General features: G+C 71.7%; 48 protein-coding genes and 1 pseudogene. 27 read left to right on the forward strand and 22 right to left on the reverse strand.

Going from position 1 to position 48,553, the window contains the following annotated elements; genetic code table 11:
* Positions 1-124 precede the first annotated feature (124 nt).
* Positions 125-1,306, reverse strand: coding sequence for a DUF222 domain-containing protein (locus tag GEV10_12965; GenBank protein ID MQA79367.1), 1,182 nt, complete (start codon positions 1,304-1,306; stop codon positions 125-127).
* Between the two features lie 32 nt (positions 1,307-1,338).
* Here GEV10_12965 and GEV10_12970 point away from each other — a divergent pair, with 32 nt between their 5' ends.
* Positions 1,339-1,728 (forward strand): VOC family protein, encoded by a 390-nt coding sequence (locus GEV10_12970; protein ID MQA79368.1) that lies wholly within the window; start codon positions 1,339-1,341, stop codon positions 1,726-1,728.
* Between the two features lie 66 nt (positions 1,729-1,794).
* On the opposite strand, the gene GEV10_12975 is transcribed toward GEV10_12970, so the two are convergent.
* The 3 genes and pseudogenes from GEV10_12975 to GEV10_12985 form a co-directional block, all read right to left on the reverse strand.
* Positions 1,795-2,166, reverse strand: coding sequence for a MerR family DNA-binding protein (locus GEV10_12975; protein ID MQA79369.1), 372 nt, complete (start codon positions 2,164-2,166; stop codon positions 1,795-1,797).
* A gap of 61 nt (positions 2,167-2,227) precedes the next feature.
* A pseudogene (locus GEV10_12980) lies at positions 2,228-2,439 on the reverse strand (hypothetical protein).
* Positions 2,430-3,692 (reverse strand): hypothetical protein, encoded by a 1,263-nt coding sequence (locus GEV10_12985; protein MQA79370.1) that lies wholly within the window; start codon positions 3,690-3,692, stop codon positions 2,430-2,432. Before GEV10_12985 ends, GEV10_12980 begins: the two are co-directional and overlap by 10 nt.
* Before the next feature lie 199 nt (positions 3,693-3,891).
* Between GEV10_12985 and GEV10_12990 the strand changes: the two genes are divergently transcribed.
* Positions 3,892-4,866, forward strand: coding sequence for a GntR family transcriptional regulator (locus tag GEV10_12990; protein MQA79371.1), 975 nt, complete (start codon positions 3,892-3,894; stop codon positions 4,864-4,866).
* A 74-nt stretch (positions 4,867-4,940) separates the two neighbouring features.
* Positions 4,941-6,110, forward strand: a complete 1,170-nt coding sequence (locus GEV10_12995; GenBank protein MQA79372.1) for an esterase-like activity of phytase family protein — start codon at positions 4,941-4,943, stop codon at positions 6,108-6,110.
* A gap of 2 nt (positions 6,111-6,112) precedes the next feature.
* On the opposite strand, the gene GEV10_13000 is transcribed toward GEV10_12995, so the two are convergent.
* Both GEV10_13000 and GEV10_13005 read right to left on the reverse strand, forming a co-directional pair.
* On the reverse strand, positions 6,113-7,501 hold the full coding sequence (locus tag GEV10_13000) for a TldD/PmbA family protein (GenBank protein MQA79373.1): 1,389 nt from the start codon (positions 7,499-7,501) through the stop codon (positions 6,113-6,115).
* Positions 7,498-8,988 (reverse strand): TldD/PmbA family protein, encoded by a 1,491-nt coding sequence (locus GEV10_13005; GenBank protein ID MQA79374.1) that lies wholly within the window; start codon positions 8,986-8,988, stop codon positions 7,498-7,500. The genes GEV10_13000 and GEV10_13005 overlap by 4 nt, the downstream gene beginning before the upstream one ends.
* A gap of 98 nt (positions 8,989-9,086) precedes the next feature.
* On the opposite strand from GEV10_13005, the gene GEV10_13010 reads away from it, so the two are divergent.
* Together GEV10_13010 and fabI are read left to right on the forward strand one after the other, a co-directional pair.
* Positions 9,087-9,791, forward strand: a complete 705-nt coding sequence (locus GEV10_13010; protein ID MQA79375.1) for an SDR family oxidoreductase — start codon at positions 9,087-9,089, stop codon at positions 9,789-9,791.
* A 2-nt stretch (positions 9,792-9,793) separates the two neighbouring features.
* Positions 9,794-10,561, forward strand: coding sequence for an enoyl-ACP reductase FabI (gene fabI, locus GEV10_13015; GenBank protein ID MQA79376.1), 768 nt, complete (start codon positions 9,794-9,796; stop codon positions 10,559-10,561).
* A 435-nt stretch (positions 10,562-10,996) separates the two neighbouring features.
* Here the strand turns inward: fabI and GEV10_13020 are convergent, their stop codons facing one another.
* Positions 10,997-11,824: an FCD domain-containing protein gene (locus GEV10_13020; protein ID MQA79377.1), complete on the reverse strand. Its 828-nt coding sequence runs from the start codon at positions 11,822-11,824 to the stop codon at positions 10,997-10,999.
* Between GEV10_13020 and GEV10_13025 the strand changes: the two genes are divergently transcribed.
* Together GEV10_13025 and GEV10_13030 are read left to right on the forward strand one after the other, a co-directional pair.
* Positions 11,812-12,177 carry a hypothetical protein gene (locus tag GEV10_13025; protein MQA79378.1) on the forward strand — a complete coding sequence of 122 codons (366 nt, stop codon included), beginning with the start codon at positions 11,812-11,814 and terminating at the stop codon, positions 12,175-12,177. The two genes, GEV10_13020 and GEV10_13025, sit on opposite strands and share 13 nt — an antisense overlap.
* The gene (locus GEV10_13030) at positions 12,174-13,025 is read left to right on the forward strand and encodes a hypothetical protein (protein MQA79379.1); all 852 of its coding nucleotides are present in this window, start codon (positions 12,174-12,176) and stop codon (positions 13,023-13,025) included. Before GEV10_13025 ends, GEV10_13030 begins: the two co-directional genes overlap by 4 nt.
* 11 nt (positions 13,026-13,036) lie before the next feature.
* On the opposite strand, the gene serB is transcribed toward GEV10_13030, so the two are convergent.
* Together serB and GEV10_13040 are read right to left on the reverse strand one after the other, a co-directional pair.
* On the reverse strand, positions 13,037-14,254 hold the full coding sequence (gene serB / locus GEV10_13035; GenBank protein ID MQA79380.1) for a phosphoserine phosphatase SerB: 1,218 nt from the start codon (positions 14,252-14,254) through the stop codon (positions 13,037-13,039).
* 127 nt (positions 14,255-14,381) lie between these two features.
* Entirely contained in the window at positions 14,382-15,143 is a 762-nt protein-coding gene (locus tag GEV10_13040) for a hypothetical protein (GenBank protein ID MQA79381.1), read from the reverse strand.
* 129 nt (positions 15,144-15,272) lie between these two features.
* On the opposite strand from GEV10_13040, the gene GEV10_13045 reads away from it, so the two are divergent.
* From GEV10_13045 to GEV10_13060, 4 genes are read left to right on the forward strand one after another with little or no spacing between them, the layout of a single operon-like run.
* Complete coding sequence (locus GEV10_13045; protein ID MQA79382.1) at positions 15,273-16,058, forward strand: ATP-binding cassette domain-containing protein; 786 nt, start codon at positions 15,273-15,275, stop codon at positions 16,056-16,058.
* A 47-nt stretch (positions 16,059-16,105) separates the two neighbouring features.
* Entirely contained in the window at positions 16,106-16,558 is a 453-nt protein-coding gene (locus tag GEV10_13050; GenBank protein ID MQA79383.1) for an NfeD family protein, read from the forward strand.
* Positions 16,555-17,652, forward strand: a complete 1,098-nt coding sequence (locus GEV10_13055; GenBank protein ID MQA79384.1) for an SPFH/Band 7/PHB domain protein — start codon at positions 16,555-16,557, stop codon at positions 17,650-17,652. The genes GEV10_13050 and GEV10_13055 overlap by 4 nt, the downstream gene beginning before the upstream one ends.
* Entirely contained in the window at positions 17,649-18,401 is a 753-nt protein-coding gene (locus GEV10_13060) for a TSUP family transporter (protein MQA79385.1), read from the forward strand. The genes GEV10_13055 and GEV10_13060 overlap by 4 nt, the downstream gene beginning before the upstream one ends.
* A gap of 4 nt (positions 18,402-18,405) precedes the next feature.
* On the opposite strand, the gene glgC is transcribed toward GEV10_13060, so the two are convergent.
* Positions 18,406-19,641, reverse strand: coding sequence for a glucose-1-phosphate adenylyltransferase (gene glgC / locus GEV10_13065; GenBank protein ID MQA79386.1), 1,236 nt, complete (start codon positions 19,639-19,641; stop codon positions 18,406-18,408).
* A 56-nt stretch (positions 19,642-19,697) separates the two neighbouring features.
* Here glgC and glgA point away from each other — a divergent pair, with 56 nt between their 5' ends.
* The 4 genes from glgA (at position 19,698) to GEV10_13085 (ending at position 24,195) form a co-directional block, all read left to right on the forward strand.
* Positions 19,698-20,900, forward strand: a complete 1,203-nt coding sequence (gene glgA, locus GEV10_13070; protein ID MQA79387.1) for a glycogen synthase — start codon at positions 19,698-19,700, stop codon at positions 20,898-20,900.
* Between the two features lie 134 nt (positions 20,901-21,034).
* The gene (locus GEV10_13075) at positions 21,035-22,657 is read left to right on the forward strand and encodes an ATP-binding cassette domain-containing protein (GenBank protein ID MQA79388.1); all 1,623 of its coding nucleotides are present in this window, start codon (positions 21,035-21,037) and stop codon (positions 22,655-22,657) included.
* 27 nt (positions 22,658-22,684) lie between these two features.
* Positions 22,685-23,272: a TetR family transcriptional regulator gene (locus tag GEV10_13080; protein ID MQA79389.1), complete on the forward strand. Its 588-nt coding sequence runs from the start codon at positions 22,685-22,687 to the stop codon at positions 23,270-23,272.
* A 20-nt stretch (positions 23,273-23,292) separates the two neighbouring features.
* Entirely contained in the window at positions 23,293-24,195 is a 903-nt protein-coding gene (locus tag GEV10_13085) for an alpha/beta fold hydrolase (protein ID MQA79390.1), read from the forward strand.
* On the opposite strand, the gene GEV10_13090 is transcribed toward GEV10_13085, so the two are convergent.
* Positions 24,192-25,406, reverse strand: coding sequence for an MFS transporter (locus tag GEV10_13090; protein MQA79391.1), 1,215 nt, complete (start codon positions 25,404-25,406; stop codon positions 24,192-24,194). The genes GEV10_13085 and GEV10_13090 overlap by 4 nt on opposite strands.
* A 181-nt stretch (positions 25,407-25,587) precedes the next feature.
* On the opposite strand from GEV10_13090, the gene GEV10_13095 reads away from it, so the two are divergent.
* From GEV10_13095 to GEV10_13110, 4 genes are read left to right on the forward strand one after another with little or no spacing between them, the layout of a single operon-like run.
* Positions 25,588-25,950: a hypothetical protein gene (locus GEV10_13095; GenBank protein MQA79392.1), complete on the forward strand. Its 363-nt coding sequence runs from the start codon at positions 25,588-25,590 to the stop codon at positions 25,948-25,950.
* Positions 25,947-27,185, forward strand: coding sequence for a sigma-70 family RNA polymerase sigma factor (locus GEV10_13100; protein ID MQA79393.1), 1,239 nt, complete (start codon positions 25,947-25,949; stop codon positions 27,183-27,185). The genes GEV10_13095 and GEV10_13100 overlap by 4 nt, the downstream gene beginning before the upstream one ends.
* Entirely contained in the window at positions 27,175-27,501 is a 327-nt protein-coding gene (locus GEV10_13105; GenBank protein ID MQA79394.1) for a hypothetical protein, read from the forward strand. The genes GEV10_13100 and GEV10_13105 overlap by 11 nt, the downstream gene beginning before the upstream one ends.
* Complete coding sequence (locus GEV10_13110; protein ID MQA79395.1) at positions 27,501-28,082, forward strand: alkylhydroperoxidase AhpD family core domain-containing protein; 582 nt, start codon at positions 27,501-27,503, stop codon at positions 28,080-28,082. Before GEV10_13105 ends, GEV10_13110 begins: the two co-directional genes overlap by 1 nt.
* Here GEV10_13110 and GEV10_13115 read toward each other — a convergent pair.
* Together GEV10_13115 and GEV10_13120 are read right to left on the reverse strand one after the other, a co-directional pair.
* On the reverse strand, positions 28,063-29,040 hold the full coding sequence (locus tag GEV10_13115; GenBank protein ID MQA79396.1) for a hypothetical protein: 978 nt from the start codon (positions 29,038-29,040) through the stop codon (positions 28,063-28,065). The two genes, GEV10_13110 and GEV10_13115, sit on opposite strands and share 20 nt — an antisense overlap.
* Before the next feature lie 10 nt (positions 29,041-29,050).
* Positions 29,051-31,513, reverse strand: coding sequence for an AAA family ATPase (locus tag GEV10_13120; protein MQA79397.1), 2,463 nt, complete (start codon positions 31,511-31,513; stop codon positions 29,051-29,053).
* Between the two features lie 48 nt (positions 31,514-31,561).
* Here GEV10_13120 and GEV10_13125 point away from each other — a divergent pair, with 48 nt between their 5' ends.
* Positions 31,562-32,677: a GNAT family N-acetyltransferase gene (locus tag GEV10_13125; protein ID MQA79398.1), complete on the forward strand. Its 1,116-nt coding sequence runs from the start codon at positions 31,562-31,564 to the stop codon at positions 32,675-32,677.
* On the opposite strand, the gene sbcD is transcribed toward GEV10_13125, so the two are convergent.
* On the reverse strand, positions 32,659-33,810 hold the full coding sequence (gene sbcD / locus GEV10_13130; GenBank protein ID MQA79399.1) for an exonuclease subunit SbcD: 1,152 nt from the start codon (positions 33,808-33,810) through the stop codon (positions 32,659-32,661). The genes GEV10_13125 and sbcD overlap by 19 nt on opposite strands.
* Before the next feature lie 19 nt (positions 33,811-33,829).
* Positions 33,830-35,590: an ATP-binding protein gene (locus GEV10_13135; protein ID MQA79400.1), complete on the reverse strand. Its 1,761-nt coding sequence runs from the start codon at positions 35,588-35,590 to the stop codon at positions 33,830-33,832.
* 77 nt (positions 35,591-35,667) lie between these two features.
* Here GEV10_13135 and GEV10_13140 point away from each other — a divergent pair, with 77 nt between their 5' ends.
* Positions 35,668-36,453 carry an isocitrate lyase/phosphoenolpyruvate mutase family protein gene (locus GEV10_13140; GenBank protein MQA79401.1) on the forward strand — a complete coding sequence of 262 codons (786 nt, stop codon included), beginning with the start codon at positions 35,668-35,670 and terminating at the stop codon, positions 36,451-36,453.
* Between the two features lie 22 nt (positions 36,454-36,475).
* Here GEV10_13140 and GEV10_13145 read toward each other — a convergent pair whose 3' ends face one another.
* Genes GEV10_13145 through GEV10_13155 form a run of 3 tightly spaced genes read right to left on the reverse strand, consistent with a single transcriptional unit; the run spans position 36,476 to position 37,893 of the window.
* A complete protein-coding gene (locus GEV10_13145; GenBank protein MQA79402.1) occupies positions 36,476-36,736 on the reverse strand; it encodes a plasmid stabilization protein in 261 nt (86 codons plus the stop codon).
* Entirely contained in the window at positions 36,733-36,981 is a 249-nt protein-coding gene (locus tag GEV10_13150) for a prevent-host-death family protein (GenBank protein ID MQA79403.1), read from the reverse strand. Before GEV10_13150 ends, GEV10_13145 begins: the two co-directional genes overlap by 4 nt.
* A 45-nt stretch (positions 36,982-37,026) precedes the next feature.
* Complete coding sequence (locus GEV10_13155; protein MQA79404.1) at positions 37,027-37,893, reverse strand: hypothetical protein; 867 nt, start codon at positions 37,891-37,893, stop codon at positions 37,027-37,029.
* Positions 37,894-38,009: 116 nt separating this feature from the next.
* On the opposite strand from GEV10_13155, the gene GEV10_13160 reads away from it, so the two are divergent.
* Positions 38,010-38,822: an rRNA methyltransferase gene (locus GEV10_13160; GenBank protein MQA79405.1), complete on the forward strand. Its 813-nt coding sequence runs from the start codon at positions 38,010-38,012 to the stop codon at positions 38,820-38,822.
* 22 nt (positions 38,823-38,844) lie between these two features.
* A complete protein-coding gene (locus GEV10_13165) occupies positions 38,845-39,465 on the forward strand; it encodes a TetR family transcriptional regulator (protein ID MQA79406.1) in 621 nt (206 codons plus the stop codon).
* On the opposite strand, the gene GEV10_13170 is transcribed toward GEV10_13165, so the two are convergent.
* Entirely contained in the window at positions 39,350-40,858 is a 1,509-nt protein-coding gene (locus GEV10_13170) for an aminotransferase class V-fold PLP-dependent enzyme (protein ID MQA79407.1), read from the reverse strand. The two genes, GEV10_13165 and GEV10_13170, sit on opposite strands and share 116 nt — an antisense overlap.
* 151 nt (positions 40,859-41,009) lie before the next feature.
* Between GEV10_13170 and GEV10_13175 the strand changes: the two genes are divergently transcribed.
* On the forward strand, positions 41,010-42,641 hold the full coding sequence (locus GEV10_13175) for a protein kinase (protein ID MQA79408.1): 1,632 nt from the start codon (positions 41,010-41,012) through the stop codon (positions 42,639-42,641).
* Positions 42,642-42,649: 8 nt separating this feature from the next.
* Here the strand turns inward: GEV10_13175 and GEV10_13180 are convergent, their stop codons facing one another.
* On the reverse strand, positions 42,650-43,258 hold the full coding sequence (locus GEV10_13180) for a DoxX family membrane protein (protein ID MQA79409.1): 609 nt from the start codon (positions 43,256-43,258) through the stop codon (positions 42,650-42,652).
* On the opposite strand from GEV10_13180, the gene GEV10_13185 reads away from it, so the two are divergent.
* Together GEV10_13185 and GEV10_13190 are read left to right on the forward strand one after the other, a co-directional pair.
* Complete coding sequence (locus GEV10_13185) at positions 43,249-44,418, forward strand: hypothetical protein (GenBank protein ID MQA79410.1); 1,170 nt, start codon at positions 43,249-43,251, stop codon at positions 44,416-44,418. The two genes, GEV10_13180 and GEV10_13185, sit on opposite strands and share 10 nt — an antisense overlap.
* Positions 44,419-44,432: 14 nt before the next feature.
* On the forward strand, positions 44,433-45,590 hold the full coding sequence (locus GEV10_13190; protein ID MQA79411.1) for an FAD-dependent oxidoreductase: 1,158 nt from the start codon (positions 44,433-44,435) through the stop codon (positions 45,588-45,590).
* Between the two features lie 12 nt (positions 45,591-45,602).
* Here the strand turns inward: GEV10_13190 and GEV10_13195 are convergent, their stop codons facing one another.
* Both GEV10_13195 and GEV10_13200 read right to left on the reverse strand, forming a co-directional pair.
* A complete protein-coding gene (locus tag GEV10_13195; protein MQA79412.1) occupies positions 45,603-46,292 on the reverse strand; it encodes a DNA alkylation repair protein in 690 nt (229 codons plus the stop codon).
* 12 nt (positions 46,293-46,304) lie between these two features.
* Entirely contained in the window at positions 46,305-47,276 is a 972-nt protein-coding gene (locus GEV10_13200; protein MQA79413.1) for an SUMF1/EgtB/PvdO family nonheme iron enzyme, read from the reverse strand.
* Positions 47,277-47,448: 172 nt separating this feature from the next.
* Here GEV10_13200 and GEV10_13205 point away from each other — a divergent pair, with 172 nt between their 5' ends.
* The gene (locus tag GEV10_13205; GenBank protein ID MQA79414.1) at positions 47,449-48,342 is read left to right on the forward strand and encodes a CoA ester lyase; all 894 of its coding nucleotides are present in this window, start codon (positions 47,449-47,451) and stop codon (positions 48,340-48,342) included.
* The last annotated feature ends 211 nt before the right edge of the window (positions 48,343-48,553 follow it).

Below are 48,553 nucleotides of genomic sequence, written 5' to 3' on the forward strand. Positions count from 1 at the left end.
ACGCAGCATGCGGTGGTTTGAAACCATCACCTGTATGACGATCCCGAAGGGTCGACCTTCATCTCCAGCACAGCACGACAATCACGAGCATTCCAGCTTCTACATCAGAACCTCACAATCATCTTCAGGACACACGGTGCCGGCGGCACAGGGGGTGGAGGTTCTTGGTGTTGGTGGCGCCGCCGTGTTCCCAGCGGGTGGTGTGGTCGAGGTCGCAGGTCTTGGCGCGGCGGCGGCAGCCGGGGAACAGGCAGCGGGTGTCGCGGGCTTTGACGTAGCGGTCCAGTGCCGCGCTCGGCTTCCTGGTGGGGACCGCGGCCGGGACGGGTTCGATCGGGTCGGTCAGGAGCGGGGTCCAGTCGCCGGGGCGGTAGGTCTTCTCCCCGCGCGTCCGCAGCCACCCGGTGCTCGGGTCGAACACGAGCCTGCGCCAGGTCGACCCGGTGCGAGACGCGATGTCTCGGGCGAGTGGGGCGGGGATCGGGCCGTGCCCGTGCAGCTCGCCGGGCTCGGTGCCGCCGAGCAGGGTGTCCGCGGACACGGTGACCTCGACCCGCGCGGCGGGTGGTGCGTGGCCGGGGAGGGTGCCGAGGAGGAGGTCGGCGACGGTGTCGGCGCGCCGCTGGTCCAGCGTCCGCTCATCGCCTGTCGTGGCGGTGCGGGCGAGGTCGTCGACGCGGGTCCACGCGGCGGCGGCGGTGTCGCCGGCCATGATCGTGGTGAACGCCGACACCCCGTCGGGCAGTGGCTTCACCCACGCCGCCCGGTCCCTGACCCGCCACGCGGCCCGGTCCTGGGCGCCGGCGGGGTCGACCGCCATCACCGCGCGGCGCAGCGCGGCACGGAACTCGCTCAGCGACTGCTCCGGCGCCTTGGGCAGCACCCGCTCCTCCACCGCCACCGCCAGGCCCGGGGACAGGGCCTGGGTCTCGTCGGCCAGGGCCCGCAGGTGCCAGTACGTGACCTGGCCGCGCGCCAGCAGACCGAGGGTCGCGGTGAACACCGCGGTCGCGGACTCCGCGACCGCCAACCGGGAATGCACCGTGCCGTCCGACAGCCGCAGCAACGGCGCGAGCTCACCGCGGGTGTCGTGATCCCCACCGGGATCATCGCCATACTCGAACGCGCCCAGGAGGTGCTGCTGCCGCGCGGCGAGCGCGGCCTCGCACCGCTGGTACAGCCCCACCATCCGCAACCGCGAGTCATGCGTCACCGCGGCGACGTCGACCGCGTCCAGGACCCGCTGCATCTCCGCACCGGGCGCCAGGGCCCCAGCGGCGACCACGTGCAGGTCACCCACCGTCAACCAGACCCGCTACGTGACTGGGAGGTCCTGACATGACCAGTAAGTTCACCGAGCTTGCGATCGACTGTGCCGATCCCCACGGTCTCGCCCGGTTCTGGTGCTCGGTCCTTGGCTACGAGGTGCAAGACGAAGACGACGGAGTTGTCACCATTGGCTCGCCTCTGGTGCCTGACGGCAAGAACCGCCTTGGCCCGGTGCCACCGACGGTGACATTCGCGCACGTGCCCGAGGGCAAGACCGTCAAGAACAGGCTCCACCTCGACGTCAACCCAACCGACAGGGAGCAAGACGAAGAGGTCCGTCGCCTGCTCGACCTGGGTGCTCGACACGACGACGTCGGCCAAACCGGCGACGAGAGCTGGGTCTGTCTTGCCGACCCAGAAGGGAACGAGTTCTGCGTCCTTGCGGGCCGCCACCCCTGATCGGAGACCCGTGTCTGTAAGGGATCCCGCTACGGGCTGGTCGGCGCGGACGCGGTAGCGGGTCTGTCAGCGCCGCCGACGTGCGTGTTCGTGATGGATGTGCTGCAGGTGTAGCTGATGCTGGCGCCGGTGGGTGCCACCGGTGATGCTCGCCGCCCGTAGCTGGATGTGCTCCTGGTACTGCGGGCATTCGCCGAGCTCCTCGTGGACGCGGCCCAGCACGTGGTGCAGGAACGCCTTGACGTGGGTGGCGTCTTCGATGATTCGCTCCAGCTCGGCGATTCGCTCGGCTGCGACAGCCTTTGCGCTCCCGACGCTGGCGGACGGCTGCAGGGCGAGCTCGCTGATCTCCCGCAGGGTGAATCCGGCCTCCTGCCAGAAGTCGATGGCTGCCAGCTGGCGCACACCGTCGGCGATCGCCGCGGTCCTGCTGACCATCTTCGCCGGACTCGAGTTGCGAGTCCGGCACCCACTCCTGGACCTGCGGCTGTTCGGACTCCCCGGCCCGCGTGACTGCCTCTCGGACCACAAGAACTCCGGCCCCGTACATCACCATCAGCAGCGGGAGGAGCAGCCAGGTGAGCGGCACCGCGACCGCCGTGAACGTCAGCTCCGCGCACAACGTCGTCAGCAACACCAACGTCCACGCGCAGCACGCAACCGTCCCCGGTCCGGTGGAGTAGCGTTCTGAGCCCCGCTACCTACCTGCATGCTTGCTCTCCTCGGTGTCGGACTTCAGCGCGGGTCATGGCTGTGTAGTCCTTGAGCTCGACGACGTTGGCCACTCTGTCCATGCCTCGGCCGACCAGGCGTCTCGGCAGGTACGGCAGCATCCGGACGGACTGGTTGCGCAGCCAGAGCTTCGCTCGTGAGTCCGGCATCAGGCCGCCGTCACCGGCGCCGCGGGCGAACTCGTGGGCGTGGCTGACGAACTCGCGCATCTCCCGCTCATAGGTGGCATAGGCGAGGCGATGGTCACCATTTGCCGCAGCGAGTTCGCCGGCCAGTATGTACGCGCCGACAAGCGCCAGGCTGGTACCGATGCCGGACATCGGCGAGGCGCAGTAGCCGGCATCCCCGAGCAGCACTATCCGACCGCGTGACCAGGTATCCACCTGAACCTGGTTGACCCTGTCGAAGTAGAAATCAGGCGCGTCCCAGATCGTGGACAGCATCCGAGGGATCTCCCACGCCTCCTCCTCGAAGGCGCGGATCACCATCCGTTTCTGCTCATCGATGTCACGCCTGTCGTACTGCAGTGGCGCCGAGGGCAAGAAGAACCCGGCCAACGCCGCGCCGGGCTCGGGCTGTGGGTAGAGACCGGCTGTCCTTCCAGGCCGGCCGTTGCCGCCGGGCATGGTGTACATCAGCTGCCAACCGTCGAGGTCCAGTGCGGTCGTGGTGGTGAAGAGCGACACGTAGCAGCCGAGGTCGCGGATGTAGCGCTCCTCTGGGCCGAACACCAGGCGGCGGACGTTGGAGTGCACGCCGTCCGCACCGACCAACAGGTCGAACCGCCTGGACGCACCCGTCTCGAACTCGACGTGGACGCCGTCGTCGTCCAGCTCGGCCGCCGTGATCGAATCTCCGAAGACGTACTCGACGTCGTCACGGCTCGCGTCGTAGAGGATCCGAGCCAAGTCGGTGCGCAGAATCGCCATCTCGGCGATGGGGCCGCCCGAGTCTCCGAACACCTCGGTGCTTAGCGTCGCAACCCTCTTGCTCTTGTGATCGACGAACGCCATGCCGCGTGCTCCGGTGTGCGCCTTCCTGACCTGGGGAATGATGCCGGTCCGCTCAGCCACCTGTCTGGCCGTACCGCGGATGTCGACTGCGTGACCACCGCTACGAGGCGCGGGCGCACGTTCCACCACGGTCGCGTGGAACCCGAACCTGTGGAGCCAGTACGCCAGGGCGGGTCCTCCGATCCCGGCACCGGAAATGAGGATGCTGCGGTTCTTCATGGGTCTCCCTGCTGTGTCGTCGCAGCCGATGGCACGGTGTGCGTACGGCGTATCTGCGGTCTCCGTACACCGTCGACCGTAGCGACGGAGTGCTGCTCTCTGCTAGAGAAACACGGGATTGGTGTCCTAGGTCGATCAGGAATTGAACTAGTACACTTCTCGCAGGCAGTGACCTCATCGATGGAGAGGGAGGGCCCCGGTGTCGTCGTCGACGCAGCGACCGGATCCGCCATACCGGGCGATCGCCGCGGAGATCCGTGCTCGGATCATGACCGGCAAACTGCGACCCGGAGATCGGGTGCCCTCCGTCCGGCAGATCGCCCAGCGATGGGGCGTTGCTGTCGCGACCGCAACCAGGGTGACCGCGACCCTCCGCGACGAGGGGCTGGTCGAACCGCGGGTCGGGTCCGGCACGGTGGTCAGCGCACACAGCAGTCACAGGCAGCCGGCCAGCCCGACCGCGCCCAACCTGGCCACGTCACCGACGCCACGGCAGGCGGGTCTCTCCGATCAGGCGATGAACCGGAAACACCTGCTGCGCACCGCGATCACGATCGCCGACACCGAGGGACTCGACGCGGTGTCGATGCGACGACTCGCGGCCCACCTCGGCGTCGGTCCGATGTCGCTGTACCGACACGTGGCGAACAAGGACGACCTGCTGATCCAGATGGCCGACAGGGCGTTCGGCGAAATCGACCTACCCGAGCCGGGCCCGGAAGGGTGGCGCGCCAAACTCGAGCTGATCGCCCGCCAGCAGTGGCAGCTGTGCCGACGACATCTCTGGCTACCCAGGACCGTCTCGTTCACCCGACCCTTGCTCGTGCCCAGCATGATGGCGCACACCGAGTGGACGCTGCGCGCACTCGACGGGCTCGGGCTGCCCCTGACCACACGGATGCGCGAAGCACTCACTCTGCATGCACTGGTCCTCACCGTTGCTCTGTCCATGGCGGATGAAGCCGAAGCGGAGCAGAACACCGGCGTCACGCTCGACCGGTGGAGCGCGACACAACGAACACGAGCGCACGAACTGCTCAACAGCGGACGATTTCCACTGCTGGCAACAATTCCAGAAGGCACGGCACGGGACCTGGACCGATTGTTCGAATACAGCCTTGCCCGTCATCTCGACGGTTTCACCGCCCTGGTGAGACGTGACGATGCAAGGTGAAGAGAGGCCCAACCCGTGGCCAACACACGGACATCCGGTGGCGCGGGCGACGCAGGTCGGGTTCCATGGCACCCATGCCCCGGAGACTCACTCGGGCGGTCGTCGCCTTCACCGCGACCACCGCACTCCTGCTGACGGCAACCCCCAGCGGGGCCACGGCCGAGCCGCGCCACGTGAGTGGGTACGGGCCGTGGCACGCCAGGCTTCTCGGCGAGCACGTCGTCGGCAAGGACGTCGTGGTGGACGGGACGCGGGTGGGGGAGCTGTCGTCCATCGACTACGACCGGCGGACGGGGGCGTACTACCTGATCGCCGACGACACCGAGCTGGCGCCGGCGCACTTCTACACCGTCCGCATGCGGGTCTCGGGCAACGGTGTCAGCGGTGTCCGGTTCGCGCGGTCGACGTGGATCCTACGAACGGACGGCACGGTGTTTCCGGCGCTGTCCGGTGACGGCACCGAGCTCGCCGACCCGGAGTCGATGCGGGTCGATCCGCGGACCCGCACCCTGTACTGGGGGAGCGAGGGCAAGCGGGAGGTCGCGGCAGACGGCTCGGCGGAGCTGGTGGACCCGTGGGTGCGGCAGATGACGGTCGGAGGCAGAAACCTTCGACAGCTCGCGACGCCGGAGAACATGCGGATGACTGCGACCGAGGCCGGGCCGCGACGCAACCTGGTGTTCGAGGGGCTCACCCTGACGGCCGACGGTCGCCAGGTGGTCGCGTCGGCCGAGGGTGCGCGGTACGAGGACGGGCCGATCGCCATGACCGGGCACGGCGCGGTGAACCGCCTGACGTGGTGGGACAGGCGCAGCGGGCGTGCGGTGCGTCAGCTCGCGTATCCACTCGACGCGATACCCGTCGCGCCCGAGCCGCCGTCGGCGGCGGCCGACAACGGCATCAGCGAGATCCTCGCCGTCGACCGGTGGCGCTATCTCGTCGTGGAGCGCTCGTTCGCCAGCGGGGCCGGCAACAGCATTCGCGTCTACGAGGTCGACACCCGCGGCGCGACGAACGTGCTGCGCCGCACGTCGTTGTCGAGCGGCGACTATGCGCCGGTACGGAAGCGGCTCGTTCTCGACCTCGGCGCGGTCGGCCTCGAGCATGTCGACAACATCGAGGGCGTGACGTGGGGCCCGCGCCTGCCGACGGGCGAGCACAGCCTGGTGTTCGTGTCGGACGACAACTTCAACGACGTGCAGGTCACCCAGCTCGTGACCGTCGCCGTCCGGCCCAGCCGCTGACGTCAGGACGCGTCGCTCACCGTGCTCATGTTGAAGTCGGCCACGCGCAGGGTCGGCATGGCGGTGCGGGTGAAGTAGTCGCCGAGCTCGCGTGCCAGCGTGCGGCGGGTGCCGCCGATCTCCAGGATGCGGCGCAGCATCTCGACGGGGCTCTCGTTGAAGCGGAAGTTGTTCACGGCCCCGACGACCTCGCCGCCTTCGACGAGGTAGACGCCGTCGCGGGTGAGACCGGTGAACAGCAGCGTGCGCGGGTCGACGGGACGGATGTACCAGAGGCTCGTGAGCAGCAGGCCGCGCGAGGTGTTCGCGACGACGGCGTCGGTGTCGACTGTGTCGTCGCCGCCCTCGGCGATCAGGTTGTCGACGGCGAACGTGGCGGGGCTGTCGGTGAGCGACGCGGTGTGCCGGGTCTGCAGCAGGGCGGACAGCGTGCCGCGGTCGATCCACGACACCGGACCGATCGGCAGTCCGTTGTCGAAGACGGAGTCGGCGGCGGACGAGCTGCGGGCGACGACGAACGGGCACGACCGCAGGCCCGGAGCGGCGGGATCGGACCGCAGGGTGAACGGTGTGTCGCCGAGGCGTTCGCCGATGCGGGTGCCGCCACCGGTGGCGGAGAACACCGAGCGGCCGTCGTGCGCGTCGCGGGCCGCGGAGGACGCGTAGAGGTACACGTAGAGGTCGGCGACCGCGGACGGGGGCAGGACGGTCTCGTAGCGACCGGCGGGCAGGTCGACGCGCCGCTTCGCCCAGTCGAGCTTGGTGACCAGGCCGGCCTCGAGCGCGTGCGCGTCGACGTCGGAGAAGTCGTCGGTGCCGACGCCCGTCCACACCGAGCGCGCGTAGTCGGCGGACTTGACGTTGAGCTCCAGCCGCCCGGTCGGCTGGTCGTGGCGCAGGCGCACGCCTGTGCCCGTGCCGAGGAAGGTGGAGGTGAGGTCGTGCTCCGCGAAGCCGAAGAGCAACCTGCCCTCGTGCGACGCCTGCGTGAACGCCTCGCCGAGCTGGGGCGCCAGCGACCCGAACACCCGGACGGACGTCTCGGCGGGTGGGTCGTCCCACGGCCCGGCGGGCGCGGTGTCGTCGGGGCGGGCGAGTGGACGCGCGTCGTCGGCGGCCGTGCCGGTGCGCGCGGCGTGCTCGGCCTCGCGGACGACGGCCTCGATCTGGTCGGCGGTCGCGCCGCCGCGCGCGATCGTGCCGACGGCGGTGCCGCGCTCGCCGCCGACGGTCGCGATGACGGTGAGGGTGCGCGAACGGCTCACCCCGTTGGTCGTCAGCGAGTTCTCCGCCCAGCGGAGGTCGGCATGGCTGTGCTCGTCGGCGACGACGACGCAGCCGTCCGCCGTGCTGAGCGCGAGCGCGCGCTCGACGGTCTCCTGTGGCGTCACGCGCTGTTCTCCTCGCCGGTGTTGAGGACGTTGATCCCGCGGAACAGTGCGCTCGGGCACCCGTGGCTCACCGGCGCCACCTGGCTCGGTTGTCCCTTTCCACACTGGAACGTGCCGCCGAGGACGTAGGTCTGCGGCCCGCCGACGGCCTCCATCGCCCCCCAGAAGTCCGGCGTGCGCGACTGGTACGCGAAGTCGCGCACCTGCCCGGCGAGCCGCCCGTCGCGGATGGCGTAGACGCGTTGGCCGGTGAACTGGAAGTTGTACCGCTGCATGTCGATCGACCAGGACCTGTCGCCGACGACGTAGAGCCCGCGCTCGACACCCGCGATGAGCTCCGCCGTCGAGGGTCCGCCGGCTGCGTGCCGCAACGACACGTTGGCCATGCGCTGCAACGGCACGTGCCCGGCCGAGTCGGCGTACGCGCAGCCGTTGGAACGGCCGAGATCCTTCAGAGCGGCCATCCGGCGATCGAGCTGGTAGCCCACGAGCACGCCGTCGCGGACGATGTCCCAGCTGCCGGCCGCCACGCCCTCGTCGTCGTAGCCGACCGTCGCGAGACCGTGCTCGGTCGTCCGGTCGCCGGTGACGTGCATGGCGGGGGAGCCGTAGCGCAGGGAGCCGAGCTTGTCGAACGTCGCGAACGTGGTGCCGGCGTACGCGGCCTCGTAGCCGAGCGCGCGGTCGAGCTCGGTGCCATGACCGATCGACTCGTGGATCGTGAGCCACAGGTTCGACGGGTCGATCACGAGGTCGAGGCTGCCGGACTCGACGGGCGGCGCCTGGGCCCGCTCGGCGAGATGGTCCGGCAGCTCGGCCAGCTCCGTGGCCCAGTCCCAGCCGGTGCCCGTGACGTACTCCCACCCCCGCGCGGCCGGTGGCGCGAGCGTACGAACGTCGGTGAACTGCGCGTCGTCGACGGCGACGACGGTGAGCTCGGGGGCCACCCGGACCCGCTGCTGCGTCGTGACGGTGCCGGCGAGGTCGGCGTAGAACTTGCTCTCCCGCACCGCGAGGAAGCTCGCGTCGACGTGGTCGACGCCGGGCCCGGCGAGCAGTGCGCGGCTGCGTTCAGCAAGCACCTCGACCTTGTCCGCGGTCGGCACCTCGAACGGGTCGACCTCGTAGGGGGACACCCAGGTCGCGTCCTCGTGCACGGGCTCGCCGGCGAGCTCGACCGGCCTGGTGTTGAGCGGCCGGCTCGTCCTCGCGACCTCGACGGCTCGCTCCGCCAGCACGACAGCCGCCGCGGGGTCGACGTCGACGCCCGCGGCGAACCCCCAGGTGCCGTCGTGGAGGACCCGGACCGAGACGCCGACGTCGCCGGAGTCGGACGCGCCCTCGATCCGCGCGTCGCGCAACCTGATCCGCTGCCGGCGCACGCGCTCGACGCGGACCTCGGCGTGGGACGCGCCGAGGTCGCGGGCGCGCTGACGTGCGGCGTCGGCGATCGCGGAGAGGGGGAGCGCGAGCAGCTCGGGGTCGATCGCCGCGGGGGAGTCGTTGGCCACGCCCCGACCCTAGTAGGACGCCGGCTGATAGCGTCCACGCGTTCGGTGATCGAGCGGTCGGCAGGAGGTCGAAGGTGGGGCGCACCGTCCTCGTCACGGGCGGCAACCGCGGCATCGGACTCGCGATCGCGCGGGCGTTCGCCGACGCGGGCGACACCGCGGTGGTGACGCATCGCGGCGGCGAGCCGCCGGACGGCCTGGCCGGCGTCCGTTGCGACGTCACCGACACCGGTCAGGTCGACAGGGCGTTCGCCGAGGTCGAGGAGCGCTTCGGCCCGGTCGAGGTGCTCGTCGCCAACGCCGGCGTCACGAAGGACCAACTGCTGCTGCGGATGTCCGAGGACGACTTCGCGTCCGTCGTCGACACCAACCTCACCGGCACCTACCGGGTGACCAAGCGCGCGTTGCGGGGGATGATCCGGGCGCGGCACGGGCGCATCGTGCTGGTCTCGTCCGTCGTCGCGCTCCTCGGTTCGCCCGGTCAGAGCAACTACGCGGCGTCCAAGGCGGGACTCGTTGGGTTCGCGCGGTCACTCGTCCGCGAGCTCGGCCCACGCGACATCACGGTCAACGTCGTGGCTCCCGGGTACGTGGAGACCGCCATGACCGCCGACCTGCCCGCGGAGCGGCAGGCACATTACAAGCAGCAGATCCCGCTCGGTCGCTACGCCTCGACCGGCGAGGTCGCGGCCGTGGTGCGGTGGCTGACCAGCGACGACGCGGCGTACGTCACCGGTGCCGTGCTGCCGGTCGACGGCGGACTGGGAATGGGGCACTGACGATGGGCATTCTGGACGGCAAGACGATCCTCGTGGCCGGGGTCACGATGGACACCTCGCTCGGCTTCGGCGTGGCGAGGGTCGCGCAGGAGGAGGGTGCGCGGGTCATCATCACGAACTTCGGCAGGGCCCTTTCGATCACGCGGCGGATCGCGAAGCGCCTGCCGGTCGAGCCGATCGTCCTCGAGCTCGACGTGTCGGACGAGGATCACCTCGCGAGCCTCGCCGACCGCCTGGGCGAGCACGTCGACTCACTCGACGGCGTCATGCACTCGATCGCGTTCGCGCCGCAGTCATGCCTCGGCGGCGACTTCCTGGAGGCGCCGTGGGCCGACGTCGCCGTCGGGCTCCAGGTGTCCGCCTACTCACTCAAGGCGCTGACGGCCGCGGCGCTGCCGCTGCTGCGCGAGGGCGGCTCCGTCGTGGGGCTGACCTTCGACGCGAGCGTCGCGTGGCCCGCCTACAACTGGATGGGCGTCGCGAAGGCCGGTCTGGAGTCGACCGCCAGGTACCTCGCGCGCGACCTCGGCCCGCGAGGCATCAGGGTCAACCTCGTGTCCGCCGGGCCTACCCGCACGCTGGCCGCCAAGAGCATCCCCGGGTTCGACGAACTCGAGGCGGGATGGGATGGGCGCGCGCCGCTCGGCTGGGACAACACCGACATCACGCCGACGGCCCGCACCTGCGTCGCGCTGCTGTCGGACTTCTTCCCGAAGACGACGGGCGAGATCGTCCACGTCGACGGCGGCTATCACGCCATGGGTGCCTGAGCCCTGAGCCGTCTACTCCCAGACGAGATCAGGTCGCCGCGGGCGGCTTACATGTGTGCATCTGGTCATGCGCATCTGCTGTCGGCTCCCCGAGTTCGGCCGGTTGATGCGTGGATCAACACGAGTTTCCTGTCCATGACAGGCTAACCAACTGGAATTACCAGCGCAAGGCCCAACGTCACCGAGAGACGACGGAACGTGAGTTTCCGGGCAGTGACCTACGTGCAGTGCTTCTAGGTGCAGTGCCCTTCGAGGCAGATGAGGTCGGGCGGGCAGTCGGCGTCGAGGCCGCAGTCCTCGTCCGGCCCCGGACGCACGGAGGTGCGCTGGGCGAGGCGTGCCGCGAGCTGGTCGACGAGATCGTCCGACGGACGTGTCTCGGTGGGCTCGAGCGGCTGCGTCATGCGAAAACCATGCCTCCTGGGTCCGCGGACGTCAACGCGCCCGCTCACTGGGGGTGGTCGTGCGGGGGCGGCTGCGGGCGACCGCGGCCCTGGCCTTGGCCGAGATGCCGGCGTCGAGGACGGCGTCGCTGTCGATGAGCGCGGTGAGCAGCCAGGTGCGGATCGCGGTGACGTGCTCGGCCGCGGCGCGCCTGGCGCCGTCGGGGTCGTGACGTGCGATCGCGTCGACGATCCGCCGGTGGTCGGTGCCCTCCGGCACGTTGGTCGGTTCGAGGCGGCGAGCGATCACGAAGGCCTGGTGCAGCTTCAGGTGCAGGTCCGCGAGCAACAGGTCGAGCTCGCGGTTGTTGCCGAGGGCCGTGAGCCTGCGGTGGAAGCGGTAGTGGGCGAGGATCTCCTCGGAGTTCGCCCAGGTATGTCCGGACGCGTCGACGGCGAACGCGGCAAGCTTCTCCAGCTCGCCCGGATAGCGCTGGCTGCCGATGGCCGCCTTGGCCGCCGCCATGGGTTCGAGCACGCTCTGCAGGTCGAGCAGGTCGCGAGCCTCGCGAACGGTGACCGACCGGATGCGGTAGCCGGACCGCGGCGTCGCGGTGATCCAGCCCTGCCGGCGCAGGACGGCGAGCGCCTCCCGTACCGGCGTCTTGCTCATGCCAAGCAGCTCTGTCAGCTCGCCCTCCGACACCCAGGCACCCGGTGCGAGCTCACCGGTGACGATCCGGCGCTTGAGCGCGCCGATCGCCTCGTCGCTCAGGAGCACCGGCGTCTCCTGGATCCGCGCGTGGCTCACCCCGTGGTCTCCTCGGTCCGTGCGACGGCACCCTGATATGACCAGTGCCAGGATTGATGGTGCCACCATTGCCCTACCGGACGCCAATGCGCAAGGGTTCGCGCATGGTCCCGGTGCTCACGCGCGACGAGTACGTCGCCCTCGCGCGCGGTCGCGGCGCCCCCTTGCTCCTCCAGATGGAGGCGCCGTGGTGCGGCGACTGTCATCTCGCACTCCCGGAGCTCGAGGCGGTCGCCGAGCGGTACGGCGACCGGCTGACGGTGCTGCGGCTCAACGCGGACGCCGATTCGCGCCTGCGTGAGGAGTTCGGCCTGCAGGGCTACCCCACCTATGTCTTCGTCGAGGACGAGCGCGTGACCGCGTCGTGTCTCGGCGCTCCCGAATTCGGACTCACCCGGCTGGTCGAGATCATCGTTCCGTGATCGTACGGGTTCCCGAGGCCGCCGGCGTCGATATCTGGGCAGTGGCGGGCGACGGCCGCAGACTGGCCGGCACGGGCAGCGGCACGCTCGACGTCCCCGACGGTGCCGTCCTCGAGGTCAGGGGCCGCCGGCGCAGGCAGGCGCGCCTCGCCTGGCTCGCGGAGCTCGACGTCCCCGTCGTGTCGGTCGACGTCCAGCGCTCCGAGGTGGCGGCCTTCGACCTGATGGCCGTGGCGTCGATCCCCCATCTCGCGGTCCTGACGGCGGCCGGCGCGGGCATCGACGGGCCGACGGTGGCCGCGATCGCCCGCGCTCCGTCGCTCGCGGTGCTCCAGCTGGCCGCGCCGAACCTGCGCCGCGGAGACCTGCTCGCCTTGCGTACGGCCCTGCGGCTACGCCAGGTGCGCCTCGACGTGCCCCACGTCCCGCCCGAGGAGGTCGTGGAGGCGGTGGGCGAGCGGTCGCTCGTCGCGTTCGGTATGTCCCAGCCGCGGTTGACGGCGCTGCTGCTCGACCGGGTGTTGGCGCTCTGGCCGTTGCGCGAGCTCTCCGTCGCGGTCCAGTACGTCGACTCGGCGACCATGTCGGCGTTGCGGCGGCTCTCCGGCCTGAGGCAGCTGGCGATCGACGGGGGCTGGACCGAGTTGACCGCGTGGGACGTCACCGCGCTTGTCACGGGCCTGCCCGAGCTTGCCGAGTTCGACCTCAGCGAGTCCGGGCGGCAGGTGTCACCCGACCTGCTGATCGGCGCGTGGTGGGTGCGGCCGGGCCTGCGGATCAACGGCCTGGCCATGGACGCCGCCTCGACCGGCCGCTTCGTCGAGCGCTGGCGGCTGGGCGAGGCCTGACGGCGACCCGCTCAGGGCTGGTCCTCGGCATCGGCGGCCTCGACCTCGTCGCGCGGGATGCCGAGCAGGAAGAGCAGCGAGTCGAGGTAGGGCAGGCTCAGGGACGTGTCGGCGGCCGCGCGGAGCGCGGGCTTGGCGTTGAAGGCCACGCCCAGGCCCGCCCGCTGGATCATGTCGAGGTCGTTCGCGCCGTCGCCGATAGCGACGGTCTGCCGCAGCGGGACCCCGGCGTCCGCGGCGAACCGTTCGAGCAGGTCGGCCTTGGCGGCGCGGTCGAGCAGCGGTCCGGTGAGCTCCCCGGTGAGCCGGCCGTCGACGACCTCGAGGGTGTTCGCCGCGACGTAGTCGATGCCGAGCTCGGCGGCCAGCGGCGCGATGACCTGGGTGAACCCGCCGCTCACGACTGCAATCCGGTGGTCGAGGCGGCGCAGCGTGCGGACGAGTGTGCGGGCTCCCGGAGTGAGTCGCAGCTGCGCGCGCACGTCCTCCAGGACGCTCTCGGGCAGCCCGGCCAGCAGGCGTACGCGTTCGCGTAGCGACTCCGCGAAGTCGAGCTGCCCGGCCATCGCGGCCGCGGTGATCTCGGCGACGCGGGGACCGCAGCCGGCGTGCTCGGCGAGCAGCTCGATGACCTCGTCCTGGATGAGTGTGGAGTCGACGTCCATGACGACGAGACGCTTGCCGCGGCGTTGCAGCCCGGACGGGTGGACGGAGACGTCGACGTGCTGCGCGACGGCCTCCTCGGTCAGGGCCGCCTTGAGCGCCTCGGCGTCCGCGCCCGACACCTCGAGCTCGATGGCGGTGCAGGGGTAGCGGGCGAGGCGCAGGATGCGGTCGATGTTCGCGCCGAGCGACGCGGTACGCCCCGCGATGGCCGCCACGGCACCCGGGCGCAGGGGAGCGCCGAGCAGCGTGACGTGCAACCGGTCGCTGCGCCGCGGATCGTTGTCGCCGGTACCCGGGGTCAGGTCGATGTCGACGCCGAGCTCGGACGCGACCTGATGGAGCCGCTTGGCGAGCCCGTTCTCCGGGTCGGGCGCGGCGAACAGGATGCCGAGGACGATCCACCCGCGGATGACGATCTGCTCGACGTCGAGGACCTCGACCTCGCCCTCCTCGGCGACGCCGGCGAACACCTGCGACAGCAGGCCGGGACGGTCGCGACCGGTGAGGGTGACGAGGAGGGTGCGGGACGCGTCGGTCTCCGGGCGGGGCGAAGGAACCTCCATGGTCCCTGCACGCTACCCGCGGCCGCTGCGCCGCCGCCGCCGACCCCGGGTGGTGCGGAGGGACCCCACGTGGACGCATCGCATTGGCTATGGCACATACGACGCCGCCACGTGGGAGTCGGCCGCGCTACTCCGCGCCGTGCTCGGTCACGGAGTTGTACGCCGCGACGCGGGCGCGGCGTACGGCGCGTTCGAGGTCGCGCAGGGCGGAGCGGCGTGCGTCGGCCTCCCACGTGCTGACCGCGCCGCCGTCGTCGGCGAGGCCGACGGCCGAGATGGCGGCCAGGCGCGCGGCCTGCGCGGCGACCCGCAGCGCGCGCGGCGGGTACCCGGGCGCGAGGGTGAGGCGGTCGCTGCCGCCGCGCCTGATGCCGGCGAGTGTCGCCGCGGCGCCGGGGTTCCACGTCGCGACGTCGAGGTCGAGGAGCGCGTCGGCCGCGTCGCGCAGAGTCAGGGCAAGGTGCTGCTCGGCCTCCGCCAGCGTCGGCGTCGCGCCGGTTGCCCGGGTCAGCCGGTGGCGGGTCCAGCGCAGGCCGGTGTACGACGATCCGCGCGCGTCGGCGGTCGGGACGAGCCCGGTGGCGTCGTCGCGGAGCTCGACGAGCACCGCCTCGCCGGCCTCGATGGCGCTGGCGTTGAAGTCCGCGGGGCCCGCCAGGCCGAGCGGGTCGCCCGGCGCCGGCAGCGCGAGCCGGAAGGCGGCGAGACCCCGGCCGCGGAGGTCGCCGAGCACCTGGCGCAGGGGCGTCTCAGCAGCCGTCGCGCCGGCGGTGACGACCTGGGCGCCGTGGGTCCGTTCGAGCGCGTCGACGACCTCGTCGAGGCCGCAGTGTCCGAGCAGCCAGGCGTTGCCCCAGCCGACCAGGTCGGCCGAGGCCGGGCACGAGATCTCCGGTGGCGCCACCCGTCGAGGATAGGCGCCTGTGTCGTACGTTTGTGCCGTGCGGCAGGGGGCGACTGCGAGAGGATGTCATGACGGGATCGACCGGGTGCGCCCCAGCGGAGGAGGCCGTCGCGCATGGATGACGTGCTGCGGCTCGACTCCGTGTCCGTCGTCAGGAACGGTGCGACCCTGCTCGACGAGCTCAGCTGGAGTATCCGCGAGGGAGAACGCTGGATCGTCCTCGGTCCCAACGGCGCGGGCAAGACGACGGCGATGCGCCTCGCGGCCGCCCAGCTGTTCCCCACGAGCGGCACCGTCGACATCCTCGGCGAGCGGATGGGCGCGGTCGACGTCTTCGAGCTGCGGCCGCGGATCGGCGTGACCAGCTCCGCCGTCGCCGAGCGCATCCCGCCGGGGGAGCGCGTCCGCGACATCGTCATGACCGCCTCGTACGCCGTCATCGGCCGCTGGCGCGAGCAGTACGACGGCGCCGACGAGGGCCGGGCGCTCGAGCTGCTGTGGCAGCTCGGCTGCGGGCACCTGGCCGACCGCACGTTCGGCACCCTGTCCGAGGGCGAGCGCAAGCGGACGCAGATCGCCCGCGCACTGATGACCGATCCCGAGCTGCTGCTCCTCGACGAGCCCGCCGCCGGCCTCGACCTCGGTGCGCGCGAGGACCTCGTCCGGCGGCTGTCCGGGCTCGCCGCCGACCCGTACTCACCCGCGAGCGTCCTCATCACCCACCACGTCGAGGAGATCCCACCCGCCTTCACCCACTGCCTGCTGCTGCGCGACGGCCGTTCCGTGGCGCAGGGGCCGATCGGGGAGGTCCTCACCGCGGAGTCGCTGTCGAAGTGCTTCGGGGTGTGGCTGCGGCTCGACCGGATCGACGACAGATGGGTCGCCCGAGGTGCGCCGTGACCAGTCCGTTGTCCCCTGTGAGGGTCGGATCCGCGTAGGCTGCAGGTGTGAACTTCGACGCCTGGGTGTGGTGGCTGATCATCGCTGCCGCCCTCGGCATCCTCGAGGCGGTCACCCCGGTTCTCGTATTCGGCATGCTCGCGGTCGCGGCGGTGGCCGGCATGGTCCTGGCACTCGTCGGACTGCCCGTCGGCCTGCAGATCCTCGGGTTCTGCGTGGCGGCGATCGCGACGCTCGGTGTCGTCAGGCCGATCGTCAGGAAGTACTCGCGGTCGCGTCCAGGTGAGCGCTCCGGCGTCGCCAGGCTGGTCGGGCAGGACGCCCTGGTCCTCGAACGCGTCGACGCCCACGACGGACGGGTCAAGGTCGGCGGTGAGGTCTGGTCGGCGCGGGCGTACGACCCGAGTCTGGTGCTGGAGGCGGGCTCCATGGTGCAGGTGATCGAGATCGACGGCGCGACCGCGCTCGTCTACGGCACGGGAACGGAGCTCGAGCAGTGACCGCAGAAATCATCGCGATCATCGTGGTGGCGCTGGTCGTCATCGTCACCCTGGCGCGGACGGTACGGATCATCCCGCAGCAGCGCGCTGGTGTCGTCGAGCGGCTCGGCAAGTACAACCGCACGCTCGAGGCCGGGCCACGGCTGATGATCCCGTTCTTCGAACGGATCAGGACCATGGCCGACCTGCGCGAGCAGGTGGTGCCGTTCCCGCCGCAGCCGGTCATCACCCAGGACAGCCTGAGCGTGAACGTCGACACGGTCGTCTACTACACCGTCACCAACGCGCGCGATGCGACGTACGAGATCGCCAACTTCATCCAGGGCATCGAGCAGCTCACCATCACGACGCTGCGCAACGTCATCGGCTCGATGGACCTCGAGCGCACGCTGACCTCGCGCGAGGAGATCAACAACGCGCTGCGCGGCGTCCTCGACGAGGCGACCGGCAGGTGGGGCGTCCGGGTCAACCGGGTCGAGCTGCGCGCGATCGACCCGCCGCCGACCATCAAGGACGCGATGGAGAAGGCGATGCGCGCCGACCGCGACAAGCGCGCCGCCATCCTCAACGCCGAAGGCACCAAGCAGTCCCAGATCCTGACCGCCGAGGGTGACCAGCAGTCGGCCATCCTCCGTGCCCGCGGTGAGGCGGAGGCCACGGTGACCCGCGCCGAGGGCGAGGCACGGGGACAGGCCCTGCGCGCCAAGGGCGAGGCGCAGGCGATCGAGACCGTGTTCGAGGCGATCCACGAGGGCGACCCGGACTCCAAGCTGCTGTCGTACCAGTACCTCCAGATGCTGCCGAAGCTCGCCCAGGGCGACGCGAACAAGTTGTGGATCGTGCCGAGCGAGCTGAGCAAGGCGCTCGAGGGCCTCGGTGGCGTCGTGGGCGCGTTGACCGGTGAGACCGACGAGGAGAAGGCGACCGCCGCCGACCGTTCGGCGAAGAAGGACGCGCGGGTGGCCGAACGCAAGCGCCAACGCGCGACCGGTGCCGAGCTCGCCCAGGCCATCGAGCAGCTCGGTGCCCCCGCCGTCGGTCCGGTGGCCGGTGACGTCGCGCGCCGGCCGGACGACGCCTCAAGCTCGGAGTGACGCCCCTGGAGGGCGCGGCCATCCTCGGAGCGGGAATCGCGGCGGGCGGCATCAACACGATCGTCGGGTCGGGCTCGCTGGTGACGTTCCCGACGTTGCTCGCGCTCGGGTACCCGCCGGTCGTCGCCAACGTGTCCAACACCGTCGGCCTCGTCCTCGGTGGGGTGAGCGGCGCGATCGGCTACCGCAGGGAACTCGCCGGGCAGCGCCGGCGGATCATCGAGCTCGGCGTCGCCGCGGTCCTCGGCGGGATCACCGGAGCGGCCCTGCTGCTCCTGCTCCCCGAGTCGGCGTTCGGCGCGATCGTGCCCGCGCTGATCCTCGTGGGCGTCGTGCTGGTGATCCTGCAGCCGAGGATCAACGGGTGGCTGGCGAAACACCGCGAGGCGGACCACGACCGGGTGGTCCCGATGCTCATCGGCGCGTACCTCGCCTCGGTGTACGGCGGCTACTTCGGCGCCGCGCAGGGCGTGATCCTGATGGGCGTGCTCGGCATCTTCGTGCACGACCACATGCAGCGACTCAACGCCGCGAAGAACGTCACGACCACGATCGTCAACCTCGTGGCGGCGATCGTCTTCATGATCGTGGCCGACGTCTCCTGGGCCGCGGCGGGACTGATCGCGGTCGGCTCGATCATCGGCGGCCAGCTGGGCGCGCGCGTCGGTCGCAGGCTGCCGCCCCTGGCCCTGCGCATCGTCATCGTCGTCGTGGGCCTGGCGGCGATCGCGAAGCTGCTCCTCGACTGACAAGTCAGGGGGCGGGCACGTGCTGGCCCTTGCCCAGCACGACGACGCCGCCGGCCGACACGGTGAAGCCGCGGGCCTCGTCCTCCGCGCGGTCGACGCCGATTCGCACGCCCTCGGGCACCACGACGTTCTTGTCGAGGATCGCCCTGCGGATCACGGCATGCCGACCGATCTGGACGCCCTCCATGAGCACCGACTCGCTCACCTCGGCCCACGAGTTCACCCGGACGAGGGGGGACACGACGGACCGTTCGACATGGCCACCGGAGACGATCGCGCCGTGCGACACGATCGAGTCGACCGCCATGCCGGTGCGGTCGGTGGCGCTGAAGACGAACTTCGCGGGCGGGTAGGGCGGGTTCCCCGTGAGGATCGGCCAGTCGTGGTTGTAGAGGTTGAAGAGCGGGTTGACCGAGACGAGGTCCATGTTGGCCTCGTAGAACGAGTCGAGCGTCCCGACGTCGCGCCAGTAGCCGGACTCGCGGTCGGTCGCACCGGGCACGACGTTGCGTGCGAAGTCGTACACGTGCGCGTCGCCCGACTCGACGAACGCCGGGATGATGTCGCCGCCGAGGTCGTGCCTGCTGTCCCTGTCCTGGGTGTCCGCGGTGACGGCCTGCACCAGGGCCTCGGTGGTGAAGACGTAGTTGCCCATCGACGCGTAGATCTGGTCGGGGGCGTCCGGCAGGCCGACGGCGTCGGTGGGCTTCTCCCGGAACGACGTGATGCGGCCGGACCCGGCGTCGGCCTCGATGACGCCGAACTGGTCGGCCTCGGCGAGCGGCTGGCGGATCGCCGCCACCGTGACCCCGGCGCCGCTCGCGATGTGCTCGTCGAGCATCTGGCGCGGATCCATCCGGTAGACGTGGTCGGCGCCGAAGACGATGACGTAGTCGGGACGCTCGTCGCTGATCAGGTTGAAGTTCTGGTAGATCGCGTCGGCGGAGCCGAGGAACCACCGCGGTCCGACGCGCTGTTGCGCGGGCACGGGCGAGACGTAGTTGCCGAGCAACGACGACATGCGCCACGTCAACGTGATGTGGCGGTCGAGGCTGTGGTTCTTGTACTGGGTGAGCACGACGATGTGCAAGAACCCGGCGTTCGCGAGGTTCGACAGGACGAAGTCGACGAGGCGGTACATGCCGCCGAACGGGACTGCGGGCTTGGCCCGGTCGGCCGTGAGCGGGAGGAGGCGGTTGCCTGCGCCGCCGGCGAGGACCATCGACAAGACCTTGGCCATGCCGCACACCCTAGTTTCCGCGGTGCGGTCTCGCGCAGGCGAGTACGCTCCGTGCCATGACGCTCCGAGTGGACCTCATGACGAGGGAGTACCCACCCGAGGTCTACGGCGGCGCGGGGGTGCACGTCGAGTACCTCGCGCGCGAGCTCGCGCGGCTGCCCGCCGCTCCCGACGTCCGGGTGCACTGCTTCGGCGCGGAACGCGACGCCGCGGGCGTGACCGCGTACCAGCCGTCCGCCGAGCTCGCCGACGCGAACGCCGCGCTGCGGGTCATGGGCGTCGACCTCGCGATGGGCGCCGGCGCCGAGGGCGCGGACGTCGTCCACAGCCACACGTGGTACGCCTCGCTCGGCGGCCACGTCGCGAAGCTCCTGCACGGCGTGCCGCACGTCGTCACGACGCACAGCCTCGAGCCGCTGCGACCGTGGAAGGCCGAGCAGCTCGGCGGGGGATACGCGCTGTCGTCATGGTGCGAGCGCACCGCACTCGAGTCCGCGGACGCCGTGATCGCCGTGTCCGCGGGCATGCGTGCCGACGTGCTGCGCTGTTATCCGCGCGTCGAGCCCGACCGGGTCACCGTCGTGCACAACGGCATCGACACCGAGGAGTACGCACCGGACACCGGCATCGACGTGCTCGGTCGCCTGGGCATCGACCCCGACCGGCCGAGCGTGGTGTTCGTCGGCAGGATCACCAGGCAGAAGGGGCTGCCGTTCCTGCTGCGCGCCGCCCAGGGTCTCGACGGCGACGTCCAGCTCGTCGTGCTCGCGGGCGCACCCGACACCGCGGAGATCGGCGCCGAGGTCAGCGGCCTGGTCGCGAAGCTGCGCGCCGGCCGCGACGGCGTCGTGTGGGTCGACCGGATGCTGCCGAAGAGCGACGTGATCCAGGTACTCAGCCACGCCACGGTGTTCTGCTGCCCGTCGGTGTACGAGCCGATGGGCATCGTCAACCTCGAGGCGATGGCCTGCGAGACGGCCGTCGTCGCGACCGCGACGGGCGGCATCCCCGAGGTCGTCGCCGACGGCGAGACCGGGCTCCTCGTGCCGATCGACCAGGCCGACGACGGCACGGGCACCCCGCGCGACCCCGACCGCTTCGTCGCCGACCTGCACGACGCCCTCGCCGCCGTCCTCGCCGACCCGTCGCGAGCGGTCGCGATGGGGGAGGCCGGCCGCCGCCGTGCGATCGAGACGTTCGGCTGGTCCGTCATCGCCGAACGCACCCGCGACGTCTACGCCTCGCTCGTGGGGGCGTGACGACGCGGTCGGCGAATCCGGTTTGCCACTCGCGGTGGTCGCCTGGCATGCTCGACGACGTGGAGAGCTGAGCACCGATCGTCCCGCGTCCGCGGCCATGCCCGGCGGGTCATCTCGTCCCGAACGGTGCTCCCATGTCTTCCCCTTCCGCGTCCGTGCGTGCCGCCGGACTCCTCATGTCGTACGGCGACCGCCGCGTCGTGGACCTGCGCGAGCTCGTCGCCGGTGCCGGTGAGCGGCTCGGCGTGGTCGGCGAGAACGGCTCGGGCAAGTCGACCCTGCTGCGGATACTCGCCGGGCAGGAGGAGCCGGACGCCGGCACCGTCACCGTCCACGGCGCCGTCGGACACCTGCCGCAGCAGATCGACCTGGCGCCTGGCCGCACCGTTCGCGACCTGATCGAGGACGCGCTGCGCGACCTGCGCGGGGTCGAGGAACGGCTGCGCGTGCTGGGTGACCGGCTGGCGTCCGACCCGGGCGACGGCGTGCTCGACGCGTACGCCGAGGCGCTCGCCGAGGCGGAGAACCGCGAGGTGTGGTCGGCCGACACGCGCGTCGAGGCTGCGTTCGCCGGGCTCGGCGTCGGCGACCTCGACCGTGACCGCGCACTCGGCACACTGTCGGGCGGCCAGCGGTCGCGGCTCGCGCTCGGCGCGCTGCTGGTCCGGCGTCCCGAGGTACTGCTGCTCGACGAGCCGACCAACCACCTGGACGACGCCGCGCTCGTGTACCTGGAGGAGGTGCTGACGGGCTGGCCGGGGGTGGTCGTCGCCGTGAGCCACGACCGGGCGTTCCTCGACGCCGTGTGCACGTCGATCCTCGACGTCGACCCCGCACGCGACGGCGCGACGCGGTACGGCGGGCGCTATACCGACTACCTCGTGGCCAAGGCCGCGGAGCGTGCCAGGTGGGAGCAGGCGTTCGCGGAGTGGCAGGACGAGACGAACCGGCTGGAGCGCCTCGCCAGGGGCACGTCGCACCGTGTCGCACACAACCGCGGCCCGACGGACAACGACAAGTTCATCGTGAAGTTCAAGGGCGCGCGCGTCGACTCGGCCGTCCGGACGAGGGTGCGGGACGCCCAGCAGCGCCTCGAGGTACTGCGCAGGGAGCGGGTACCGAAGCCGCCGAAGCCGCTGCGCTTCTCGCCACGCGAGGACCGGGGGACGAGCGAGGGAGTCGCCGTCTCCGTCCGCGACGTGGAGGTGCCGGGCCTGCTGGTGGTCGACGCGTTCGACGTCGCCCACGACACCAGGGTGCTTGTCACCGGGCCGAACGGCGCGGGCAAGTCGACGTTGCTCGCGCTGCTCGCCGGCGAGCTGGAGCCGGCGCGGGGTCGGGTGCTGACCCGCAAGGGGACACGGGTCGGTCGGCTGGCGCAGGACGTGCGGTGGAGCGACCCGGGCCGCAGCGCCGCCGCGGCGTTCGCGGCGGGACGTCCGGGCGCGCCCGAGGAACACGTCTCCGCCCTGCTCGACGTCGGGTTGCTGCATCCCCGGGAGCTGCGGACGCCGGTGGGCCGGCTGTCGGTCGGCCAGCAGCGCCGGCTCGCGCTGGCGCGGCTGCTCGCTGACGACCCCGAGGTGCTGCTGCTCGACGAGCCGACCGACCACCTGTCGCTCGCCCTCGTCGAGGAGCTGGAGGACGCCGTCGGCCGGCGACGTGGTCCCGTCGTGCTCGTCAGCCACGACCGGTGGCTGCGCCGGCGCTGGACGGGCGACGCCGTCGAGATCGTCGGCGGACGCCTCAACGCATGATGCGAACGATCGTGCCATACTGGAGCGGTGGACAAGGGCGCGCAGACCAGGCAGGCGATCGTCGGCACCGCCGTCGAGGTCGCGTACCAGGTCGGGCTCGGCGGCCTCACGATCGGCTCGCTCGCCGAGCGGCGCCAGATGTCGAAGAGCGGCCTGTTCGCCCACTTCCGCTCGAAGGAGGCCCTGCAGCTCGCGGTGCTCGGCCACGCGCGGGAGACGTTCACCGACCTGGTCGTCCGTCCCGCCCTGTCCGTCCCCCGAGGTGAGCGGCGGGTCCGCGAGCTGTTCGAGCGCTGGGTCGTCCTGGGCCGCGACCGGGTGCCCGGCGGATGCCTGTTCGTCAAGGCCGCCACGGAGTTCGACGACCAGCCGGGCCCATTGCGTGAGCAGCTGGCGCAGGACCACCGCGACCTGCTCGACGCGATCGCCCAGGTCAGTCGCACGGCGGTGGCGTCGGGGGAGTTCCGCGCCGACCTCGACGTCGACCAGTTCGCGCACGACCTGTACGGCGTGATGCTCGTGTACTACCTGACCCTGCGGCTGCTCGACGACCCGGCGGCCGAGACGCGTACCCGGACGGCGTTCGAGGCCCTTCTGACCTCGTCCCACGCCTGACCCTCACGAAGGAGAACCCGATGACGATCACGACCAAGTCGGATGTCAGGAAAAGCACGACCGTTCGTACACCGATCGAGGTACCCGGCCCGCTGCGGGCGGCGTTCGGCGTCCTCGACCGGGTGGCGCCGGGCGTCGCCGGGCGCTGGGCCGCGCGGCTGTGGTGCACCCTGCCGGCGGGTCGAGGACGGCGTAGGGACGACCGGCCGGCTCTCCCCGGCGACCGCCGGATGCTGACGACGCGGCGGGGCTGGCGGCTGGCCGTCGAGGCGTGGGGCCCGGCCGCGGCCGCTCCGGTGTACCTCGTGCACGGGTGGGGCGGCTGGCGCGGACAGCTCGGCGCCCTCGTCGAGCCGCTCGTCGCGGCCGGTCACCGGGTCGTCGCCTTCGACACCCCGAGCCACGGCGAGTCGGATCCCGGTGACCTGGGCGCTCGCCGCAGCACGGGCGCGGAGTTCGCGGACGCGCTCGTCCCGGTGGTGGCCGCATACGGACCGCCTGCCGCGGTCGTCGGCCACTCGCTCGGCGCCGCCGGCGTGGCCCTCGTCGCCCGTGACGGGCTCGTCGTGCCGCGGCTCGTGCTGGTCGCGCCGGCGGCGTACCCGCTGGGCGGGCTGTCCGACCTCCGCGCCGCGCTCGGGTTCGGCGAGCGCACCGAGCGCGCGTTCACGCGGCGCCTGGAGCGGCTCGCCCGCCGGCCGCTCGACGACTTCGTGGTGCCCGACCTCGCCGACCGGTGGATGCCGCCGCGGACCCTCGTCATCCACGACACCGACGACCGGGAGGTGTCCGTGCGCGAGGGCAGGGCGCTGGTCGCCGCCTGGCCGGGCGCCCGCCTGGTCGAGACGTCGGGCCTCGGCCACCAGCGCATCCTCCGCGACCCGTCCGTCATCGCGCAGGCGGTGTCGTTCGTCGGGCGTTAGCCGCTGCCGGGGCGGCGGGTCTGGCGGGCGGCGAAGGCCAAGGCGACGATCCCGGCCGCGAGGCCGACCACGACCCACAGGGCGTTGTCGAGGCCGTGGGCGTCGGCGAGGAAGCCGATGAGCGGCGGGCCGATGAGGAAGTCGCCGTAGCCGACCGTCGAGACCGCGGCGATCGCGTCGGCAGGGCGCCGGCTGCCGTCGCCGGCCGCGCTCATCGTGGCCGGGAAGACGATGGAGATGCCGAGTCCCCACAGTGCGGCGCCCGCGAGGCCGGCGGGCAGGCCGGGGAGCGTGAGGGTGCAGACGACGCCGAGGGCCGCGACCGCGCCGCTGGCGCGCAGGGCGTTGGTGCGGCCGAGCCTCTCGATGGTGGTCGTGCCGATGAACCTGCCCGCGGTCATCGCGATCGTGAACGTGGTGAACGCCGCGGCGGCCACGCCGGGGCTCGCGTCGCGCTCGTCGGTGAACAGCAGGGCGAGCCAGTCAGAGGCGGCACCCTCGCCGACGGTGCCGCACAGGGTGAGCAACCCGATGAGCAGTAGCCGCACGTCGAGCACCTTCCACGCGGGCAGGTGCGTGCCCTCCTCGGACGGGGTGACCGCGCCCTCGGGGCCGTCGCCGCGGTCGGGCAGGTACCGCGACACCGCGACGAGGGTGACCACGAACACGAGGGTGCCGGCCACCGCGAGGTGTGCGCCGACCGGCAGGTGCAGGCTCGCGACGAGAGCCCCTGCCGCGGCGCCGACGATGCTGCCACCGCTCCAGCAGGCGTGGAACCTCGGCATCAGCTGGCGCCCGAGCAGGCGCTCGGCGTAGTGACCCTGGATGTTCATCGCGACGTCCCAGACACCCCAGCTCAGGCCGGCGAGGGCGAACGCGAGGCCGAGGGCGACGACGCTGGGCGCGAGGCCCGCCGCGGTGAACATGACCGCGGCGAAGATCGCGGTGGCGGTGACGACCGTACGGCTGCCGAACCTGCGCACCAGCATGCCGGTGGCCGGCATCGAGAGCAGCGAGCCGCCACCGATGCACAGCAGGGCGAGTCCGAGCGCGGCCGGTCGCGCGTCGACCTGGTCGCGGATCGCGGGGATGCGGGTGACCCAGCTGCCGTACAGCGCGCCGTTGCTGCCGAACACGACCGCCGTAGCGATCGCCGCGGTACGCGCGCCGCGGCGCATGGCCGTGGTGCTTCCCCCGTCGGATCCCGTCACCGACCCAGACTGTCATCTCCCGCGGACGGCTGCGGTCACGGCAACGCGGCAGGAGGGTCCACCGACGGCCATCGGAGCCGTTGTGCCGTTCTGGCGCGCTGTCGTATTCGGGCTGTCGCCAATCGTCAGTTAGGTAGAAGCTGACAGGATGATGCGCAGTCCCGAGAAGGAGAGCTTGTCGATGAAGTACGTCTTGCTGTTCGTCGAGACGGAGCAGTTCGAGAAGGATCTCGAGGCGATGAGCCACGCCGACCGTGACCGGGCCTCCCAGCTGGCCAACAAGTGGATGGCTGACCATGCCGACACGATCCGCGGCGGCAGCAAACTGCAGTCGGCGTCCACCGCGACCACGGTTCGGCTGGACGCCGGCAGCGAGCCGGTCATCACCGACGGCCCGTTCGTCGAGGGCAAAGAGGTCGTGAGCGGCTACACCGAGGTCGAGGTCGACGATCTCGACCAGGTGCTGAACATGGTCCGAACCTGGCCCGGCTGTCCTCTCGTGGAGATACGTCCAATCGTGGAGCTACCTCCCGCGCAGTCATGACCTTCACCATCAAGGGACGGGCCGACGTCGACCGGACCGCTTCAGATCGCGAGCTCGAACAGATCGTCCGAGAGCACGCGGGCCGCCTGGCGACGGCGCTGATGCGGATCACCGGTGACTTCGCCATGGCCGAGGACCTGGTCCAGGACGCGGTACTGGCTGCCCTGCAACGGTGGCCGATGGAAGGCGTTCCTGACCGACCGGACGCATGGCTGTTCACCGTCGCCCGCAACCGTGGCCTCGACGCCCTGCGCCGCCAGAGCAACTACCGCGCCAAACTGGCTCAACTCCGGTGGCCCGTCCAGCCCACCAGCGACGACCGGCTCCGGCTGATCTTCACATGCTGCCACCCGGCGCTCTCCCGGCCGGCCCAGATCGTCTTGACCCTGCGCGTCACCTGCGGGCTGACCACGGCGCAGATCGCCCGCGCCCTTCTCGTGCCCGAGACAACCGTCGCCCAGCGCATCACGCGCGCCAAACGAAAGATCACCGAGGCGGGTATCCCGTATCGCGTCCCCGATCCGAACGAGCTCGGCGCCCGCTTGCGCGAAGTGCTTTCGGTCATCTATCTGCTCCTGAACGAGGGCTATCTCTCGACCGGTGAGCGCGGCCAATCACGAGATCTGGTCGATGACGCCGAATGGCTGGCCGCCCAGCTCTACGACCTGATGCCGACCGAGCCCGAGGTTGCCGGCCTCCTGGCACTGATTCGATTGCACCGAGCGCGCGCCGACGCCAGATTCGACCCCGGCGGAAACCTCGTGCTGCTCGAGCATCAGGATCGCTCGAACTGGGACCACGAGGCCATCGCCGCCGCATCTCGACTGCTCGCGCGAGCAGCGAAGCGCCACCAACCCGGGCCCTACCAGCTCCAGGCGGCGATCGTCGCCTGCCACGCCGAGGCTGCCGACTGGGCCGATACCGACTGGGAACAGATCGGGCTGCTCTACGACATGCTCGTGCACCTTGCGCCCTCGCCCCTCACCCGGCTGCACCGGTCCATCGCACGGCGCTACACCGCCGGGCCGGAAGCCGCCCTTGCCGAGGTCGACGCCCTCGCCACGGCCCTCGACCGCTACCACCTCTACCACGCGATCCGGGCCGACCTGCTCCGGACCTTGGGCCGCGCGGATGAGGCCCGGGCAGCTAACCGACGCGCCCTCGAACTCACGGCCAACCCCGCTGAGCAGGCCCTGCTCCGGCGAAGGATCGATTGGGGCGACGATGCCGGCTGACGACCAGAAGCGTTCTATCCAGGAGCACCTCGTGAACCGCATATTGCACGGATCCGGCCGAGCGCCGGCGGATCAACGCGCCCGAGCCTTCGACAACGCCGAGCTCTCCGAACCGCTCCGCCCGTTGCTCGACAAGGTTGCCACCAAGTCCGCTCAGGTCACCGACGCGGACTTCGCCACGGCGATGGAAGCGGGCTTCACTGATGACCAGCTCTTCGAGCTCGTGATCTGCGCCGCGGTCGGCCAGTCGACTCGGCAGTACGAAGCCGGCCTGGCCGCCTTGGCCGAGGCGATCGCGAACACGGAGACCGGATAGTGCGGCCCCGTGTCCTCGACCACGGCTATGGCGTGGGACAGAAGCTGCTCTTCAGGCTGATTCGATTGATGTCCGGTCACCCGGTCCCGGATGCGGCCAAGATCACTTTCTACCGACCGGACTTCTACGGCACCCACGCGAAGAAGTTCACCCAGGAGGCAATGCGCGGCCGCTCGACATGGTCGGTTGGAGACCGAGAGCTGATGGCGGCCTACGTATCCACAGTGAATGACTGCCCGTTCTGCGTCGGCGCGCACACCGCGACCGCAACACAGGCCTACCAGGATCGGGAAAGGGTGGCCGCCGTACTCGCCGATCTCGACTTCGCCCCCATAGACGAAGGGCTCCGGGCAACGCTAGGGATGCTCGGCAAGCTGACCCGCGAAGGCACGCTGAGTGCCGACGACATCCGAGCCGTGCTCTCCGCCGGAGTCTCGCACCAGCAGATCGAGGACGCGCTCGCCGTCAGCTTCGCCTTCAACACGACCGACCGCCTCGCCAACGCGTTTGCCTTCGACGTGCTCAGTCAGGAAGGCTTCGAGGCGGGCGCGAAATATCTCCTCAAGCGAGGCTACCGATAGGTTCGCGTTCGGCGGCCGCGGCACGCAGTCCCCGTCGCAGCAGCCGCACGTCGCCGAGGCGGGAACGCAGCAGGCGTTCGAGTCCCGCGATCGGGACGAGGTTCTGCGGGGCGCGCGGCTCCCTGAACTCGCGGCTCGCGAACCTCGGTAGCGTCGCGGCCGAGGTGTCGGCGAGCGCGATCGCGTCGGCCGCGGTGAGCTCCGCGGCGCACTCGACCCGCACGATGCCTGCCCACGGTGGGCCGCCGGGTCCCGGCAGGCGCAGGTACCAGGCGTGCCGCTTCCAGCTCGTGCCCATCGTGAACACGGGCGTGCGCTGGGCGGGTTCGAGGTCGGCGACGACGGGATCGAGCTCGACCGGCAGGTAACGGCGCTCCTGGCTCTTCACGTAGCCGAGGGTGCGCGGCAGGTGGGCACGTCCGCGCAGCGGGCCGTCGACGACGAGCACGTCGTCACCGTCGTCCGGCAGCTCCGCCCGCGCGAGCTCGGCGGCGACGAGCTCGGTCGCGCCGAGCTGCGCCTGGACGGCGGCGCGGAGCAGGTCGGGATCGCCCGGCTCGCCCCCGACCCGGCGCGCCGGGTAGGTCACCCCGGCGGTGCCCGGCAGCCGCACGTCGGTCGCGGCCGGGCTCGCCGAGAACAGTCCGCGGCGCACGACCTGCTCGACGACCCGGGCGGTGCCGTCGCAGCGGACCACGCCGGCGGCGTACGACGAGCAGAGTCCCGGGTGCGCGGCATTGTCGTCACCGACGATCCAGACGTTCGCGTCGAGCCGCCGGACGCCGTCGACGAACGACACCGTCGGCGCGGGACGCGTGCCGGCGGGCACCGGCAGCGGCTCCCAGTCGCCGGGTTCGCGCTCGACCGCGAGGTCGAGCTCCAGCCCGGCCTCGGGCTCGTCGGGAGCGTCGAAGCCGGTGCCGTACGCCGGTTCCCAGGCGTCGACGTGCAGGCGCATCCTTCTCCCCTCAGCTCACCCGGTGGACCCGAGCCGTGCGAGCGTCCTTGCTCAGCTCGAACCGCACCGGGACGCGCTCGGCGAGCGCGGGCACGTGCGTGACGACGCCGACGACGCGGTCGCCGCGCGCCGCGAGGTTCTCCAGCGTGGCGGCGACGGTCTCCAGCGTGGTGGCATCGAGGGTGCCGAAGCCCTCGTCGAGCAGGATCGACTCCAGCGCGGCGGTCGTGCTCGACATGCCGGCGAGCTGTTCCGACAGGGCGAGCGCGAGCGCGAGCGAGGCCTGGAACGTCTCGCCGCCCGACAGGGTGCGGACCGGGCGCCGCAGATCGGCGTCGTGGTGGTCGAGGACGTAGAACTCGCCGGACTCGTGTCCCAGCTCGTACTGCCCGCCGCTCAGCTCGGCGAGGTTGCGCGACGCGCCCTCGACGAGGGTGTCGAGCGCCTCCTCCAGCAGCCAGCGCTCGAAGTTGTTGGCGCGCAGGTGGTCGGCGAGCCCCTTGGCCACGCGCGCGGTGGTCGTGTGGCGGTCGCGCTCCTCCCGCTGCTGGCTGACCTGGGCGAGGCGTTCGACGAGGCGCTGGTGCGCACTCTCGGCCTGGGTGGCGGCGACCGCGACGGCGGTGGTGAGGCCGCTCGCGTCGGCGGTGTCCGGTGCCTCGAGGTCGTGCTCGGCGAGCAGATCGCGCAACGCCGTGCGAATGCGGGTGACCTCCGCCTCCGCCCGCTCCACGGCCGCCCGTCGCTCGGGTAGCTCGTCGCGGCGCGCGGACGCGGTGTCGAGCGACCATGCGACGAGCTCCGACCACGCCGTGTCGAGTGCGTCGCGGTCGAGGACTGGTGGACCGTACGCGGCGAGATGGTCACGGGCAGCGGCCAGCCTGGTCCACGACTCGCGCGCGCTCTCGGCCGCGCGCTGCTGGTGCTGCTGCGCGCGCTGGTGCGCCTGCCGCGCGTCGCGCACGGCCACGCCCGTCGCACGCCACCGCTGCCGCAGCTCGTCGGCCCTGGCGAGGAGCCGCTCGACGTCGGCGCGCTCGCCGTGGTCGGCGACGAGCGCACGTGCCTGCGTCAGCGCGGCGTCGTGGTCGTCGAGGCGGGCACGCGCGGTGGCGTGCCGTCGTTCGGCGTCGTGGAGGGTCTTGGCGGCGGACACCTCGGCGGTGCGCGCCGCGGCGAGCGCCTTCTCGGCGGCGCGCAGCGCGGTGGCGTCGACCGGTGGCGGCAGTGCGCCGACGTCCTGCTCGCACACGGGACACGGTTCGCCGGCGACGAGATGCGGCCGCAGCGCGCCGGCGAGCTCACCGCGCTGGGCGTCGGCGTGGGCGAGCTCCGCTTCGGCCAGCCGGTCGCCGGCGGACCCGTGCGCCGTACGCGCCGCGGTCACCTCGCCCGCGACGGTGCCCACCTCGGCGGTGAGCCGCTCGTGGCGGGTGGTCAGCTCGGCGAGCCGGTCGTACGCCTCGAGCACCCGCCGCAGCTCGGCGGGATCAGCGGACTCCTCGGCGGCCACCCGCGCCTCGTCCTCGGCCGCCTCTGCCTCGGCGAGGCCGGTCTCGGTGGCCGCCACGGCCTCGGCGGCGTCGCCGAGATGGGCGGCCGTCGACGCGACGTCGTCGGGTACGCGCGCGGCGCCGAGCACCTCGACGGCCCGCTCGAGCTCGCCGAGGACGTGGCGGGCATCGGCGGTGGTCTCCTGTGCCCCGGCGAGCGCGGGCGCCTCGGCGTCGACGCGCTCGCGCAGCGCGCGGAGGCGTTGCGTCCGCGCGGCGGCCTCGTCGACGGCCGCGGGGTCGACGTCGCCGAGCGAGCCGAGCAGGCCTTGCGCGGCCTCGGCCCGCGCTGCGGAGTCACGGGCGACCTCGCCCGCCCGGGTGGCGATGCGCCGGTAGACGTGCAGGCCGAGCAGGTTGACCAGGATGTCGCCGCGCTCGCTCGGCTTGGCGTGCAGGAACTGCGCGAACTCGCCCTGCGGCAGCACCACGCAGGTGACGAAGTGGTCGTACGGCAGGCCGAGCACCCGGGGGACGGCGGTGTCCATCTCCTTCGGCGTGGCCGCGAGCACCTCGCCGAGCACGGCGTCGGTCGCCTCGGTCTCGTCGCTCACGTCCTTGTCGAGGCTGGCGAGGTCGGCGTCGGCGGCGAGCCGCTGCAGGCCGGCCAGCGAGGTCTTGACCCGTCCCTTGCCGTCGCGGGTCACGACGCGGCTGGCGACGTAGCGCGTGCCGGCCGCCTCGAACACCAGGCGCACCCTGGCCTGCGAGCTCGACGGCGCCAGCGCGCCTGCGACGCTGCGCTGGTCGGCCCATCGCGGCACCGTGCCGTACAGGGCGAAGCAGATCGCGTCGAGGAGCGTCGACTTGCCCGAGCCCGTCGGGCCGACGAGGGCGAAGAAGTCGGCGTCGGTGAAGTCGACGGTGCACGCGTCGCGGAAGACCGTGAAGCCCTCGAGATCGAGTCGCAACGGACGCAACGAACGGCACCTCCACCTGGCAGGCTAATCGACGTGAACGCCTTTCCCATGGAGGACGTGCCGGGCGACCGCGTCGTCCTGCGGCACCCACGGCCGGCCGACGTCGACGATCTCGTCGCGGTCGTGGACGACCCGCTGGTCAGGCGGTTCGTGCCGGCCCTGCCGGTGCCGTACACCCGTGCCGACGCCGAGCGGTGGGTCACCGAGACCGTGCCGGCCGCGTGGGCGGCGGGCGACGCGTGGTTCGCGGTGACCGAGCCGGGCGACGGCCGACTGGTGGGTCAGGTGGGCGTGTTCGGCGCGTCCGCGTACGACGTGGCCTCGACCGGTTACCTGATCGGTGCGGCGTACCGCGGCCGTGGGCTCGCCACCGCCGCGGTCCGGGCGGTCACCGACTGGGCGTTCGGCCATGGTGTGGCCCGGCTGGAGCTCGAGACCGACGTCGACAACGTCGCGAGCCAGCATGTGGCCCACGCCGCGGGCTACCGCCGCGAGTGCGTCCGCAGGGGAGCCGGTGCCCGTCGCGACGGCGGGCGCCGTGACCTCGTGGCCTTTGCCCGGCTGGCGGGCGATCCCGCGGGACCCGTCGCCCGCCTGCTGCCCGACCTGCCGTGCGGCGAGCTGTCCGACGGCGTGGTCACGCTGCGACCGCTCGTTGCCGACGACACCGCCTCGCTGCACCGGCTGTCCGGGCTGCCCGACGTCGTGGCCACCCGGGTGCCGCCGGAGGCGATGTCCGAGGAGGAGGCCCGAGGGCGGTGCACGAGCGCGGTCGCCGACTGGATCGCGGGCGACCTGGCGCAGCTCGCGATCCGCGACGCGTCGTCGGGGGAGTTCCTCGGGGAGATCAGCCTGCACTACCAGGCGCCCCGGCTCGGGCAGGCGATGCTCGGCTACGCAATGCTCCCCGAGCACCGCCGCCGCGGCCACGTCGGCCGGGCGATCGACCTGGTCGCCGGCTGGGCGTTCGACTCGGTGGGGATCGTCCGGGTGACCGCCGGCACGCACGCCGGCAACGCTGCCTCGCAGCGGACGCTCGAACGCGCCGGCTTCTCGCGGGAGGGCGTACAGCGCCACCTGCTCCCGAACGCCGACGGCACCCGCACCGACAACGTCATGTTCGTCCGGCTGCGGACCGACCGGCGTCAGCTGACCTCGTCGTAGAGGCGCTCGAAGAGGTCCTTGACGGCGGTGTCGTCATGTCCGCGCTCCTCGAGGTACGCGGCGAAGAGCTGCCCCGGGGTGCGTCCGGTGCGGACGGCGCGCTGCCGGTCGTCGGAGCCGGCGACGAACTCCGGGTCGACGCGCACCTCGAGCGCGTCGGGCAGCAGCTCCTGGACGGCCTCGCGGAGGCCGGCGCGCGGGCGTTCGCGGAGGAGCACGCGCAGCCACGCGCCCGCGGTGTTGTCGGCCAGTGCGGACACCTCGTCGAGGGTGCCGCGTACGGTGCGCAGCGCCGTGCCCGACGTGATCGGCTCGACGGTGACGCGGGCGGGTGTGGCGGGGGCGACGTCGACGAGCAGCACGCCGGCCTCGTTGGCCTCCTCGCCGAAGTCGACCTGCAGCGGGCTGCCCGAGTAGCGGACGGGACACGGACCGGCAATCTCCTGCTGCCGGTGCAGGTGTCCGAGCGCGACGTAGTGGCACGACGCAGGGAAGACCGAGGCAGGGACGTGGTACGGGAAGATCGTGTGGGCGTCGCGTTCGCCGCCGCCGAGCGCACCACCGGAGACCGTGAGGTGGCCGGTGACGAGGTTGACCGCCTGCTCACCGGACTCGAACGGCTCGGTGAGGCGTTCGACGAGCCGGCGCACCCAGTCGGCGTAGGTCTGCGTCGCCTCGGTGGTGGACAGGTCGAACATCTCCGCCGCGCGCACTGCGTGCCGCTGCGACAGGAACGGCAGGGCCACGAGCCGCCACGGCTCGCCGTCGCGGGTCTCGCCGGTCAGCAGGTGCTGCTCAGGCCGCGCGGCCACCTGGCCGACGAGGCGGACGCCCGCGGCGTCGGCCCACGGGCGCAGCGCGTCGATCTGCGCGCCGTTGTCGTGGTTGCCGGCGACGGCGACGACCTCGGCCCCGGTGCGCCGCAGGGCCGTGAGCGCGCGGGTCACCACCCGGACGGAGTCGGCGGCGGGGGCGGCGGTGTCGTAGAGGTCGCCGGCGACGAGCACCAGGTCGGGGCGCTCGCGCTCCGCGACGTCGATCACCTCGCGCAGCACGCGCGCGTGCTCCTCGGTACGGGCGCGTCCCTTGAGCACCTTGCCGACGTGCCAGTCGGCCGTGTGCAGGATCTTCACGGGCTCCCCTCGCAGGCGGTCAGAACGGGATGTCGTCGTCGGTGGTCCTGTCGGTCACCACCGCGAACGGGTCGACGGCCTGCGTCGCGGAACGCCGCGCCGACGCCGGTGCCGCGCCGGCCTCGGCCGGGCGCGTCGCCCAGGCGGGGAAGGGGAACTCCACGACCAGTGGCACCGGGATCTCCGGCTGGGAGACGAACATCGTGCCGGGCTTGGCGAGGACGGCACGTGCGCGCTGGGCCGGCGGCAGGAACGCGTACTCCGGGCGCGCGGACTCCGCGGCGTCGAGCCGACCGACGACGCGTACCGAGGAGTTGGCGATGATGCGGCGCTCCACCTCGGACGCGGTCTGCTGCGCGCCGATCAGGATCACGCCGAGGCTGCGGCCGCGCTCGGCGATGTCGAGCAGCACCTCCTTGATCGGGCTGCTGCCCTCGCGCGGCGCGTACTTGTTGAGCTCGTCGAGAACGATGAACTGCAGCGCGCGCCCGGTGGAGCCGCTCTCCTTGGCGTCGAAGAGCTGCTGCAGGGTCACGCCCACCACGAACCGCTGCGCGGTGTCGGGCAGGCTGTGCAGGTCGACGACGGTGAGCTGCGCGTCGCTGCCGATGACGCCGTGCGGCCGCTTCGCGGTGATGTCGGCGCGGACCAGCCGGTCGAGCGCCCGGCGGCTGGCGAGCAGCCGGCGCAGGAACGCGTTGACCGTGCCCATCGTCGTCGCGGCGCCCGCCCAGTCGACGCGGGTCGACTCGTCGAGCAGGCGCTCCTGGACGAACGCGACGATGTCGGCGTACGTGCGCAACAGCTCGCCCTCGACGTGGACCGCGCCCTCCTCGGTGGGCTTGGTGTCGCGCTGGAGCCGGGCGGCGACCTGGTGGACGACCATCGTGTACTGCTGGCGCTCGTCGTCGACGTCGGCGAAGGCGTACGGCAGCAGCGCCTGCGCGCAGAACTCCGCCGGCGTCCAGTAGAACGCGTCGACCCCGGTGTCGCGCACCGAGACGTCGGGCTTGCCGGTCGGGTCGCCGCGCAGCGGGGGAGCGAGCACCGCGACCGAGGAGAAGGGTTCCGCCGGCAGCCCGAGCTTGGCGTACTTGGCGCGCTCGGTGTCGTCGATGCGGGTGTTGGCGTGGTCGAGCAGCAGGAGGTCCTCGCCCTTGACCGAGAAGATCAGGGCCCTGGCGTTGTGCGCGTTGCCGAGCGCGCCGCCGCGGAACACCGAGTAGAGGAGCCAGGTGGCGAACGAGGTCTTCGTCGCGACGCCGGAGACCCCGGAGATCGAGACGTGCCCGCCGCGGGTGCCGTCGAGGAAGTCGAGGTCGAGGTAGATCGGCTCGCCGTCGCGACCGGCGCCCAGGGCGACCTTGCGGTCCATCTTGTCGAAGTACAGCGCCCTGGCTCGCTGCTGCTCGACCGCTCGGCGGACGACGGCGCCCGGACGCGGGGGCACGAACACCTCGGGCTCCACCCGGGTCACCGTGATCTCGGCGGCCTCCTGTACCTCCGCGGGCAGCATGCCGTCGGAGACGAGGAACACGTCGGAGTCGAACTGCGCCCCCTCGTGCCTGGCCCGCACGGCGGTGACGACGCCCGCGATCGCGACCGGCTCCCGGCCGGGCAGCTCACGCTCGGTGACCACGATGTCGTCGAGCTGCAGGTAGCTGTCGGGTCGTACCGCGACCCAGAAGTTCAGCGGGGTGGCGTCGGCGTTGCCCAGGACCCGGCCCACGGGCTCGCCGCCGGTGGGTCTGACCGCACCGTTCCGCTCCACGTTCAGCATCCTCCCTGTCGGCGGTGTGCCGTACGGTGCCGACACGCAGGCACTTGCCGATGAGCACAACACAGTAAGGGGATCCGATGACGAGCAGGTCGACGGAGCGGCTGGTGGCGGACGCGCGGGTGCTCAGGTCGCTGCACCGACCGGGGGAGCCGCTGGTGCTGCCCAACGCCTGGGACGCGGGCAGTGCCCGCGCGGTCGAGGCGGCGGGTTTCCCCGTGGTGGCCACCGGGAGTGCCGCCGTCGCCGAGGCGTTGGGACTAGAGGACGGCGAGGCCGCCCCGGCCGGCGAGATGCTGGCGTCGGCGGCCAGGATCGCGGCGGCGGTGTCGGTGCCCGTGACGGTAGACGCCGAGGCCGGGTACGGCCTGCCGCCGGACGAGCTCGTCGAAGCGCTGCTGTCCGCGGGCGCGGTCGGCTGCAACCTCGAGGACACCGTGCACGCTGACGGCTCGCTCCGGGACATGGCGGAGCAGGCGGCGTACCTCGGCTCGGTGCGCGAGGCCGCGTCCAGGGCCGGCGTCGACCTGGTGATCAACGCCCGCGTCGACGTGTTCATCCTCGGCTGGGGCGAGCCCGGACAGCGCGTCGAGGAGGCCGTCCGCCGCGGCCGCGCGTACGCCGAGGCTGGCGCCGACAGCGTCTACCCGATCTTCGCCGCCGACCCCGACGAGATCGCCGCACTCGTCCAGGGCATCGGTGCGCCGGTCAACATCAACGCCGCGCCGCACGCGCAGTCACTCGCCCGCCTGGCGGAGCTCGGCGTGGCGCGGGTGTCGTACGGCCCCGGCCTCTACCGCCTGACCCAGCGGTACCTGGGCGAGATGCTCGGTCGCATCACCGAGGGCGCCTATCCCGCACCGTAGGAACCGGACGTCGGTCGGGACCTCACTGGTCGTAGACGTCGCGGCGATGCCCGAGTCGCACGACCACGATCAGCAGCAGGTCATCGTGCACCGTGTAGATGATGCGGTAGTCGCCCACACGGACGCGCAACGCCGGCCGCCCCTGCAGAGCTCGCGCAGCAGGTGGGCGCGGGTCTTGTGCCAGCAACGCGATGGCGCCTTGAACCCGATGGCGAACGTGTGGATCGAGTTTGCGCAGGACCCTGGCAGCGGCCGGCCGCAGTTCGATGCGGTACTGGCTCACGTCCAGCCGAGGTCGGCCTTGACCTGCTCCCAGGGAATGTTCGGACCTTCCTCGGCCATCGCCGCGTCGAAGGCCGCGACGTCCTCGGCGTCCTCCAGTGCGGTCATGAGCTGCTCGTAGCGCTCCGGGCTGACCAGTACGCCTGCTGGATGCCCGTAGCGCTCCAGGAACACCGCCTCGGTGCGGGCGGTGTCGATCGCCTCGGGCAGGTGCTCACGCGCTGCACTGATGTTCATGGTGGCCATGCAGTCACTGTACAACTCTCCAAGAGTTTAGTACAAGACGCTCCCTCAGGGGCCGGCGCCCAACCGAGACGAGTCCTGCCTGAGGAAGTCCTGCAGGCCGGCGAGGTCGTCGGTGTTGAGGTGGTCGACGCCGGCGTCGCGCAGCTCGGTCCACACCGCCGTGCGAGCAGGGCCTGCCGTGTCGGGCGTCTCCCAGAAACGCAGGCGGTACCCCTTGGCGTGGGCGGTGTCGACGATCGTGCGCAGCTTCTCCCGCTGGTCCGCCGGGATCGGGCCGTCCCCGTTCCAGGCGAAGTGCGTCGTCCAGTTGTCGCTCACCAGCGGCATCAACGACGCGGGCGCGTCGGAGGCGAGGTCGGACAGCCGCCCGTCGTAGCCCGCGTAGCGGACCTTCTGCCGCGCCATCAGGTCGAACGCCCTGTTTCCGCTGACCACGGCCGTCACCGCGCGGGTCTTCTCGCGCCCGTGCCGCCAGTGCGTGACCAGCTTCGGGTACCGCTTCAGCTCCTTGTCGAGCGCGGCGTACGTGACCTCCGCCTCGCTCTTGACGTCGACGAGTAGCTGGAAGGGCCCGCGGTCGCCGGGGTAGACCGAGCCGCCGTTCTTCTTCGCGACCTCGTCGAGCGGGTCGAGGTAGAGGCTGCGCAGGGTGCGGGACGGGTCGACGTCGGCCAGGTCGTGGGCGACGAGCAGCCTGCCGTCGACGAGCCAGATGTCCGCCTCGACGCTGGTGAAGCCGTGGTCGAGCGCGTCGTGCAGCGGTCGGGGGTGCTCGTAGTCGTTGTGCGCGTGTGCCTGGCGCAGCGGCGCGGGGCCGGTGTCCGCGGTCGCCGTGCCGGGGACACCTCCGATCGCGAGCATGACGCCGAGCAGGAGGGACGTGGCGGCGGTGCAGCGGGTGCGGAGCCTCATGGCAACGGACACTAGTCAGCTGTCGGTGCGGTAACCAGCCCGCGGCGGTGAACGTCCGGTGGCCGACGGCGGTACGCCCCGCCCTCCGAACCCCCGCGGCCTGCGACGATGGGGGTGTGCCTGAGGTCGTCCATGTCACCGATCCCGCGGATCCGCGGCTCGCCGACTACGTCGACCTCACCGACGTCGAGCTGCGGCAGCGGCGGGAGCCTGCCGAGGGCCTGTTCATGGCCGAGGGCGACAAGATCGTCAGGCGGGCGCTCGAGGCGGGGTGCGCGGCCAGGTCGGTGTTGCTCGCGCCGCGCTGGCTCGACCGGATGGGTGACGCGCTCGCCGGCGTCGACTCCCCCGTGTACGTCGCGCCCGACGAGGTGCTCGAACGGGTCAGCGGTTACCGGGTGCACCGGGGGCCGCTCGCGGCGATGCGGCGGCCCGCGCCGATCGATCCGGTGCGGCTGGTCACGACCGGCCGGCACGTTCTCGTGCTCGAAGACGTCGTCGACCACGCCAACGTCGGGGCGGTCTTCCGCACCGCCGCCGCGTTCGCGTTCGACGGCGTGCTGCTCAGCCCGCGCTGCGCCGACCCGCTCTACCGGCGGGCGGTCAAGGTGTCGATGGGCGCCGTCCTCAGCGTCCCGTGGGCCCGGCTCACCGACTGGTACGCCGCCCCCGACCTGCTCCGCATCGCGGGACTGCGCAGCCTCGCGCTCACCCCGGCCGCCGACGCGGTCGACCTGCCGGAGCTGGCGCCGGACGATCTGCGGCGCTGCGCGTTGCTGCTCGGCGCCGAGGGCGACGGGCTGAGCGGCCACTGGATGCGCGCCGCCGACCTGCGCGTTCGCGTGCCGATCTCGTCCAAGGTCGACTCCCTCAACGTGGCGGCCGCGGCGGCGGTGGCGTGCTACGCGGTGGCCGTGAGCGCGCGGTAAGCGCGGCGGCTATCGTGCAACCGTGCCCAAGTTCGTCGACCACGAGGCCAGGCGCGAGGAGATCGTCGAGGCCGTCTGGCGGCTGGTCGCCCGCGAGGGCTTCTCGGCAGTCACCATGAGGGATCTGGCGGCGGAACTCGGCTTCTCCAACGGGTCGCTCGCGCGCTACTTCCCGACGAAGGCGGCCATTCTCCGGGCCTCCCTCGAACGCGCCAACGCCGCGACCAACCGACGGGCTGCCGCGGCGATCGGTGACCGGGGAGGACTGGAGGCGTTTCGCCTGCTGTGCATCGAGATCATGCCCCTCGATCGGGAGAAGCTCGACGAGGCTCGCGTGGTGGTCGCTTTCTGGAACTACGCCGTCGGCGACGACGACCTCATCACCGTCTTCGACGCCGCGATGCGCGAGTGGCGTCTTCGCCTCGGCGACTACCTGAGCCAGGCAGCCAGAGATCACGAGATCGAGGTCGGCCATGACCTCGATCTGGTAGTGGACACGGCGATGGCGATGTTGATGGGGCTGCAGATCAATGCGCTCTTCTCCGCTGCCTCGACCACCCCGGAGCGGCAGCTGCGCATGCTCGACGGCTTGATCGCCGAGCTTCGGCGGCCGCTTCGCGCAGCGAGTCCCACATCGCCTTGACGTGGTCCTCGGTCGTCGTGGGCGTGCCGATGGCCACCCGGATCGTGAAGTGACCGTCGACCGAGGTGTGCGTGAGGAACGAGCGCCCGCGGGAGTTGACCGTGTCCATGGCCGCGCGGGTGGTGGCGTCGTCGGGTCGGCCTTCGTCGTCGACGACCTGCAGGCACACCAGCGCCAGTGAGGGCTCGACGGCGAGCGCGAAGCCCGGTTCCGCGCGGACCCGTTCCGCGAGATCCCGGGCCATGGCCACGTGCCCGCGGATCGTGGCACGAAGGCCCTCGAGCCCGGCTCCGTGCACGACGGACCAGATCTTCAGGGCCCGCAGCCGCCGTCCGAGGGGAACCTGCCAGTCGCGGTAGTCGACCACGGCTCCGGAGTCCGTCGCCGAGTTGCGTAGGTACTCCGGGGTGATCGACAGGGCTGCCGGGAGGATGCGTCCGTCCCTGACCCACAGGAAGGTGGCGTCGAAGGCGGTGTAGAGCCACTTGTGCGCGTCGGTGCAGAACGAGTCGACCAGGTCGACGCCGTCTACCACCCACCGGAACTCCGGGCACAGGGCCGCGACGCCGGCCCATGCGGCATCGACGTGCACCCAGGCTCGGTGTTCCGCGGCCACGGCGGCGACTGCCCGGACGGGGTCGATCGCACCCGTACCGGTCGTGCCGACCGTCGCGCACACCATGACCGGCCGGAATCCGGCGGCGCTGTCCTCGGCGAGCAGGTCCGACAGCGCCTCGGGCGACATGGCGAGCGTGCCGGGAGTGACCGGCACGATGCGCAGGGCGTCCGCACCCAGTCCGGCGACACGCACGGCCTTGGCGAGCGAGGAGTGGGTCTCCGCGGTCCCGTAGACCCGCTCCCGTCCGTCGTTACCGGTCTCGTGCCAGCCTGGGTTGCTCCTGTGCAGCGCGGCGACGAGCGCGACGAGTGCCGCAGAGGAGGCGGAATCCTGCAGGACGCCCCCACCGCCGCCGTCGAAGGTGAACCCGTCTCCGAGGCCGAGCGCCGAGGCGAAACCGTCGAGCAGCGCCTGTTCGAGCTCTGTTCCCGCCGGCGAAGTCGACCACAGCATGCCTTGTGCACCCAGACCACCGGATGCGATGTCCCCGAGTAGCGACAGCAGGGAGGCGTTCGCGGGGAAGTAGCCGAAGAAGCTCGGGTGCTGCCAGTGCAGGGTCGCGGGCACGATCACGTCATCGAGCAGGGACAGGAGGTCGTCCTCGAGCGCCTCGGACGGACGCTCGGGCAGCCCTCGCGGCAGGCGGGACAGCACCGCGCCCGGGGTGACCTCGGGACGCACCGGGAGATCGTCGAGACCACCGCGGTAGTCGGCGACCCAGTCGATCAGGCGGTGACCGATCGAGCGGAACTCCTCGGGGTCGAGGTCAGGCACGCTGTACTCCTCGGCGGGCTCGGCGGTGTCCCTCCCAGCCGGCACCTTACATCTACGTCTGTTGACTAACCAACCGGTGTGGCGTCACGCCGTGGTCGAGAAGAGTCCGCGACGTGACTTCCGGGCGCGCGATCGTGGGTACCGTGGTGCCGTGACCAGCGATGCGGCGACGACCCCGCTTCGCCGACTCGGCGCGTACGAGCTGCGCTCGCGGATCGGCGAGGGCGGCATGGGAGTCGTCTACCGCGCGCTCGGGCCGGACGGCCGCCCGGTCGCGGTCAAGGTCCTGCGGCCCCACGTCGCCGGTGACCGGGAGGGGCGCGCCAGGTTCGCCCGCGAGGTCAGGGCGATGCGCCGCGTGCACGGACCCCACGTGGCCGAGGTCCTCGACGCCGACGTCACCGCCGAGACCCCGTACGTCGTCACCCGGTACGTCGACGGGCCGCCGCTCTACCGGGTGGTGGCCGACGACGGTCCGCTGAGCGAGCGGGCCCTGGTGCGGCTCGGCACCGGCCTCGCCGACGCGCTGCAGGCGATCCACCGGGCCGGCGTCGTGCACCGCGACCTCAAGCCGGGCAACGTGCTCATGCTCGGGGGCGAGCCGGTCGTCATCGACTTCGGCATCGCCCAGGTCGCCGACGAGTCGCGGCTGACCTCGACAGGCATGCTCATCGGCACGCCCGGTTACCTCGCCCCCGAGGTCGTCGAGGGCAAGCCGGCGAGCTGGGCGTCCGACGTGCACTCGTGGGCGGCGACCGTCGCGTACGCCGCGACGGGTCGGCCGCCGTTCGGCCGTGGCGCGTTCGAGGCGGTCATCTTCCGGGTCTTCTCGGGCAACGCCGACCTCGACGGTGTGCCGCAACGCCTGCTGCCGGTCCTGCACGCAGCACTCCACCGCGACCCGCAGCGCCGGCCGCGGCCGGACGAGCTGGGCACCCTCGTCGAACGCGCGATGGCCACACGCCCCCGGGCCGCGGCCGCCTTCGTCCCACCTCTGGTGGTGGCTCCGGCGCACCCGCGGCCGACGAGACCGCTCACGGTCGCGCCCGCCGCCGCGCAGGCGCCGCCCGCGGAGTCACGGCCCGTCGAGGTACGTCCCCAGCAGCCGCCGGTGCCCGAGCAGGCGGCCGAGAAGCGTCCCCGCAACCCGTTCCCGCTGCGTCCGCGTCCGCTCTACACCACCCTCCTCGCGGTCGTGGCCGCGCTGGCGGGAGCGGTCGCGCCGTTCGTGGCGCTGCTCCTGCTGAGCATCGCCTTCGCGGTCGCGCGTACGGTCCACAGCCAGGCCCAGTTCGTGACCTTGCGCAGGGAGCGCAAGGGGCGCAGCGCCACCGACGGTCTCGTCGCGGTGACGGCCCTGCCGTGGCACTCGGTGCGGTCCGCGCTGTACACCGTCCTCACGATCCCGATCGCGGCGATCGGCGCGCTGGCTCTCGTGGTGCTGGTCGCGCTGTTCGCCCCCGCCGGGCTGCCCGCGACCAACACCCATGTCCTCGGCGGGCTGCTCGTCGGCACCACCGCCGTGCTCGCGTGGTGGGGTCTCGACGGGGAGGGCGTACGACTGGGTGGCAGGCGCATGCTCGGCTGGGTCGCGCAGCCGCGTCCGGTCGCGATCGTGTCCGGCCTCGTGCTCGGTGCCGTGGCGTTCGGGCTGCTGCTCGAGGCGATGGGCAGTGGCGTGCACTGGTGGCCCCTGCAGGAGGACCCGCGGGCGCTCGCCGGCGCTCCCCGCGCGGTGATCGGCGAGTTCCTCCGCTGGCTCAGCGAGCACCGCTTCTTCTGACTCCGGTGTCAGTCGGTCCAGGGGAGGGCGCGGACGGCGCGGTGCGGGATCGACTCGCGGCCCTCGACGTCGAGCGAGGCGATGACGAGGCCGCCGATGAGCGCGACGTTCTTCAGGAAGTGCATGCGGTGGTTGGCTCGCGTCGCCGGGTCGTCGTGCTCCCACCAGCGGTGGCCGGCGAGCGTGGTCGGGACGAGGCTGGCGGCGAGGCCGAGCGCGGCGACGCGCGGGAAGCGTCCGGTGGCGAGGGCGAGCCCCGCAGCGATCTTGCCCGTGGCGTCGGCGAGGGTGAGGGGCGACACGTACTCCTCGGGCACCCCCAGGGGCACGAGGAGGGCCTTCGCCTTCCGCACCCTCGGCTCCGGGTTCCTCAGCGCTTCGATCCCGCTGGCGACGAAGATCGAGGCGAGTGCCGACCTGGCCATTCTCCGGACGAGCATGCTGTCTCCTTGCGCGTGCGGCGTGCGGCTCCTCCCCGATCCGCGCCACGGCGGCGGAAATACCGGGGATGGCGGTGAGTCTGTCATAACCTGGCGCCAGCCTCTCCTTCCCCAAGATCCTGGAGGCGGTTCAAGTGCGCCGTACGCACGTGCGGCGGCACCTGGTTGTGCTGGCATCACTGCTGGCACTGCAGGCGTCGCTCGTCGTCGTCCCCGCGTCGACCTCAAGTCCGTTCTCGCCCACCGCACACGCGGAAACGCCTGGTGAGAAGGCCAAGAAGCTCAAGGACGACCTGCGCCGGCTGGCCGGCGCCGAGTCGAGCCTGCGCACACAGGCCGACGCCGCCCGTGCCGCGCTCGTCGTCGGCACGGCGAAATGGGAGTCCGCCAAGAAGAAGCTCGCCGCCGCCCGCAAGGACGCCGCAGCCAAGTCCGCGCTCGCCGCCGAGGCACAGGCCCAGACCGAGACCAAGCGGCGCGAGGTCGCCCAGTTCGCGGCGGCCGTCTACCAGAATCCCGTCGACTCGTCGTTCGCCTTCGCCACGGACGTCGGTACCGGCGACCCGCTCGGCCAGGCACGCGGCATGGCCGACCTCGACCAGGCGGGCGCGCAGCAGGTGTCGACGCTCGACGGCTTCGAGGCGTCGAAGATCGCGGCGAACATCTTCGAGCGGCAGGCGAAGGCCGCCGCACGCAAGGCCACCGGGCTCGAGGCCTCTCTCGCCGAACAGGCCGTGGCGCTGCGCGCCCAGGCGAAGAAGACCACGACACTCCTGTCGAAGGCCGTCGAGAAGGTCGACGACCTGCAGAGCACCATCGACGGGCTGGAGGCCAAGGAGCGCAAGCGCGTCGCGAAGATACGAGCCAAGCAGGCCAGGGAACACGGCTACACCGGGGGCGGCGGCTCGTCCGGCGGCTCGTCGCATTGCCGCAAGTCGTCGCGGCTGAACTATCCGAACGGCCTGATCCCGCAGTCGGCGCTGTGCGCGCTGCCGCAGTCGGGCTGGTACCTGCGAGCCGACGCGGCGCGCAAGTTCTGGAAGCTCAACGCGGCGTACCGCGCACACTTCGGCGCGAACATCTGCGTGAACAGCGCGTACCGGCCGCTCCAGCGGCAGTACGAGCTCTACGCGAGCATGCCCGCCGGTTACGCCGCCGTGCCCGGCACGTCCAACCACGGCAGGGGCATGGCGGTCGACCTCGGCTGCGGGATCAGCCAGTTCGGCACCGCCCAGCACAACTGGATGCGCAACCACGCCGGTCAATGGGGCTTCTTCCACCCGGCCTGGGCGCGCAGCGGGCCCATCGAGCCGTGGCACTGGGAGTTCGGCGGGTAGTAGCCTCCGCCAGGATGAGCACCGCTACCCTGCCGGAGCGCGCCGACGTCGTCGTCGTGGGCGGCGGCGTGATGGGCACGAGCACGGCGTTCCACCTCGCCGAGGCCGGCGTCGACGTCGTGCTGGTCGAGCGTGACGAGCTCGCGTCCGGGAGCACGTCGCGCGCGGCGGGCGGCGTCCGGGCCCAGTTCTCCGACCCGGTCAACATCGGCCTCGGCCTGCGCAGCCTGGAGGCGTTCGAACGGTTCGCGGATCGACCGGGCGGGGAGATCGACTTCGCGCAGCACGGATACCTGTTCCTGCTCGCCGACCAGGCCGCGGTCGCGGCGCACGAGCAGAACGTCAGGGTGCAGAACGCCCTCGGCGTCCCGAGCAGGATCGTCGACGTCCGCGAGGCGTGCGAGCTGTCGCCGCTCGTCAGTCCCGACGGCCTCGTCGCGGCTGCGTACTCTCCCCGCGACGGTCACTGCACGCCCGAGGCGGTGGTGCAGGGGTATGCCCGGGCCGCCCGCGCCCATGGCGCCGTCATCAGGCGGCACTGCGAGGTGCTCGGCATCGACGTCGACGGCGGACGCATCACCGGCGTGCGCACGTCGGGCGGGCACGTCGCGACCGGAGCGGTCGTGTGCGCCGCGGGCGCGTGGTCGGGGCAGCTCGGCGACATGGTCGGCCTCGATCTGCCGGTGCGGCCACTGCGCCGGCAGATCGTCGTGACCGAGGCCGTCCCCGACCTACCGCCGCGGATGCCGATGACGATCGACGCCGCCACGAACTTCTACTTCCACGACGAGGGCCCGGGCGTCCTGATGGGCATGCCCGACCCGCGCGACGCGTACGGCTTCGACACCAGCCTCGACGACGTGTGGCTGGCGGACCTCGCCGAGGCCGTCGCGTTCCGTGCGCCGCGGCTCGCGGAGGTCGGCGTCGCGCACCGGTGGGCGGGCCTGTACGAGGTGACCCCCGACCACAACGCCGTCATCGGCGAGGCGCGGACGGTCGGCAGGTTCCTCTACGCGACGGGCTTCTCCGGGCACGGTTTCCTGCAGGGCCCCGCGGTCGGCGAGGTGATGCGCGACCTCGTCCTCGGCCACACGCCCGTGGTCGACGTGAGCGCACTCGACGCCGCACGCTTCGCCGGCGGCGAGGCCCGCCCGGAACACAACGTCGTCTGAGGACTGTCTCCTCTATGCGTCTCCAGTGTGGCGGCGGACGATCTCGTTGATCCAGATCGGCGCGTAGGGGGACGTGCAATTGGGCGGGGTGGGGTAGTCCTTGAGGACTTCGAGACTTTCGCCGATGCCGATCGCGCGGGCACGATGCTCGGGGTGATGGATGCCGATGGTGGCGAGGCATTCGTTCATGGCCCACTGCAGCCGGTACGGCGCGTCCTTCATGTGTGTCTCGATGAGGTCGAGGAGTGCGGGCAGGTCGAGTTCGTCGGGGGCTTTCGCCACGCGGTCGCTGGTCAGCGCCCACCCGGCGCTGGCGACGACCGGGTCGGAGTCAGCGAACCAAGCGGTGCGAAGTTCTTCGACATGCGCGCTCTTCTTGACGACGTAGTTGGTGAGCCAATCGTGCACCTTGGGGACGTGTGCGTCGCGGAGCATGGCGTCCAACTCGGACGCGGTGTACGCCTTGGGGCGGCTGATCAGGATCGCGACGAGACGGGCCGCGGTGTCGCCAGTCCCCCAGAGCTGACCGGCGAGGTCGTGCTGGGTCTTGAGGCGTTTGGCCACCGCGCGCAGCTTGGTGAGGTTGACACCGTGGTCGTCCCCGTGGCGTTCATTCACCGCACGGATCTTCGGTTCTTCCAAGGCCGCCAGTTCTGCCCTCACGTCGCTGACAGTGGCCTGGGGTACCGAACCAGTCGCCACAACGATCTCCTCTCAGCCGACGTCGAGGACGCAGCGGAAGCCCTGGTTGCCCGACGACGAGTCCGGCGTGTTCTTCGTCCGCGCCGCGAGCCGGTAGCGGTTGCAGTAGGAGTCGTGGCAGAGGTAGGAGCCGCCGCGCATCACGCGCTCCTCGCCGGTGTCGGGTCCCCGCGGGTCGGGGATGGGGCTGTCGGCGTCGGAGGGGTGGTCGGTGCCGAAGCGGTCGGAACACCATTCCCAGACGTTGCCGCAGACGTTGGAGAGGCCGAAGTCGTTGGGGTGGAAGGCCGTGACCGGCGCCGTGCCGCGAAAGCCGTCCTCGACGGTGTTGGTGACGGGGAAGGTGCCCTGGAAGATGTTGCACAGCCACCGGTTCGTCGGTCGCAGCTCGTCGCCCCACGGGTAGCGGGTGCGCTCGCGGCCGCCGCGGGCGGCGTACTCCCACTCGGCCTCGGTGGGCAGTCGCTTGCCCGCCCACTCGGCGTACGCGGTGGCGTCGTGCCACGAGACGTGGACGACGGGGTGCTGGTCGCGACCGTCGAGCGTGCTGTGCGGGCCCTCGGGCGTGCGCCAGGTGGCGCCGTCGGCGGCGCGCCACCAGGGCGCCTCGGCCGGGTAGCGGAGGTCCGCGGCCTGTAGCTCGCGGGGCAGCAGTCCGCCGAACACGAACGACCAGCCGAACCGCTCGGCCTCGGTCACGTATCCGGTGGCGCGGACGAACGCCGCGAACTGCCGCGTCGTCACCGCGCAGGTGTCGATCCGGAACGGGCGCAGCGTGACCTGGCGCACCGGGCCCTCACCGTCGTGCGGGTTCGCGTCGGGATCGTCGCCACCCATCGCGAAGGTGCCTCCGGGCAGCAGCACCGTGCCCGCCTCAGGACGCGGCCTGCGCCCCTTGACGGACCGCGTCGCAGAAGCGGTCGAGGCAGGCGGTGACGACGTTGCGGTCGTGGACCGACTGGGTGCGCAGCAGCCTTCGCTCACGTGCTCCACCCTCTCAGACCGGGACCGTCGTCGTGCGGATGACCTGAGGGCCGTGCCGGGCCCGTCGATACGCTTGCGGCACTGCCGTCGCCTGTGGAGGTCGTCCGTGTCCGAGCCCCGCCCGTTCCGTTCGCGCAGGACCTGCCTCGCCGTCCCGGGGAGCAGTCCGCGGATGATCGAGAAGTCCCGGTCGCTGCCCGTCGACGAGGTGTTCCTCGACCTGGAGGACGCTGTCGCGCCCGGCGCCAAGGCAGAGGCGCGCGCGACCGTCGTCGCGGCCCTGCGCGAGGGCGGCTGGTCGGGCACGCGGGTCGTCCGGGTCAACGACTGGACGACGCAGTGGACGTACCAGGACGTCGTCGAGGTCGTGGGACAGGCAGGCGCGCACCTCGACGCACTGCTGCTGCCCAAGACCGCGTCGGCCGCGCACGTCACCGCGCTCGACCTGCTGCTCGCCCAGGTGGAGACGCAGGCCGGGCTCGAGGTCGGTCGCATCGGCATCGAGCCGCAGATCGAGAACGCCGCGGGACTCGCCGATGTCGACGCGATCGCCGCGGCGTCACCGCGGGTGGAGGCGATCGTCTTCGGGCCCGCGGACTTCATGGCGAGTATCAACATGCGGTCGCTCGTGGTGGGGGAGCAGCCACCCGGGTACGATGTCGGCGACGCGTACCACTATCCGCTGATGCGCATCCTGACCGCGGCGCGCGCGAACGGGCTGCAGGCGATCGACGGGCCGTACCTGCAGATCCGCGACGTCGACGGACTGCGCCGGGTCGCCGGCCGGTCCGCGGCGCTCGGCTTCGACGGCAAGTGGGTGCTGCACCCCGGCCAGGTCGACGTCATCAACGAGCTGTTCTCGCCGACCCAGAAGGACTACGACCACGCCGAGCTGATCCTGGAGGCGTACGAGTGGCACACCTCCGACGCCGGCGGGCGGCGGGGAGCGGTCATGCTCGGCGACGAGATGATCGACGAGGCCTCGCGCAAGATGGCGCGCGTCGTCGCGGCGAAGGGCAGGGCGGCGGGACTGACGCGCACGCAGTCGTTCGTTCCGCCGAGCTGACCGCTGCTTCACCTCACGAACGTGGACTTCACCTCGCCCCTGCACGAGGTGAAGTCCCTGTTGATCACGTTAACCACTGGGGGACCCTGGCGGGCCATCCCCTACGGGTGAAAAGTAGGGGGTGGCCCGCGGTGTCCCTGGCGACGGCGTGATCACAACGGTGCGGTAGAGCCCGCACGTCAACCTGCCGCTGGGGTCACCACCCAGGTAT

It is taken from the genome of Streptosporangiales bacterium (genome assembly GCA_009379955.1).
Lineage (GTDB): Bacteria > Actinomycetota > Actinomycetes > Streptosporangiales > WHST01 > WHST01.

Bases quoted from the DNA above. Each gene is read 5' to 3' on its own strand.
- GEV10_12970 (MQA79368.1), top strand. From the start codon at position 1,339: ATGACCAGTAAGTTCACCGAGCTTGCGATCGACTGTGCCGATCCCCAC.
- GEV10_12975 (MQA79369.1), bottom strand. From the start codon at position 2,166: ATGGTCAGCAGGACCGCGGCGATCGCCGACGGTGTGCGCCAGCTGGCA.
- GEV10_12985 (MQA79370.1), bottom strand. From the start codon at position 3,692: ATGAAGAACCGCAGCATCCTCATTTCCGGTGCCGGGATCGGAGGACCC.
- GEV10_12995 (MQA79372.1), top strand. From the start codon at position 4,941: ATGCCCCGGAGACTCACTCGGGCGGTCGTCGCCTTCACCGCGACCACC.
- fabI (MQA79376.1), top strand. From the start codon at position 9,794: ATGGGCATTCTGGACGGCAAGACGATCCTCGTGGCCGGGGTCACGATG.
- GEV10_13025 (MQA79378.1), top strand. From the start codon at position 11,812: ATGGTGCCACCATTGCCCTACCGGACGCCAATGCGCAAGGGTTCGCGC.
- GEV10_13020 (MQA79377.1), bottom strand. From the start codon at position 11,824: ATGGTGGCACCATCAATCCTGGCACTGGTCATATCAGGGTGCCGTCGC.
- serB (MQA79380.1), bottom strand. From the start codon at position 14,254: ATGGAGGTTCCTTCGCCCCGCCCGGAGACCGACGCGTCCCGCACCCTC.
- GEV10_13045 (MQA79382.1), top strand. From the start codon at position 15,273: ATGGATGACGTGCTGCGGCTCGACTCCGTGTCCGTCGTCAGGAACGGT.
- glgC (MQA79386.1), bottom strand. From the start codon at position 19,641: ATGGCCAAGGTCTTGTCGATGGTCCTCGCCGGCGGCGCAGGCAACCGC.
- glgA (MQA79387.1), top strand. From the start codon at position 19,698: ATGACGCTCCGAGTGGACCTCATGACGAGGGAGTACCCACCCGAGGTC.
- GEV10_13075 (MQA79388.1), top strand. From the start codon at position 21,035: ATGTCTTCCCCTTCCGCGTCCGTGCGTGCCGCCGGACTCCTCATGTCG.
- GEV10_13085 (MQA79390.1), top strand. From the start codon at position 23,293: ATGACGATCACGACCAAGTCGGATGTCAGGAAAAGCACGACCGTTCGT.
- GEV10_13095 (MQA79392.1), top strand. From the start codon at position 25,588: ATGAAGTACGTCTTGCTGTTCGTCGAGACGGAGCAGTTCGAGAAGGAT.
- GEV10_13100 (MQA79393.1), top strand. From the start codon at position 25,947: ATGACCTTCACCATCAAGGGACGGGCCGACGTCGACCGGACCGCTTCA.
- GEV10_13105 (MQA79394.1), top strand. From the start codon at position 27,175: ATGCCGGCTGACGACCAGAAGCGTTCTATCCAGGAGCACCTCGTGAAC.
- GEV10_13115 (MQA79396.1), bottom strand. From the start codon at position 29,040: ATGCGCCTGCACGTCGACGCCTGGGAACCGGCGTACGGCACCGGCTTC.
- GEV10_13125 (MQA79398.1), top strand. From the start codon at position 31,562: ATGGAGGACGTGCCGGGCGACCGCGTCGTCCTGCGGCACCCACGGCCG.
- GEV10_13135 (MQA79400.1), bottom strand. From the start codon at position 35,590: ATGCTGAACGTGGAGCGGAACGGTGCGGTCAGACCCACCGGCGGCGAG.
- GEV10_13140 (MQA79401.1), top strand. From the start codon at position 35,668: ATGACGAGCAGGTCGACGGAGCGGCTGGTGGCGGACGCGCGGGTGCTC.
- GEV10_13150 (MQA79403.1), bottom strand. From the start codon at position 36,981: ATGGCCACCATGAACATCAGTGCAGCGCGTGAGCACCTGCCCGAGGCG.
- GEV10_13155 (MQA79404.1), bottom strand. From the start codon at position 37,893: ATGAGGCTCCGCACCCGCTGCACCGCCGCCACGTCCCTCCTGCTCGGC.
- GEV10_13180 (MQA79409.1), bottom strand. From the start codon at position 43,258: ATGCCAGCACAACCAGGTGCCGCCGCACGTGCGTACGGCGCACTTGAA.
- GEV10_13190 (MQA79411.1), top strand. From the start codon at position 44,433: ATGAGCACCGCTACCCTGCCGGAGCGCGCCGACGTCGTCGTCGTGGGC.
- GEV10_13205 (MQA79414.1), top strand. From the start codon at position 47,449: ATGATCGAGAAGTCCCGGTCGCTGCCCGTCGACGAGGTGTTCCTCGAC.